Source organism: Gemella sp. 20925_1_85, assembly GCF_041433735.1.
In the GTDB taxonomy this organism is placed as follows: domain Bacteria; phylum Bacillota; class Bacilli; order Staphylococcales; family Gemellaceae; genus Gemella.
Genome location: NZ_JAPWCC010000020.1, coordinates 1 through 41049 on the forward strand (window position 1 = coordinate 1; position 41049 = coordinate 41049).

35 protein-coding genes, 1 rRNA gene and 1 other annotated feature are annotated in these 41049 nt (G+C 29.7%); of the genes, 6 read left to right on the top strand and 30 right to left on the bottom strand.

The window, feature by feature from the left end; genetic code table 11:
- Window positions 1–30: 30 nt before the first annotated feature.
- From secD to O3884_RS06665, 5 genes are all read right to left on the bottom strand, one after another.
- On the bottom strand, window positions 31–2325 hold the full coding sequence (gene secD, locus O3884_RS06645; protein WP_371452549.1) for a protein translocase subunit SecD: 2295 nt from the start codon (window positions 2323–2325) through the stop codon (window positions 31–33).
- 137 nt (window positions 2326–2462) lie between these two features.
- The gene (locus tag O3884_RS06650) at window positions 2463–3296 is read right to left on the bottom strand and encodes a Cof-type HAD-IIB family hydrolase (RefSeq protein ID WP_371452550.1); all 834 of its coding nucleotides are present in this window, start codon (window positions 3294–3296) and stop codon (window positions 2463–2465) included.
- Window positions 3296–3730, bottom strand: a complete 435-nt coding sequence (locus O3884_RS06655; RefSeq protein WP_371452551.1) for a GtrA family protein — start codon at window positions 3728–3730, stop codon at window positions 3296–3298. The genes O3884_RS06650 and O3884_RS06655 overlap by 1 nt, the downstream gene beginning before the upstream one ends.
- A gap of 180 nt (window positions 3731–3910) precedes the next feature.
- Complete coding sequence (locus tag O3884_RS06660) at window positions 3911–5464, bottom strand: peptide chain release factor 3 (RefSeq protein ID WP_371452579.1); 1554 nt, start codon at window positions 5462–5464, stop codon at window positions 3911–3913.
- 32 nt (window positions 5465–5496) lie between these two features.
- A complete protein-coding gene (locus tag O3884_RS06665) occupies window positions 5497–6993 on the bottom strand; it encodes a UDP-N-acetylmuramoyl-L-alanyl-D-glutamate--2,6-diaminopimelate ligase (RefSeq protein WP_371452552.1) in 1497 nt (498 codons plus the stop codon).
- 377 nt (window positions 6994–7370) lie between these two features.
- Between O3884_RS06665 and O3884_RS06670 the strand changes: the two genes are divergently transcribed.
- Window positions 7371–8534 carry a class I SAM-dependent methyltransferase gene (locus O3884_RS06670; RefSeq protein ID WP_371452554.1) on the top strand — a complete coding sequence of 388 codons (1164 nt, stop codon included), beginning with the start codon at window positions 7371–7373 and terminating at the stop codon, window positions 8532–8534.
- A 53-nt stretch (window positions 8535–8587) separates the two neighbouring features.
- On the opposite strand, the gene brnQ is transcribed toward O3884_RS06670, so the two are convergent.
- The 12 genes from brnQ to O3884_RS06730 form a co-directional block, all read right to left on the bottom strand.
- Window positions 8588–9919, bottom strand: coding sequence for a branched-chain amino acid transport system II carrier protein (brnQ, locus tag O3884_RS06675; RefSeq protein ID WP_371452555.1), 1332 nt, complete (start codon window positions 9917–9919; stop codon window positions 8588–8590).
- A gap of 180 nt (window positions 9920–10099) precedes the next feature.
- A complete protein-coding gene (locus tag O3884_RS06680; RefSeq protein WP_371452556.1) occupies window positions 10100–11401 on the bottom strand; it encodes an NCS2 family permease in 1302 nt (433 codons plus the stop codon).
- Window positions 11402–11709: 308 nt separating this feature from the next.
- Window positions 11710–11979 (bottom strand): hypothetical protein, encoded by a 270-nt coding sequence (locus O3884_RS06685; RefSeq protein ID WP_371452557.1) that lies wholly within the window; start codon window positions 11977–11979, stop codon window positions 11710–11712.
- A gap of 181 nt (window positions 11980–12160) precedes the next feature.
- Complete coding sequence (locus O3884_RS06690; protein ID WP_060914364.1) at window positions 12161–12880, bottom strand: amino acid ABC transporter ATP-binding protein; 720 nt, start codon at window positions 12878–12880, stop codon at window positions 12161–12163.
- Between the two features lie 9 nt (window positions 12881–12889).
- Entirely contained in the window at window positions 12890–13531 is a 642-nt protein-coding gene (locus O3884_RS06695; RefSeq protein ID WP_060914363.1) for an amino acid ABC transporter permease, read from the bottom strand.
- Window positions 13532–13550: 19 nt separating this feature from the next.
- Window positions 13551–14372 carry a transporter substrate-binding domain-containing protein gene (locus tag O3884_RS06700; RefSeq protein ID WP_371452558.1) on the bottom strand — a complete coding sequence of 274 codons (822 nt, stop codon included), beginning with the start codon at window positions 14370–14372 and terminating at the stop codon, window positions 13551–13553.
- A gap of 221 nt (window positions 14373–14593) precedes the next feature.
- Window positions 14594–14789: a binding site (T-box leader), on the bottom strand.
- 152 nt (window positions 14790–14941) lie between these two features.
- Window positions 14942–16366, bottom strand: a complete 1425-nt coding sequence (locus O3884_RS06705) for a leucyl aminopeptidase (protein WP_371452559.1) — start codon at window positions 16364–16366, stop codon at window positions 14942–14944.
- Window positions 16367–16397: 31 nt separating this feature from the next.
- Entirely contained in the window at window positions 16398–17798 is a 1401-nt protein-coding gene (locus O3884_RS06710; RefSeq protein ID WP_371452560.1) for a protoporphyrinogen/coproporphyrinogen oxidase, read from the bottom strand.
- An 11-nt stretch (window positions 17799–17809) separates the two neighbouring features.
- Window positions 17810–19048, bottom strand: coding sequence for an ABC transporter permease (locus O3884_RS06715; RefSeq protein WP_371452561.1), 1239 nt, complete (start codon window positions 19046–19048; stop codon window positions 17810–17812).
- A complete protein-coding gene (locus O3884_RS06720; RefSeq protein ID WP_371452562.1) occupies window positions 19041–19784 on the bottom strand; it encodes an ABC transporter ATP-binding protein in 744 nt (247 codons plus the stop codon). The genes O3884_RS06715 and O3884_RS06720 overlap by 8 nt, the downstream gene beginning before the upstream one ends.
- Window positions 19777–20373: a dephospho-CoA kinase gene (gene coaE / locus O3884_RS06725; RefSeq protein WP_371452563.1), complete on the bottom strand. Its 597-nt coding sequence runs from the start codon at window positions 20371–20373 to the stop codon at window positions 19777–19779. The genes O3884_RS06720 and coaE overlap by 8 nt, the downstream gene beginning before the upstream one ends.
- A gap of 167 nt (window positions 20374–20540) precedes the next feature.
- On the bottom strand, window positions 20541–21980 hold the full coding sequence (locus O3884_RS06730) for an amino acid permease (protein WP_371452564.1): 1440 nt from the start codon (window positions 21978–21980) through the stop codon (window positions 20541–20543).
- A gap of 383 nt (window positions 21981–22363) precedes the next feature.
- On the opposite strand from O3884_RS06730, the gene O3884_RS06735 reads away from it, so the two are divergent.
- The 5 genes from O3884_RS06735 (at window position 22364) to O3884_RS06755 (ending at window position 27271) form a co-directional block, all read left to right on the top strand.
- Window positions 22364–23491, top strand: coding sequence for an acyl-CoA dehydrogenase family protein (locus O3884_RS06735; protein WP_371452565.1), 1128 nt, complete (start codon window positions 22364–22366; stop codon window positions 23489–23491).
- 169 nt (window positions 23492–23660) lie between these two features.
- Window positions 23661–24779, top strand: coding sequence for an acyl-CoA dehydrogenase family protein (locus tag O3884_RS06740; protein ID WP_371452566.1), 1119 nt, complete (start codon window positions 23661–23663; stop codon window positions 24777–24779).
- Window positions 24780–24811: 32 nt separating this feature from the next.
- A complete protein-coding gene (locus tag O3884_RS06745) occupies window positions 24812–25636 on the top strand; it encodes a phosphate/phosphite/phosphonate ABC transporter substrate-binding protein (RefSeq protein ID WP_371452567.1) in 825 nt (274 codons plus the stop codon).
- Window positions 25637–25638: 2 nt separating this feature from the next.
- The gene (locus O3884_RS06750; RefSeq protein WP_371452568.1) at window positions 25639–26814 is read left to right on the top strand and encodes a 5-methyltetrahydropteroyltriglutamate--homocysteine methyltransferase; all 1176 of its coding nucleotides are present in this window, start codon (window positions 25639–25641) and stop codon (window positions 26812–26814) included.
- On the top strand, window positions 26807–27271 hold the full coding sequence (locus O3884_RS06755; RefSeq protein WP_371452569.1) for an OsmC family protein: 465 nt from the start codon (window positions 26807–26809) through the stop codon (window positions 27269–27271). The genes O3884_RS06750 and O3884_RS06755 overlap by 8 nt, the downstream gene beginning before the upstream one ends.
- Window positions 27272–27439: 168 nt before the next feature.
- On the opposite strand, the gene ftsZ is transcribed toward O3884_RS06755, so the two are convergent.
- The 13 genes from ftsZ to rrf all read right to left on the bottom strand — a co-directional run bounded on the left by ftsZ (window position 27440) and on the right by rrf (window position 41012).
- Window positions 27440–28531, bottom strand: coding sequence for a cell division protein FtsZ (gene ftsZ / locus O3884_RS06760; RefSeq protein ID WP_003143912.1), 1092 nt, complete (start codon window positions 28529–28531; stop codon window positions 27440–27442).
- Window positions 28532–28551: 20 nt separating this feature from the next.
- Complete coding sequence (ftsA, locus tag O3884_RS06765) at window positions 28552–29934, bottom strand: cell division protein FtsA (protein WP_371452570.1); 1383 nt, start codon at window positions 29932–29934, stop codon at window positions 28552–28554.
- A 231-nt stretch (window positions 29935–30165) separates the two neighbouring features.
- A complete protein-coding gene (locus tag O3884_RS06770) occupies window positions 30166–31131 on the bottom strand; it encodes a cell division protein FtsQ/DivIB (protein WP_371452571.1) in 966 nt (321 codons plus the stop codon).
- A 5-nt stretch (window positions 31132–31136) separates the two neighbouring features.
- The gene (murD, locus tag O3884_RS06775) at window positions 31137–32477 is read right to left on the bottom strand and encodes a UDP-N-acetylmuramoyl-L-alanine--D-glutamate ligase (protein ID WP_371452572.1); all 1341 of its coding nucleotides are present in this window, start codon (window positions 32475–32477) and stop codon (window positions 31137–31139) included.
- A gap of 1 nt (window position 32478) precedes the next feature.
- Window positions 32479–33462: a phospho-N-acetylmuramoyl-pentapeptide-transferase gene (gene mraY / locus O3884_RS06780; RefSeq protein ID WP_371452573.1), complete on the bottom strand. Its 984-nt coding sequence runs from the start codon at window positions 33460–33462 to the stop codon at window positions 32479–32481.
- A gap of 9 nt (window positions 33463–33471) precedes the next feature.
- Window positions 33472–35670, bottom strand: coding sequence for a penicillin-binding transpeptidase domain-containing protein (locus O3884_RS06785; protein ID WP_371452574.1), 2199 nt, complete (start codon window positions 35668–35670; stop codon window positions 33472–33474).
- Window positions 35671–35997: a hypothetical protein gene (locus tag O3884_RS06790; RefSeq protein WP_003143925.1), complete on the bottom strand. Its 327-nt coding sequence runs from the start codon at window positions 35995–35997 to the stop codon at window positions 35671–35673. It lies immediately after the preceding gene.
- A gap of 15 nt (window positions 35998–36012) precedes the next feature.
- Window positions 36013–36948 (bottom strand): 16S rRNA (cytosine(1402)-N(4))-methyltransferase RsmH, encoded by a 936-nt coding sequence (gene rsmH / locus O3884_RS06795; RefSeq protein WP_371452575.1) that lies wholly within the window; start codon window positions 36946–36948, stop codon window positions 36013–36015.
- An 11-nt stretch (window positions 36949–36959) separates the two neighbouring features.
- The gene (mraZ, locus tag O3884_RS06800; protein WP_003143916.1) at window positions 36960–37391 is read right to left on the bottom strand and encodes a division/cell wall cluster transcriptional repressor MraZ; all 432 of its coding nucleotides are present in this window, start codon (window positions 37389–37391) and stop codon (window positions 36960–36962) included.
- Between the two features lie 148 nt (window positions 37392–37539).
- Window positions 37540–38424 carry a primosomal protein DnaI gene (gene dnaI, locus O3884_RS06805; RefSeq protein WP_371452576.1) on the bottom strand — a complete coding sequence of 295 codons (885 nt, stop codon included), beginning with the start codon at window positions 38422–38424 and terminating at the stop codon, window positions 37540–37542.
- Window positions 38424–39791: a replication initiation and membrane attachment family protein gene (locus O3884_RS06810; protein ID WP_371452577.1), complete on the bottom strand. Its 1368-nt coding sequence runs from the start codon at window positions 39789–39791 to the stop codon at window positions 38424–38426. Before O3884_RS06810 ends, dnaI begins: the two co-directional genes overlap by 1 nt.
- Window positions 39784–40779, bottom strand: coding sequence for a hypothetical protein (locus tag O3884_RS06815; protein WP_371452578.1), 996 nt, complete (start codon window positions 40777–40779; stop codon window positions 39784–39786). The genes O3884_RS06810 and O3884_RS06815 overlap by 8 nt, the downstream gene beginning before the upstream one ends.
- A 118-nt stretch (window positions 40780–40897) precedes the next feature.
- Window positions 40898–41012: ribosomal RNA gene (gene rrf / locus O3884_RS06820) — 5S ribosomal RNA — on the bottom strand.
- Window positions 41013–41049 lie beyond the last annotated feature (37 nt).

Here is a 41049-nt window from a genome sequence, read left to right on the forward strand (position 1 = left end):
TAAGTTTCCTTAATTTTGAGTCTATAAATTCTATACTAAAACTTTATCGTTTTCTTTTCTCTCTCTTGGAGATTGACGAACACTTACTTCGATTTTTCCTTTTTTGTTTAATTCACGTACTTTTAATACTGCCCACAATTGAGCTGCGATAAATAGTGATGAATATAAACCAAAGATTAATCCAATAAGTAATGCTACGTTGAATGAGTAGATTGAACTACTTCCTAATAACAACATAACTACTACTGTGATTATAACTGTTAATACCGTATTGATAGAACGAGTTAATGTTTGTCTTAATGATACGTCTACAAGTTTGTAAATTTGTTCTTTTGATGTTAATACTTTTTCATGACGCATATGTTCACGAATACGGTCGAATGTAACGATAGTATCGTTAATTGAGTAACCTACAATCGTTAATACCGCAGCGATGAATGTGATATCTATTTCTAAGCGTAATAAGCTCGCGATGAAAATGATAATACATACGTCATGCAGTAATGCAATAACACTTGTAAGTCCCATACGCCATTCGAATCTAAATGCTACATAGATGATGATACCTATAGATGCATACATTAATGCGAATAATGCATTTTTAGCTAATTCTTTACCAATTACCGGAGATACAACACTCAGGTTAGCATCTTTTTCATATTTTTTAGCAAAGTATTCTTTTATTTCAATTGATTTATTTTGTTCAAAGCTCTCTTTAGAGTGAACTGTTGCTTGTTTTTTATCTGGTGATAAAACTATTTTTTCATCTTTTACTTTTAAGTTATTTAAGTCTTCTTGAATTTTTTCTACAGATAATTCTGTGTTTGCAGCTACGTCTATACGAGTACCACTAGAGAAGTCAATTCCTAGGTTTAGTTTATTCATTCCTAATGAAATAGATCCTGCAATCATGATTGCTATACTTAATGCAAAGAATTTCTTCATGTGCTTAGTGAAGCTTAACCATTCAAATTTTGTACTTAAGTTAAGTGAATTTATACCAAACTTAGTTTCGTGAATACTCTTCTTGCTTACACCAAAGTATCCTGGGTGTTTGTTAAAGATATTAGAGTTTACTAATAAGCTAAGTAATAATCTAGTACCGAATACTGCAGTTATAAAGCTGACAAGAATTGATAATAGTAACATTGTCGCGAAACCTTTAACACTACTTGTACCAAAGATGAATAATACTACTGCAGCGATAACTGTTGTGAATTGTGAGTCGAAGATTGTCCATAGTGACTGTTTAGCTCCATCTAAGTATGCTTTTTTCAATGGATATCCAGCACGCACTTCTTCTTTAATTCTCTCGTACATGATGATATTAGCATCGACTGCCATACCAACCCCAAGAATTAAAGCTGCAATACCAGGAAGTGTTAATACCCCTGAGATCATGTTGAAGAATACCACTGTAATATACACGTAAGCAACCATCATTACGCTGGCTACGAATCCAGGAACACGATAAATAACTAACATGAATAAACAGATAATTGCTAACGCGATAGCACCTGCATATACCGTTTGATGTAATGCATCAGCACCAAATTGAGCTCCTACTGAGTTAGAGTAGATTTCTGTTAATTTAACCGGTAAAGCACCTGAGTTTAATAAAGCTGCCATTTCTTTAGCTTCTTTAACAGTAAAGTTACCAGTTATTTGAACATCTTTAGAGTTAATAGTTTGAGCAACTTGTGGTGCAGAAACATATTTAGGTTTCTCTTTAGCAGCTTCAGCTTTGAATGAATCTCCTTCATTGAAGTCCATCCAAATAACCATTAAGTTTTGACCTTGACCACGTTTGCTAATTTCTGATGTAATATTACCGAATTTATCAGCATCTTTTAATTTTAAGTTAACATCTGGTTTATTGTTTTGATCAAAGCCTTGAGAAGCTCCATTTTCTTCTAAATCAGAACCGTCTAATAGTACTTTATCGTCAATATCACGAATAGTTAAGTTCGCTTGTGTTGATAAAACTTTACGAGCTGATTCTTGGTCTTTAACACCTGCAAGTTCAACACGAATTCTGTTTCCTGATTCAACAGTGATAACAGGTTCACTTACCCCAAGTATGTTAATACGTCTACTAATAGTATCTGCAGTTGCTTTAACAGCTGCTTCATCTATAGTTTGACCTTCTTTAAGAGGTTCTACTTGGTATAGTACCTCAAATCCTCCTTGAAGATCCAGTCCAAGATTTACTTTTTCTGCATTAGTTTTAGATGTTAATCCTATTGAAGTAAGAATAATAATAACTAATGACAAGAAAGCAATTATTCTACTGAACTTTTTCTTCTCATTTCTTCTTCCTCTCATGAAAGTTCTCCTTTATTTTATTTTTCATTGTACAATTTATAGTAATCAAATATAAAATTATTTATATGTAAATCGCTATATAGGTAATTAATACGCTACCTTCTAATTTATCAAATTTTCGCTAAGTTATCAAGTATTTATTTAATTTTTTTATAATAATCTTCTACATATTTAATAACAGAAAAATCATTATTATTTCCAATAACTTCATCACACATTTTTTGAATTTCTTCTTTAGCATTACTTGGACAAACACTCCATCCTGCTACGTCGAACATTTCTTTATCGTTAAAATTATCACCAAATACTACACAATCTTCGATTGGAGAATTATAATATTCAGCTAATTTTTCAATCGCTGTTCCTTTATTACATCCTTTAGGCATAATATCGAAGAAATCAGTCGCCGAGAATGTTCCATCTACTTCTAGAACTTTACTTACCTCATTAAAGAAATTCACTACTTTATCATGATCTTTAGCAATCATCATAATTTTTTGACAATCTTCTTTATTTTTCTTGATTTCACCTATAATGTCATCATGAATATACATTGGCGTTTTCAGTTCCTCTGGCATATCCGCTTCAAGTTTCTTCATTCGAGCCATACTAAATGACAAATGATTACAATAAATATAATTTAATGTATACACGTGAAATTCTATCTCATCATCATTTAGTTCTTTAAACATGCTGTAAATTTTTTCAATTTCTTCTATTTTAAAACTCTTTTGATAAACTATTTCACCTGTTGATAGATTTCTAATTAAACTTCCATTATTAGAAATAACTACATCGTTCATCCCTAAGTTGTAATAATAATGCTTAACCGCAATATCAGGTCTTCCCGTGGCAATTATGAATTTACTTCCTTTATCTTGCAGTTTTACTATTACATCTTTCGCATTTGGTGCAACTTCTTTTTTATCATTTAAAAAAGTTCCATCCATATCAGTAATAAACCATTTCATTAGTTATTTTTCTCCTTTGTGAAAACTAAAAATTTACTAATAACATAATTAGCAACAAGTACTACAAATTGAATAATAAATTTACTTAAATAGGCATTCATTCCTAAGTAAATGAATAATTCTACTCCAAATACTTCTATAACAAGCGTAGATAATCTAGCTGTAAAGAATTTACTAAGTTCATAAAATACTTTCTTAAATCCTGCAGCCTTTGAATTAAATACGTACTTAGCATTAACAAAATATGCAAATAAAATTGATAATGTTATAGATATTAAATTCGCTGGTCTAACTTCCATCCCATAATAATACAAAATAAAGTATGTGACAACATTTACTAGCGTCGTACAAACTCCAAAGAATATGTAGTTAACTATACTTTTGTATTTAGGTTCTTTGTAAAGATCCAGCATTTTCTTTATTAAATTTCTCATGCTATCCTCTTTATATTAAAATTTTGCCAACACTTAATTATATACCTATAAGCAGTTTTTTTCAAATTTTTACATGTAAAACTATAATAACCAAGTAACCTTTTTTGTTTAACTAAAACATCTATATAATTAGAAAAATTAAAGAGCATCTCAAGAAATGATTGAGATACTCTTATTTTTTTAAAGTTTACTAAATAGTTTTACATCTGGATATTTATCGCTGAACCAGTTCATTGCGAAATCATTTTCGAATAAAAATACATAGTTATCGTATAAATCTTTAACTAAGATACTTCTTGAACTTGACATGTTTTCGTTAATTGATTCTTCATTTTCAATCCAACGAGTAGTTTTTTGTCCAATACGTTCCATTATTACTTCTGTATTGTATTCATTTTTCATACGGTGCTCAAATACTTCAAATTGCAGTTGACCTACAGCTCCTAAGATGATTTGATTCGTATGTAATGTTTTATAGTATTGAATAGCTCCTTCTTGTACAAGTTGTTCAACACCTTTGTGGAAGTGTTTTTGTTTCAGTACGTTTTTCGCAGAAACTTTTACGAATATTTCTGGCGTGAATGAAGGAAGTGCTTCAAATTCAACTTTTTTATTTTGATAAAGTGTATCACCGATTTGATAGTTTCCACTATCATAAAGACCGATAATATCTCCCGCATAAGCCACATCTACAGTAGCTTTATCATCTGCCATGAAGTTAGTTGAACGTGAAATTTTTAATTTTTTTCCAGTTCTTGCTAAGTTTACATCCATACCACGGTTGAATTCACCTGAACATACACGTAAGAATGCGATTCTATCACGGTGTTTAGGGTCCATATTTGCTTGGATTTTGAAGATAAATCCTGAGAAGTCTTCTCCTGTTGGTTGAATATCTTCTTCATTTACTCCACGACGCCCTTTTGGTGTTGGTGCATTGTCTACATAGTAGTTTAAGAAACTTTCTACACCAAATGATGATAATGCTGATCCGAAGAATACTGGAGTTTGTTCACCTTTTAGTTGTTTGTCATAGTCGTAGTCAACACCTGCTTCTGTAATAAGAATCATATCTTCTACACATTTTTGATACATAGTATCTTGAGCAAGTGGATTATCATCTACAATATTATACTCTTCGTCTAATTCTACGAAATCACTATCTTCTTTAAATGGTTCGATAAAATGATTTTTTCTATCCATAATACCGAAGAAGTTTTGTCCCATACCTACAGGAAGGTTCATCGGATATGTTTCAATTTCTAATTTTTCTTCAATTTCCTCTAGTAATTCTAATGGATCTTTAATCTCACGGTCAACTTTGTTGATAAATGTAAAGATTGGAATTCCACGCATACGACATACTTTGAATAGTTTTAATGTCTGAGCCTCAATCCCCTTAGCTCCGTCAATAACCATTACGGCACTATCTACTGCCATAAGTGTACGATATGTATCTTCTGAGAAATCTTCGTGCCCTGGTGTATCTAGGATATTGATAATTTTGTTATCATAATCAAGTTGCATTACTGATGAAGTTACAGAGATACCACGTTGTTTCTCAATATCCATCCAGTCACTTTTTGCATATTTTCCTGTCTTTTTACCTTTTACTGTTCCTGCTTCACGAATTGCTCCACCGAATAATAGTAATTTCTCTGTTAATGTCGTTTTACCAGCATCGGGGTGAGAGATAATCGCAAATGTTCTTCTTTTTTCTACTTGTTCTCTAATTTTTTCTACCACGTTATTTTCCTTTCAATTTTTTATTTAATATTAAATTTCTTTTTCGCTTCTTCTACTGCAACTATTGGATCTGAGTGCCAAACTTTTTTACCGCCTTGAAGAATCTCATAATCTTCACGTCCTTTTGACGCTAATATCACCACATCTCCAGGTTCAGAAAGTTCAATTATTCGTTTAACAGCATCAGTTCTAAACCATACTTTTTCATAATTTTTATGAGTCATTCCTTTTTCAATTGATCCCATAAGAACTTCCACATCTTCATCACGAGGACTATCAGTTGTAATAACAACATAATCTGCTTCTGAGATAATTTCACCAATTAATGGTCCTTTAGAAATATCACGTCCACCACCCATTCCAGTTACAAGAAGAGTTCTTTTTCCTTTTCTCATCTCACGAGTTGCTTCTAATAATTTTTCATATCCGTCTGGAGTATGTGCAAAGTCACTAATAATATCAATTGGGAGATCATCTCCTAGGATTTCCATACGACCATAAAGTGCTCCCAGTTTAGGTAAGATACTAACTAGTTGCTCAACACTATAACCTTTTACCCATACAGCAATAAGAGCAGCAAGTACATTACTTACCATAAAGTCTCCGATATAATTAGTAGTACATTCAAATGTTCCTTCTGGAGAATTTAGTGTGAAACTTGTTTTATAAACTTTATCTTCTTTAAATTGTTTTATATTATAAGCATAAAAATCTGCTGTTTCATCTACTATCGAGTAGTTTATTTCTTGCTGGTATAAACATTTTGATATAACTTTATAATAACTATCGTCTTTATTTAAGACACCATATTTTGCTTCCGATAGATTATTTCCTAGTGTAGAGAATAATAAACTCTTATCATAAGCATAAGTCTGCATGTCCCCATGGAAATCTAAGTGTTCGTGTGTTAAATTCGTAAATATCGCAACATCGATATCTACGTTATAAATACGACCTAACGCCATCGCGTGTGATGATGCTTCAAATGCTAAATTTTTTATATTTTCTCGACGTAATTCACCTATCTGATTATGTAAAGTTACTACATCAGGAGTAGTGTTTCCGAAGTAAACAGGTTCTGCATCATTTTTTCCGAAACCATTTGTTCCTATATAGGCACTACTTTCTCCTAAAGTTCTCAACATATTATGTACCAACGTCGAGATACTTGTTTTACCATTTGTTCCAGTTACCGCAACAGTATGTACATCAGAACCTTCATTAATTTTCTTAGCTATCATACTAGCAATCTTTTCAATTTCATGTTCTTTAATAACGATCACAGCACAGTTTTCTACGTTATAATTTTCATAACGGCTCGCAATTACTAATGCTGCCCCCTGTTCAATTACTTTCTCTATATAATTATGACCATCTACCGTATATCCTTTTATAGCGACAAATACATCTCCTTTGCCTACTTTTCTAGAATCTTGAGATATATTATTTACACTTTCTGGTAAATTTCCATAAATAGTTTTTACTTTTATATTATCAATAATATCTAATATATTCATACTATCTACCTTTTTCTTATTTTCTAACTACTAAATTATACCACGCATGATACTAATACTCAACCAACAACGGTAATTATTTTATCTAAGAGCGACACAAAAATCATGATTTAGTAGAAATTGAGTTTATCAAGTCATCCAAGCAAAGTTTACTAGATATCTTAATAACTTTTAAAATGCCTATTTAGTTATCGAAAAAACACTTCTTCTATGAATTTTATTTAAACTATTTTAAATTTTGAACTTTAGTTATATTCTCATTTTTTATTCATTCTCTCTAGAATGACGACATTCTATTTCTGTTATGTTGATAATTAATAAAAACTAGTGTAATATATATAAGAAATCATTATAAAAAGAAACTAAAAGGAGCTACAATGGAACACGAAATTATTTCAGAAATTTTGACTCATATAGCTAATAACAACATTAATAAAATAACTTTCTCTAGTATTCGCAATAAAGAATTAGAACTTGATAAAGTTATTGGTAAATTAGTTAGTATTAAAGAAAGCATTAATCTACAGCTAGAATACAGATATAAAAGAATAATAAAACATACTAATATAGTTACTACTGATTCTTCAAATATCGAAAATACGGTTAAAGAACTTTTCGAATTAGCAAAAGATATTAATGTTGTTACCATAGATGAGAATATTAATATTAAAATTTCAAAAAAATTCAAAATTAGTATAAGTAGAAAGAAAACAGCTACTAAAACTATTTCATTTGAACATAATAAGAAAAAAGATTACTTCTTAGATGAAAAACAGAAATATCCATTTTTAATTGAGCTCGGTATTCAAAATAAAGACGGTAAGGTTGTTAAAAGTAAATACAATAAATTTAAACAAATAAACAAGTACCTTGAATTTATTAAACAAGCTACTACTCAATTAGATTCCAGTAAACAGATTACAATTCTAGATTTTGGTAGTGGTAAAAGTTATCTAACATTTTCTACCTATTATTATTTAACTGAAGTTCTTAATATGAATGTAAAAATTATTGGAATAGATCTAAAAAAAGAAATTATTGAACATTGTAATAATATAGCTGAAAAACTTAATTTCTCTAATCTTAGCTTTATATACGGTGATGTTATCGACTATGAAAATAAAGACGAGATAGATATGGTTATAAGTCTTCATGCATGTAACACAGCGACTGACATAGCTATTCTAAAAGCACTTGGTTGGAAAGCAAAAGTATTCTTTGCAGTTCCTTGTTGTCAAAAAGAAGTTAATAGTCAACTTAATGATGATTTTCTTCCATTTATGTTAAAACATGGGATTGTGAAAGAAAAATTCTCTACTCTTCTTACGGATTCTGTTCGTAGTGAAGTCTTAGAAGCATTTGGATATAAATCTGATATCGTTGAGTTTATCTCAGCTGAAAATACACCTAAAAATCAACTTATCCGCGCTTATAAAATGACAAATAATGTAGATAAAGATAAATTATCCAATATAGAAAAATTCACTTCATCTTTGAATGTGAAGATGTTCTTATTAGATGAAGCAAAAAAATTAATATAAAGTAAAAAGCACTAGCTCTTACTTGAGAGCTAATGCTTTTCTTTATTCTAAAATTATAGTTCACTAAAATCGTAAACTTTACCTTTTTGTCTATTTGGTAATACAGCCGCAATTACTAAGCAAATTACTGCAGGTACTAACCATTCTAAACTTTGAGCTGCTAGAGGAAGTTTTGCGATTAGACCACTTAAAGCTGCTACTTTAAATGTACTTCCTACTACAGAAAGAATAGAGATTAATGTAACTACTGCCATTGTTAATTGCATTCCTAATTTAGATAGTGCAACGTATTTGTTAACAATAACGATTAATACTAATGCAATTGTGATTGGGTATAAGAACAATAGCATTGGTACTGAGAATTGGATAACACTTTGTAATCCAACGTTTGCGATAGCAAATCCTACAACTGTGAATAATGTAGCATACGTTTTGTATGAAAGTTGTGGGAATTTTTTATTAAAGAATTCTGAAGTCGCCACGATTAATCCTACTGTTGTAGTGAAACATGTAAGAATTACCATGATTCCTAAGAACATACTTCCGAAGTTACCGAATAATTGACGAGCTGATTCAGATAGTACATATGCACCTTTGTTAACTTTAGGGTTAGCAAGTACATCTGCAGGTACTGCAAATTTATTACCCAATAATCCTAATCCAACGTATAAGATACTGAATCCAATACCTGTTGCAATACCAGCAATCCATACACTTGATAAAAATTCTTTTTTATCTTTAAACCCTAATTGTTTTAAAGCACTCATTGCAATGATACAGAATGCTACTGAAGCAAGTGCATCAAGTGTGTTATATCCTTCGATAAATCCTGTACCAAATGCTAAACCACTAGTAGCATAAGTTTTAGCAGCTTCTCCTGTTGAGTTGAATTTAGAAACTCCTAAAATTACTAAAATTACGATTAATAAAGCAAAAATAGGTGTTAAAACTTTACCTACACTATTTAAAATCTTAGTTGGGTTTACCGCTAATAAAAACGCACATACGAAATAAATAACTGTAAAAATTAATAACCATGGTAAACTACTTCCAGCTACAACTGGTGCTACTCCAATATCAAATGCTGTTGCTGCAGTTCTTGGAATCGCAAAAAGTGGTCCAATTGATAAATAAAGTAAAACTAAGTACGCTGTTGAGAATAATGGCGAAATCTTTTCATCCATCTCAGCTCCATAACCATTTGGATTAAGTGCTCCTACAATAAGTGTAACGATCGCTATACCTACTCCTGAAACAACAAATCCTAAAATTGCTGGCCAAAAGTTTCCACCTGCACTTACTCCTAGCGCTGGTGGAAAGATTAAGTTTCCAGCACCAAAAAAGATACCAAATAATAACAATCCGGTTAATAAACCTTTTTTCATATATAATATTTCCTTTCTTAATTTATAATAGTATTATTATAATACTATACCTTAATCAAAAAGGCAAACATTTTTTAAAAAATATTTTAGATTTTTTTTATTTTTTTAAGAGTTATCAGATAATTTTTAAAATAAAAAAGAAAACGAATTCAATTTTATACTTGAATTCGTTTTTTATTATTATACATGTAACCAAAGTAATTGTATTACGAATAATATAGCAAAGATATACATTAATGGGTGAATATCTTTCCATTGTTTTTTTGATAATTTTAATACTACATAAAAGATAAATCCAAATGCAATACCATCATTAATTGAACCTGTAAGTGGAATACCTACAATTGTTACGAATGCTGGGAAAGCTTCTGTAATATCAGCCCAATCAATCTTAGCAATACTTTCCATCATGAATGATCCAATGATGATTAATGCTGGTGATGTAATTGCTGGAACTGAAGCTAAGCTACTTGCAAGTGGGAATAAGAAAATTGAAATTACAACTAAGAAACTTGTTGTTAAAGCTGTAAGTCCAGTACGTCCCCCGTTAGCAACCCCTGCAGAAGATTCGATATAAGCTGAAGTTGGAGTAGTTCCGAATAGAGATCCTGCTAATGAAGCAAATGAGTCAGCTAATAAAGCTTCTTTTGCTTTTTCCATTTTTCCATTTTTAACTAATCCTGCTTGTGTAGTTACTGCTACCATTGTACCAGTTGTGTCAAATAGTGTTACCATTAAAAATGTGAAAACTATTCCGTATAATCCTAATTGTAAGGCATTAATACTTTCACTAACTGGATTATATAATAAACTTAAATCCATGTGAGGAATACCAAACACTTTTTCTACTTTTAACATTCCTGTGAAGTATGAAATAACAGCAACTACTGCCATCCCAATGAAAATAGCACCTTTCACTTCTAAAGCTAATAGAACAAGGATAATAAAGATACCTAAGATTGTCATATAAGCTACCGGATTTTTTAGATCTCCTAATGAAAGAATTGTGTGTGGATTTGCTACAATAAGAGCAGAGTTTTTAAGCCCTAAGAATGCGATAAATAATCCAATTGCTGCTGAAATCCCATGTCTTAAATTATTCGGGATCGAATCAATTAAACTTTCACGGAATTTTGTTGCCGATAGAATTACAAAAATAACAGCTCCTAAAAAACACGTTGCTAATAACGTTTTATAGTTATAACCTGATGTTGCAGCTAGTGTTGCGAAATATGAGTTTATTCCCATACCAGGTGCAACTACTATTGGATAGTTTGCTGCTAATGCCATAATTAAAGTACCAACTAAAATCGCGATTATTGTCGCTGTAAATACTCTATCTAAAGGGATACCTGCTGCTGATAATACAGCTGGATTTACTACTAAAATATAACTCATAGAGAAAAATGTAATTAAACCAGAAACTACTTCAGTTCTAGTATTAGTATTATTCTCTTTTAATTTAAAAAGACGTTCTAACATAAATAGAAAATTCTCCTTAGTTTTTATTAATGCCTAAGCACATAAATAATAATAAATCTTTTAAAAATAAAAGTCAAGAGTTTTTTTATCAGAAAGTTCATATTTTATTGTTTTTTCTATACTTATATACTTTCAACTAACGGAATTACCCTTTTAAATATTTCTTTTTTAATTTGTTTACATAAAACAAACTCGTTAAAACCGAACTTTGAACTTTTATATTTCCTTAATAATTCGAATTTAAAAAAATAAAAATTCTTTAAACACTATACTTCAAGAAGTAGCACTATGTCTAAAGAACTTAATTTTTATTCTTCACTGTTAGGAATGACTCCCATTAATTTTAGCAATTTATCCCATTCAAAAAGCATCTGCAAAGCATATAGTGCTAAAAATAGATAAAGCATCTTTGTAATTGGAAAATCATGATAATCTAAAAAGAAAAATTTTAAAAAAATTACGAATAATAGTGAAACAGAAGCTATCTTAAAATGTTTTTCTCCTGATACTTTAATATTCAAAAATATAATAACAATAGGAACTAAACTCAATCTTGCTAAATTTTCTAGTATATCCATAATACTACCTCCACATAATATAATTCGTATCCTTCATTTATAACACCTCTATACTAGCTCCTATTATATCAAAGAGTTAATACACTGTAAAACGTTTACATTTATAGCGCATGTATATTTAGTTCAATATAAAATAATATCACTAAAGAATCCTTTAAATTCCTTAGTGATATTTACTATATTATAATATTTTCGAGAAGAATTCTTTTGTTCTTTCTTCTTTTGGATTATCGAATATTTCCGATGGAGTTCCTTCTTCTAATACTACTCCCCCATCCATAAATATTACTTTATCAGCAACTTCTTTTGCGAAATTCATTTCGTGAGTAACTATTAGCATAGTTAATCCTTCTTCTGATAATTCTTTGATAACATCTAGTACTTCTTTTACCATCTCTGGATCTAGAGCACTAGTAGGCTCATCAAATAATAATACTTCTGGTGAATTAGCTAAGGCACGCGCGATTGCTACACGTTGTTTTTGCCCTCCCGAAAGACTATTTGGATAAACATCTTTTTTATCTTCTAATCCTACACGTTTTAGCAACTCAATTGCCTTTTTCTCAATATTTTCAGCAGTGTCGTCACCGAACGTTTTTGGAGCAAGTGTAATGTTTTCTAATACACTCATATTTGGGAATAAGTTAAAGTTTTGGAATACCATTCCAACTTTTTTTCTATATTTATTAATATTTTGTTTAGTAATATCTTCACCGTTGTATAAAATCTGTCCACTTGTAGGTGTTTCTAATAAGTTCACACAACGTAACGCCGTACTCTTACCACTACCACTTGAACCTAGAATTACGATTTTCTCCCCTTTTTCAACACTGATGTTTACACCTTTTAATACTTCTAATTTCCCGAATTTTTTATGTAAATCTTTTATTTCTAATAACAATTTCTTCACCTACTTCGTTAATTTTTTCTCTAAACGTTTTACCAATAGTGATAATATTGATGTAATTATAAAATATATTGCAGCAGCTACTAAGTATGGACCAAATGTTTGGTATGTAGCATTTTTTACAGTGTTTGCTGTAAACATTATATCTGCTACCCCTACAAAGTAAACTATTGAAGATTCTTTTACTAGTGAAATAAACTCATTACCTAAAGCTGGTAAACTATTTTTTAGAGCTTGTGGTAAAATGATTAATTTCATAGTTTGGAAATAACTTAATCCTAAAGAACGTCCTGCTTCCATTTGTCCTTTATCAATGGCTAAAATTCCTGAACGGAATATTTCACTAACATATGCTCCAGAGTTAATTGAAAGAGCAATTATCGCTGACATAAATGGTGTGAATGAAATACCGATTTCTGGTAGTGCAAAATAGATAATCATAATTTGTACTAGTATTGGTGTATTTCTAATTATTTCTACATATACTGCTGCAATTACATTAAGTACTTTAAAAGTACTAATTTTTGCTAAACATATTACAATTCCAAGTATTAATCCTACTAGTAAAGCTATAAGTGAAACTTTTAAAGTTGTTACCGTAGCTTCTAAATACGCTGTGTAATAATTTGGAAGAAAATCAAACATTCTATTTTATACCTCTCTTTTATTCGCTTTGTGCAGCAACTTTAGCATATTTATCAAGCTCTTTTTCAAATGCTTTTTGATCTTGAATTTCTTTAATTACTGCGTTAACTTGTTCTAATAATTCTTTGTTACTATCATTTTTTCCTTTTTTGAAGGCAATTGCCATACCAGTTGCTTCTGGATCGTTATCTGCAGTAAATGTACTAATTTTAATATCAGTGTATTTGTTCATTGCTATTTTTGCAACGTCGTCTGGAATTAATACTGCATCAATTTTTTTGTTTTTAAGATCTTGTAATAAGCTTGGTACGTCAGTTAAAGATTGGATATTTTTATCATCCATTTTTAGTTGTTCTTTAGCATAAGTCTCATATGTTGAACCTTTTTGAACACCGATCTTTTTATTTTTAAGATCATCTACTGATTTGATTTCTTCACTATCTTTATTTACTACGAAAATCCCTTTACTTGTGTAATAAACATCTGAGAAATCAACTGCTTTTTTTCTTTCCTCTGTTGGGTTAACTCCAGAGATTACCATGTCAACTTTATTAGCATTTAATGCTGCGATTAATGAATCGAATGCCATTTGTTGAATTTCAACTTGAACACCTAATTTTTTAGCAACTTGCTCTGCTAAGTAAATATCAGCACCAACAACTTTCTTATTACCATTTTCTGTTGTTAAAAACTCATACGGAGGATAGTCTGGAGAAACTCCTAATACTATTTTATTTTTCTCTTTAACTTCTTGTAATTTGTTTTTTGTGTTGCTACTTGAGCATGCTGTTAATGTAACTACTGTAATAATTGATGTAATGAATAATAGTAATTTTTTCATCGTCTTGTCTCCTTTTTTCTTTATTATATTATATAACTATAGAAAAGAACAAATTATAAATAAAAAAACTCCTTGCAGCTAGTTATCCTAGCTACAAAGAGACGAATTTTCGCGGTGCCACTCTTTTTGATATACTAAATCTAAGAAACATACAGTCCATGGTCTGTATATAGAGGCCCGATATAAATAAAAAAGTCTTTTTATAATTTCCTAAGAAACTATAAAAAGACGAAATCAATTCCGCGTTGCCACTTTTCTTGGTATTTAGCATACCCACTCAATCTCTTTAAGGCAGAGTTACCAATTATTTAATAATTGCCTAAAAAGTGCGTTCATCTAGAAAAATTACTAACCTCACACCAACGTTAGCTCGCTAAAAATTTTTTACCAAATTACTATTCTTTTCTAAGGTTTTAGTTTTATTGTTAATTATTTTACACCTTAAGTATTTTCTTGTCAAGTAAAAAATTATTATTTTTTAATTTTTTTAACTTATTTCATTTTTATGCATATTAAATAAAGAACTCAATGTTTGTCCCTTCATTGAGTTCTTTACTTATTTCTAAAAATTATTTATTTAATAGATTATACAATGTTTTAACATGTACTCCTGTAGCACCTTTTGGAAGGTATTTTTCAGCTTTTGATAGGTATGCAGTTCCAGCTATATCTAAGTGTACCCATGGAACATCATTTGCTACAAAGTTTTCGATAAATAATCCAGCAGTAATAGTTCCACCAAGTCTTCCACCTGTGTTTTTAACATCAGCAACAGAAGATTTATTTAATTCTCTAAAGCTGTCATCAGCTGGTAGTTGCCATACTCTTTCTCCCGCTTCTTTCGCAGCTTTACTTAATTCATTAAAGAATTCTTGGTTATTCGTTACTGCTCCAGTATAGAATTCTGCTAACGCCACTAAACATGCTCCTGTTAATGTCGCTAAATCAATTACTTTGCTAACTTTTAATTTTTCAGTAGCGTAGTATACTGAATCTGCTAAAGTAATACGCCCTTCTGCATCTGTATTTAATACTTCTACAGTTTTTCCTGAAAGTGTTGAAATTATATCACCTGGCTTATAAGAACCACCAGCTATCATGTTTTCACATGCACCAACAACTGCAATTACATTAGTTTTTAATTTTCTAGTCGCAACTAGTTTCATTGTTCCAATTACAGTTCCTGCACCACCCATATCACAGTGCATTATATCCATACTATTAGCTGTAGGTTTAATTGAGTAACCACCTGAATCATAAGTTACACCTTTACCTACTAATCCAACTACTTCGCTTTCCTCTGGATTATTTAAGTATTTCATAACAATAAACCTTGGTTTTCTATCTGATCCACGTCCTACTGCTAATAACCCTTTTAATCCTAGCTCTTCACATTGTTTTTCATCGTAAACTTCTACTTCAACACCTAATGCTGACAATTCCTTACTAGCAATATTAGCAAGAGTTTCTGGATATAAGTACTCTGCTCTTTCATTTACTAGATCACGTGAGAAGAATACTCCACTCATAATATCACGAGCTTCATTTACTATCTCTTCTAAATTCTCTATATTTTCTTCTGTAGATAAATTAATCGTTATTTCTGGAGATTCTTTTCTATCTGATTTATACTTATCAAATTTATAAGTTGCATGTAATGCACCTTCAACTGCAGCATTTACAAGCTTTTCAGTTGAAACACTCTCAACTTTAGGTAAAGTAACAGATACTTCTAATTCTTTGTTACTTTCTAATACTTTAACTAGTTTAAAGAATACTTCTCGTACCTTATCTTCTACTAGTTCCTCTTTTTTTCCTAATCCTAAAAGTATTTCCTTTTCTCCATTAAATGGTAGATTAGCGTATACTTCATTAAGTTTTCCAGAGAATAATTCTCTTTCTTTTGTATATTCTAATAACTTACTTTCGTAAGCTTCATTTTCAAATATTGGTGTTACTTTTACACCTGCTTGTTTATTAGTAAAAAATTTCATAATTTTCACCTCGTACTTTGTACGTCCTTTCTTATCTTATATTTTCTAAAATTTGTTTGGCTACTTCCTTAGCTTCCAATACCGTATTTTCTAGAGTTGTACCTTTTTTGGACTTCCCTATGATGAATACATTCGGATATTCTTTTTTCATATAGTCATTAAACTTGTTTATATTTTTATTATATTTCTTACAGCGAAATCTGTAATTATCTTTCACCTTACTTACGTAGTATCTACTTACTTTACCTATCATTCCATGGACTTTAGTCAATTCTTTTTCAATTATTTCGATTATTTCAGAATCACTTTTATCCATTAACTTTCTAACCGCTTCTTCTCTATTTATATAAGCTCTAACTATTTGTATACCACTCATTTTAATATCGATCCACTTATTACTTACGTACTCTAACTTTGTCACATATTCACTATCATCTTTCGGAAAAATTATTTCTCCAATTTCACGATTAATATGTAATTCATCTCTCTTATAAACAAGCGTGACCACTATGTTAGAAACATAGTTCATATCTGAATAAAATTCAGTAATTTTTTCATCTCCATTAAACCACGGTAAAAAATTCTTTTGATTTAGTGTAACTATTACATAGTCATAATAATATATACTACCATTTGAATGAACTAGATACTTATCACCTTTTTTTTCTATTTTTTCAACCTTACGGTTTAACTCTAAAAATACTTTATCTGAAAAATTCGATTCTAGAGTCTCTATAAATGATTTTAAAGTGAATTTTAGTCTATATTCTGAACCTACAGTAATATTATCTATAACGTTCCTGTCATACATATCTTCTAAAATTTTATTAATATCTTCTTTTTGAATTGTTAAAAATGATAGTTCCGGCATTAAACTTACCATACTCTGCTTAGAAATATCACTCGCATAATGACTTGTCAGTAAAGGCTCAATTAGCTTATCATAAATTTTTTCATTAATTATGGCTTTAAAAAATTCTTCAACTGTCAATTCCTTTATATCTTCATCTTCTAAAGTATTATACATATTGTACATAATAGATAGTTTTTCTTTAAAAGTGAATAAATCTGACAATAACAACTCTCTTTTATCTAAAGGTACCCCGTAAAGTATTTTTTCTGGCAGATATTTAATACCTTCTTTTGTAAAGAATACTTTTTTTGTCATACCACTTTTGATTAGATACCTATGTAGACCTAGTTCAATCATTAAGTAAAATAGTACACCTTGTTCGCTAATTGAATTATGCCATCCATTATCATAAATTTCCTGACCTAACTGAAATTTCCCGAACCTATCATTAGCAAATTCTAGATCTCTTTCAATTAAATCAATATTGAACTTCCTTGAGTTTACCCCTGAGAATTTATCTAGAAAATAAGCACAGCTCACTCCTGATAAATCTCCTCCTATTATTGCTATGTTTTTCATAATATTACCTTCTATTTTACTTTTTCAATAAAAATCTTGGCTATAATATTAGCTACAACTACTGATGCAATAATTATAATTATTGTCATTCCTTCAAAATTACTAAATAAAATTGCAAATAATGCAAGTAATATTGTAGTTATTAACATTACAACAGTTAATAATTTCTTAAAGCTACCTATTTTAATACTTTCATCAACTGGTAATATACTATGCCAAATATTATTACTCATCTGTTTATATAAAGGAACAAGCTGTATAATAGTTAAATAACTATAAGATATTATAGCTACTGCACTAACATAAGGATTTTTAAAACTAAAAATTATTAAACCTGATAATAGCATAAGTCTTAAAGCTAAAAATACTGTATTTTCCTGTCTTAAGAAGACTCTATAATAATAATATTTAAAGCTGTTTTCTTTATTGAAATTGTCTTTAGTTAATTTAGGTAATAATGCATCAAAATATTTTCTTCTAGCTACTTTTACTCCACTTAATGGAACATCTACAAACATATTCACGAATTTTAAGTAACTTTCTATACGATGTTTATCATACTCAGCCGCTTCATTCCATTTTACAACTAGCTTTTCTTGATCTTCTGAATTCTTTGAGCCCGTAGAATTCTTAATAACATAATATGAGCAGAATGCCAAGCCAATTATACCAGCTATATCAGCTATATAAATATAAGTATTAATTATGAATACTGCAATTATCTGTATAAAAGTCACTATAAATTGTAAAATTTTAATCCAAATAATTTCTTTATAATGAATAACTTGAACGTATTTTAATAAATTGTTTATTACAATTACCATAAGCAGTAAGCATATAGATAATTTATCAACACTACCTATAATACTAGTAATAGGTTTAACCGCAAAATAAAAGATGATAAACGCTATAATATGCACTACTGATACATTAATAACAGTTTTTCTACCAACGTTTTTATAATACTTCTCTAGTGGTAATAAAAACACTGCATCTGCTTCTTTTATATACGTTTTAATCTTTGTACTTATCAAATAGTAACTAAATGCTAATGATGCAGCAATAAATACTGAGTATAATTCGAATTGGCTAGCTATAGCTATCCATTTAGAATAATTAATCAATGCTGCTCCTAACACAATAATAAGAAACATTATTAGGTGCGAATTAAAAATATACTTACTATAGGTTAGTTTTAGCTCCTGCTCTTTCTTGCGTCTATCCGCAAAGATATTCTCAATATTACTCATCACTATCTCTCACTGTTAATGATAGATAAATTTCATCTAAAGACGCACCTGCCATATTAAATTCGGCCCTTAGTTGTTCTAGATTACCATTCGCTAGTATTTTTCCTTCGTGAATAATAACAAAGTTATCGCAATACTTTTCTGCTGTAGCTAGTATGTGTGTAGACATTAATAAACTAGCTCCATTATCTCTTCTTTCACACATTAAATTAATTAAGTCATTAATTGCGATCGGATCAAGTCCTAAAAACGGCTCATCAATTATATATAAATTTGGTTCTACTAAAAATGCACAGATAATCATTACTTTTTGTTTCATACCTTTTGAAAAGTGTACTGGGAAAAATTTCTTCTTATCACTTAATTTAAACAGCTCTAGTAATTTATCCGCTTTTTTCCACGTATCTTCCATATTTAATCCATAAGCCATTGCTGTAAGATTTATATGTTCTTCTAGTGTTAATTCTTCATACAAAACAGGTGACTCTGGAATATAACTTATACTCTTTCTGTATTTTTCATTGTCACGAGTAATTGTAATACCATTAACCTTGATTTCACCTTCCATAGGTCTAAGTAATCCCAATATATGTTTAATTGTAGTACTTTTACCAGCTCCATTAAGACCAATTAGCGCGGTTATACTACCTTTAGGTATTTGTATATTGATATTATCTATAATCTTTCTACGATTATATCCACCACCAAGATTACTAATTTCTAATACATTAGTCATTGTGCTTATCTCCTCTTTTTAACTTTTCTAATATTTCATCAATTTGTTGAAATGTGTCTTCTTTTCTATAACTATTATTTATAACAAAATCACCTAATGATGCTTTTTCCTGTGGACTCATTTGACTTTCTATACGCTTAAGAGCCTCTTCTTTTGATAAAGAGTTTCGTGTCATTAATCTTTCTAATTGTACATCTTTATCTATATATACAACTGCTACTTTTTCTACCAAGTCTACAAAATTCGCTTCATACAGCAACGCTATATCTAAAAAGACCAGATCTTCATCTTTATGATCATCTTGTAATTTTAAAATTAATTCTTTAATTTTAGGATGAATAATATTATTTAGTTTTTTTAAATTATTATCATTTCCAAAAACTAACTTACCTAATTTTTCTCGACTTATTTCATTATTTTCTAAAATTTCATCACCGAATTTTTCAGCTAGTTTTCTTTTTACATCATTGCTAGTAAGTGTAACATGTCCAAGTTTATCAGCATCGATAATGGTATAACCCTTTTCTTTTAAATAATCTGATACAGTGCTTTTCCCACATGCTATACTACCTGTAATTCCAATATTCAAATTATCATCTCCATTAAATTACTTAAATACAATTTTATCATAAACTGCAAGCATTTACCATACTTTAAAAACTATTCAATTCTATAATATATATACATAAATATTAATACACTGTAAAAGAAAAAGATTAACAAGTTTATAACTCATTAATCTTTTTTCAATATTAATTATCCTTTATATGGATGTATATCCATTTCTTCTAGTTTAACAAATTTTTTCTTTGTTACTATTTTAAATACTATATACATTACTACACCTATAGCCGGACAAACTAAGTTATACGACATTTTCACAAAACCACCTGTTGCATAATCAGATACTAATTGTAGTAATATTATTGTTGCAAAAGAAAATAGTGCAATGTATGATCCTACAACACCTGTTTTAGATGTGTAAGGAAGAACATCTTCAGCTTTTTTCCCTTGTTTCACAATCGCTCTTCTCAAACGAATTTGAGATATTAGAGAAACCATCCAAATTATCATTACTATAATACCAACCATAGAAAGTAGCATGTAGTAACCACTTGGATTTAATCTTTCAAAAATGAAACATAAAACCATAAACACCGCTGAGAAAGTTAACGCAAATACTGGTACTGAATTAGTATTTAATTTTTTAAATGCTTTAGGACCGTAATTATGTGAACTTAATGAAAATAGCTGTCTACTAGAAACATACATACCTGAGTTGGCTGCTGATAAAACTGATGTTAAAATTACAGCATTCATAATAACTGCCGCCACTTCTAAACCAATATTTTGGAATACAATTGTGAATGGAGAGGCTGTTACATTATTTGTGTCTAATAATCTAGGATCATTTGCTGATACTATTGAAGAAATTATTAACATTGTAGCTATGTAAAATATTAATATTCTCCAGAAAACTTGTCTAACTGCTTTAGGCATTGTCTCTTTAGGATTTGGAGATTCTCCTGCGGTAACTGCTACAACTTCTGTTCCTCCAAATGAGAATGCTGCAGTTGAAAGAACACCAAATAGTCCCAACACACCTGCGCTACTTGTTTTATCACCATTTTGAATAAATGTATGAATACCAGCTTCACTATTCCCAGTAGCTCCAAAGATGATTGCAGCTCCTACTATTAAGAATGCGACAACTGTCATAACTTTTATTATTGTTATCCAATACTCTACTTCACCGAATACTTTTACACTTACTAAGTTTAATAAATACAATAATACTAAAAATACAATACAAATCGAAAATGTTGAAAATTGTCTAAAGAATTCCCAGTAATGTAATATTTTCGATAATGTTATTATATCAACACTTGCTACTAAAATCCAAAGTATCCAGAACAACCAACCCACTCCAAATCCAACACCTGGATCTATAAATCTAGTTGCATATGCTCCGAATGAACCTGAAACTGGATAAAATGTTGCTAATTCTCCTATAGAAGCCATTAAAAAGTATATAATAACTCCAATTAATGCATATGTTAAAACTGCTCCATAAGAACCTGCTTTACTAACTACTGCACCACTAGCCATAAATAATCCCGTACCTATACATCCACCTATAGCTATCATACTAATATGACGAGCTTGCAGTTTTCTTTCCATCTTTGAATCTGCCATTATTTTCATCCTTTCATTAATTAATTATATAAGTATAGATTATACAAGATTTATTACAATTTGTAAATAAATTTTCAGACTTTTTTCAATAATTTTTTTCAATTTTTATTTTATAAATTTAGTTGTGCTTTTTTGAAAATGATATCACCTATCAACTATAGAATTTTATTTTTATATTTTGAAATATAATATATTTATTAAAATGGTTATACATATATCATTTTAGATTAGTTAATTATAAAATATTTATTATATATTTTATATAAATTTATTTTTAACGTATCTTTTTAAGGAGTATATAGAAAGCATTTACAGAATTATTCTTTGTGGTATAATTTTTGTATAAAAATATATTAGATATATTAATGTTAGGAGGCATTATTATGACAACATTTTACAACGAAGCTAGGGAGTTTGCAAAAAAATATATAGATCCTATTGCAAAAGAAATAGACGAGCAAGAAAGATTTCCTGAAGAAGTGTTTAAAGAATTAGGAAAAGCAGGATATTTCAAACTTATGATTCCAACTGAACTTGGTGGATTAGGAAAAGATATGCAAGAACATGCAGATGCTTGCCGTGCCTTTGCTAAATCAAGCGCTACAGTAGGGCTATGTTATATGATGCATAATGTTGCACTAAACTGTGTTCTCTCTTATGCTGACGATAATCTAAAATCAAAAATTTGCAGAGACATTGTTGAAAATGAAAAATTCATGGCGCTTGCATACAGCGAATTAGGAACTGGGACACACTTCTATATCTCAGATGTAAAAACTGAATTTAAAGATAATTCAGTAGTATTTAACGGACTAAAAAGTATGGTGACTTCTGCAGAATTTGCATCTTATTACCTTGTTCTTACTCCTTCTGATGTTGAAGGTGGAATTGACAACTGGGTGTTTCCACTAGGTAGCAAAGGTCTTGAATTCAAACCTTCTACTTGGCATGGTCTAGGAATGCGTGGTAATGTTTCTTGCCAAATGGCAATTAACAATGTTGAGTTAAATAAAGAATTACGTATTGGTCAAGCTGGATCAGGAGTTGACCAAGTATTTACTATTGTTGCAACATACTTTATCACTGGTCTAGCTGCTGTCTATAGTGGTCTTTGCGAAGCAATTCTAGAAGAAGCTGTGGCACATACTACTAATAGAAAATATCCTGATGGAAAATCTCTAAGTGAAATTGAAACCGTACAAATTCATCTAGCTAAAATCTATAGCCAAACTAATGCAGCAGTTCTTGGAACAAACGAAGCAGCTCGTAGTTTCTTAAATAAAGATGCTGATATGCTAGCTAAAATCTTATCAGCTAGAATATTTGCTAGTGAAGCTGCTATTGAATTAGCTCGTCTTGGAATGCGTGTTGGTGGTGGTAAAGCATATAACCGTGTTGGAAATATGGAACGCTATCTAAGAGATGCATTCGCAAGTCATATTATGGCACCTAGTGTTGACGTGCTTACTATCTGGTTAGGAAAAGCTATCACAGGTCAACAATTACCATAGAATTTAACTATAAGTTTTAATAGTTCGTATTTTCATAATATGTAGTAATATCCATATTATAGTTATATTGATATATAAATTCAGATCATATTAAAGGGACTATTTATAATATTATTTGCTTTTAAGTATTTAAAATTTTAAATGGTTCCTTTTTCTTAAGGAGAACATTATGAATAATTTTTATAAAGATGCTAAAGAATTTGCTATAACTAATATTAAACCATATGCTAAAGAAACAGATAATAATGGAGAATTCCCTAAAGTAATATTTGAAAAAATTAAAAATGCTGGTTATTTTAGTCTTTTAGTCCCTAAAGAGTTTGGTGGTAAAGGACTAACTCTTGTAGAACATGAATCAGTATGTAGAGCATTCTCTGAATACTCTTCATCAGTTGGCTTATGCTATATGATGCATAATGTTGGATTAGTAACAATTTTAGATCATGGTAGTGACAAATTAAAAAAAGAAATTTGTGAAGCTGTGGTAGATAATAAAAAAATGCTAGCATTGGCATACAGCGAGAGTGGAACTGGTACTAATTTTATGAATACAACAGAAATAACTGTTGATTATCAGAAAGACTTTGCAACATTTAATGGTAAGAAAAGTATGGTTACATCTGGTAATTATGCGGATTACTATGTAACTTTAGTTCCGTATAAAACTGCTGGCGAAACTGAACAATGGCTATTCCCTCTTGGTTCTAATGGACTAATTTTTGCTGAAAACACCTGGAATGGTTTAGGTATGCGTTCAAATGTCTCATGTGAAATGCTCATGAATAATCTTAAACTAGATTATCATTATAGAATCGGAGCTGAAGGTAAAGGAAATGAACAGGCTCAAAGTCCTGTCCCATTCTTTATTAATGGACTTGCTGCAGTTTACAGTGGACTTAGTCAAGCTATTCTAGATGAAGCTGTTAATCACACAACAAATAGAAAATATCCCGATGGTAAATCTTTAAGCGATATAGAAACTGTTCAATTACATTTAGCAGAAATCTTTAAAAATACAAAAGCATCTATCTTATTATCTAAAAACGCTGCGGAAAGCTTTGTTAATGGCGAAGTAGATGCATTCCTTAATATTGTTTCAGCAAGAGCATTTTCTTGCGATAAAGTAATTGAGAATGCAAGACTTGGTATGCGTTTAGGCGGTGGTAAGGCTTATAATTGTCACGGAAATATGGAGCGATTCTTACGTGATTCATTAGCAGGACAAGTTATGGCACCTGGTCTTGACTTCTTAAATATTTTAACCGGCCAATTAGTAACAAACAAATAAATAAATTAATTAATGAAACGAGGTATATTATTATGACAAAATTAAAAGTTGGAGCTGTTATTTATGATCCTAAGGTTACTGTAATTTGGGGAATTATTGCAAAATTTTTTGAAGATGAAAACTTCCCTATCGAACCAGTTTATTACAAAGATTACAAAGGTCAAGTTGACGGTTTATTAGCTAAAGAAATTGATGTAGCTTGGAATTCTCCTTTAGCATGGTTAGATACTCACCTACGCACTAACGGAAATGCGTTAAATGGTTCTATGCGTGATACTGACCGCAATCGTAGTTCATATTTAGTAGTAAAAGCTAATAGTAACATAAATTCTATTGAAGACTTAAAAGATAAAACAATTGGATTCGGTGCAATTGATTCGCCACAAGCCAGATTAATTCCTATTAACCATCTTCACAAACTTGGTTTAAAATTTGGAAAAGATTATACTGAAAAACGATTTGATATCGGTGTTGGGCTTCATGGTGACCATGTTGGTGGAGAACTTGATTCAGCAATTGCTTTAAAAAATGATGAAGTAGTTGCTACGTGGATGTTAGATTTAAACTATAATGCATGGATTGCAGATGGAACTCTAGATAAAAATCAGGTGAAAGTTTTATCAAAAACAGATTTCTTTGATCACTGTATCTTCTCAGGACATCCAGAATTAGACGTAGCTCGTTTTGAAAAATTCATAGAAGTATTACATAAAATGGATTACAGTAATCCTGAGCATAAAGAAATGATGGATATGGAAGGGTTAAAAGAATGGATTCCTGGTCGTACTTCTGGATTTAAACAACTTACTGAAGCCAATGAATATTTAGATTTTTTTAAAGAGTTTCATGGTGAATAATTATGACTAATTCATCTTTCTTAGTTTCTCTTCTAGGCAGTATGCCTCGTAGTAAAAAACTATTAACCGCAAAACGAAAATTAAATAAAGGAAATATCGACTTAAAAACATATCAAGAAATCTTAGATGAAGAAACAAAATATGTAGTTGAACTTCAAGAAAATAATTATATTGATATAATAACTAGCGGTGAACTAAACCGAGACAATTATGTTTCATTTATTGCTGAACGTTTAGACGGTGTTACAATGATGAGTATGGCTGATATGTTTGACTATATTGAGGATAAGCAGGGCTTTGAACAAATATTAGAAATACTAGACGTTCCTGCAATTAGTATAAAAAATGCAATTTGTACTGGAAAAGTAAAATATAATAAACCTTTGGTTGCTGATGAAATGATTGAACTAAAAAAACTAACCGATAAGAAGATCAAAGCAACATTACCAGGTCCCTATTTAATAACTAGATCTATGTGGTTACCTGCTCTATCAAAACAATATTACGATAACAAGGATTCTCTAGGTGAAGATATTATTAAAGTATTAAAAGAAGAGATTGATTCATTAGCAAAAATAGGTATCGATGTAGTTCAATTTGATGAACCTGTATTAACCGAAGTAGTGTTTTCTGAAGGGAAAACAAGATCATTTATGTGTGCGGCACTATCCGAAAAAAAAGATCCTACTGAAGAATTAAAATTTGCTACTAAATTAATCAAATCTGTAATAGATTATTCTAAAGAAAAAGGAATATTAGTTTCTCTTCATGTATGTCGTGGTAATTGGAGTCGTGATGAAAGTATTCTCCTTACTGGACCTTATACTCCACTACTTCCACTATTCGAAGAAACTCTTCCTAATATACTTACATTAGAGTTTTCTACTCCTCGCGCTGGAGAAATATCTTCATTATTCAGTAGTACTTTAATAAAGGATAATTGCATACTAGGATTAGGTGTTATGAATCCAAGAACAGACGAGATAGAACCATTAGAAGATATCCTTAATCGTGTAGAAGAAGTTATGCAATATATCCCTAAAGAAAGAATTTGGTTAAATCCTGACTGCGGTTTTGCTACATTTGCAAATAGACCAGTAAGTACAATGGAGATAATTAATAAAAAATTAGCTCGTCTAAATGAGGCTAAAAACACATTGAGGCAGCTATATGACTAATTTATACGAATCAAATAATTATGACCTTAGTTTTAGAGGAATTTTAACTAATAATAATTTTAAATTATATACTAATAATGATACTATTTTAGTTTCAAGTGATATTAACTTTGATATTAATGCAGATTATAGAAGTAGCATAAATTATTTAGCATCTTCAATATTAGGTGGTATAGCCCATACCATAATAAACGAAAGTAAATATTCTAATATTGATATTGAAGAACTTGAGGGGAAAATTCATCTAGTATTAAAAAATCCTCTAACCCTATTAAATGTTAGAGGTTATAATGAAGAACCAAAAATTGATAGTTGTATAATCACATACTATTTATATGCTGATATTGATGAAACAAATCTTATAGAATTTTGTAATTTATCACTAAAAAAATCCTTTATTTACAATACACTAAAAAATGTAGTAAATTTTAAAATAAAATTTATTCTAATTGATTAGATGATAGGGAGTTATTCAAAAATCATGATTTCAGAATAACAGAAATCGATTTTGTAGAATCACTCCCAATCGTTTTATATGTGTATATATTTTTAGTCTACTTTCTCATCGGTTAGAACAAATAAAAAAAGAAAAATCGAGTAATTCCCGATTTTTCTTTTTTATTTATTAGATTTCTCTTCTTGTTCTTCTTCTTGGACGTGGGTACATTTCTTGTTCTACTTCGTTTTTACCGTATCCACTTGTGAATGAGCTAGCTTCTGGTTGCGCTGGACGTTGTGCTAAGATATCTCTTTCAACACTCACTCCATCTTCTTCAAATCCAGTAGCGATTACTGTAACGATGATTTCATCAGTTTTTTCTAGCTCTTCGTTAAATACTGTACCGAAGATCATGTTTACTTCATCATCACTAGCTTCTTGAACGATACTTGCAGCTGCTTGAGCTTCAAATAAACTTAATGATGGTCCACCAGTGATATTTAATAACACACCTTTTGCTCCAACGATAGAAGTTTCTAATAATGGAGATGAAATAGCTTTTTTAGCTGCTTCGATAGCTCTGTTTTCACCTGAAGCTACACCGATACCCATTAATGCTGAACCTTGGTCAGCCATGATAGCTTTAACATCAGCGAAGTCAAGGTTAACTGTACCAGATACGTTAATTAAGTCAGAAATACCTTGTACCCCTTGACGTAATACGTTATCAGCTTCAACGAATGCTTGCATCATTGGAGTAGATTTATCAACGATATCTAATAATCTATCGTTAGGAATAACGATAAGTGTATCTACTGCACCTTTAAGTGAGTTAATTCCTGCTGTAGATTGTACTTGACGTTTTTTACCTTCAAAGTTGAATGGACGAGTAACAACACCTACTGTTAATGCTCCTAATTCTTTAGCAATACCTGCTACGATTGGAGCGGCACCAGTACCAGTTCCTCCACCCATACCAGAAGTAACGAACACCATGTCTGCTCCTTCTAGTGCTTCTTCAATTTTATCTTTAGTTTCTTCAGCTGCTTTACGTCCTACTTCTGGATTAGCTCCAGCACCAAGACCTTTAGTTAATTTTTCACCGATTTGAATTCTTACGTCTGCTTTAGAACGTTTTAATGCTTGAGCATCTGTATTAACTGCGATAAATTCAACGTTTTGAATTCCACTTTCTACCATTCGGTCAACGGCGTTACCACCACCGCCACCAACACCTACTACTTTAATTACTGCTGATTGATCAAATTCTTCAAACATTCTTTATTTCCTCCTGATTGTTATTCGAAAAACGAATTATACATTTTAGTTATTTTATCAAAGAAGTTCTTATCTTCTTTTTCTTTTTCTTTTTTCTCTTCTTCGTAATACTCTTCTTCCTCTAACTCTTCTGTATGAGGTTCAGTTACTACAGCTGAATCAACTTTTGAATTGTTTACTGAAATTTCTTGAACTGCAGAAACATTTTCAAATGTTGAATTTGTATTTTTAACTGTTGGTACTTCATCTGTTACTTGGTAACCAAATAAAGATTCAATTTTGTAACTACTAGTTAGTGTTCCAACAACTACTGAAAGTTCTGGCGAATTAGCTCCTATTATTTTTGGAGATCCAATTCTAACATTCATTTTTCTTAGCATATCTTTAGCTAAGTCTAATACTCCTGGCATTAGTGTTGTTCCACCAGTTAGTACTACATTTCCTTTTACTCTATTTATTCCAGCTTTTCTAAGAACATCAAATGAACGCAAGATTATTTCTTCAACTATTTCTTCAATATAATCTGCTAATTCTTTTTGAGTATATGGCTCTTCATCTGGCTCTAGATTATCTAATTCAATAATTACTTGTGGCGATGCTAAATCATAAAATGCATGTCCTTGTGTAACTTTTATCTCTTCAGCACGCTTTAAGGGAACATTTAATACGTCTGAGATAGTACGAGTAATATCTTCTCCAGCCAATTCTATTGATTGAGATAGTTGAAGTATTCCGTCCTCAAAGTAACTTACTGTTGTAAGTCCAGCACCAATATCAATTATTACTGAACCATAATCTTTTTCTTCATCGTTTAGTAATAATTCACCTAATGCATGAGAAGTACAAAATGTCTCATTACAATCTAGACGTAAATTTTCAATACTTTTATATATTGTGTGAAGATGAGTTTTAGAAGTTAAAACTCTATTTCCTGTTACTTCAAAAGTATTATGAACAGTCATACCTTTAGGTTTTCTTATATTTTCAATATCATCAAGACGATAGTAATCTGGAATTACTTGAACCACTTCTCTTTCACGTGGTAATGGTAGAATTTTTGCTTCTTCTATTACTTCTTCGATATCCCTACCATCAATATCGTGTTTTGTATCAAATTTAATTTCCGCTACACTTTTTTTAATATGAGTGTGTATACTTGGAACTGCTACATATAATGATCTTATGTCTTTATTAGCTTCACTTTTGGCAATATCTATTGCTTTTTGAATATCTCTAGATGCAGATTCTACATCGATTATGTTACCACGTTTAATAGACGTAGTTTTTACGACTCCAACACCAAGTATATTCAATTTTTCATATACTACATCTGCTATTATCACTTTTATACTAGATGATCCCAGATCTATTGAAGTATACAATTGTGAACTCAAGTCAAACACTCCTTCCTTTTAAACTTTGTTATTATAATAAAATTGTAAATACACACATATTTTATTTACACATACTAAATTATAACATAAAATTAAAAAAAAAAATATGAAAAACTCCAAAAAAAATTAAATTTTATTAAAATATTTTCAATTTGTAATATAATTAATAACTTTTTTAATTTTATATAATTTTTGAATAAAAAAAGTACCCAAAATACAAAATTCTGGATACTTTTTTTGCTATTCATTTTTGTTATTTGTTACTGATTGTTGTTTAGTATTCTTATTATTAGTAGAAGATGCTACTTTTGAATTTGTAGTAGAATTTTCAGTTTTGTTATTTTTCTCTACTTTTTCTGTATCATCTACTTTTTCCTTATCTGTTTTTGACGTTGAATCATCTTTTAATCCTTGTCTAGATAATAATTGTTTAATATTTTCATTTCTTCTTTTTTCAGTTTTTGCAGTTTCTAAATATGCACCATTTATTAAATTTAAAGTTGTATTATTTTTATCTTCAATATATTTTGATATTTCATCATAATAATTTAATTTATCAGAAAAACTTGCTCTTAAAGCTTTTACTTTTTGTCCATCTTTCATATAAATTGTAACATTATCACCTTCATCATTTATAATTTCAGATATTTGTAGTCTTACGTCTTCTTTTAATTTATTTAAGTTCTTATATACTTCATCTAGTTTACTGCTATCTTCTTTGAAATTTTCTAAGATCGGTAAATTATAATTATTTCTTACTTTTCCTGAATATGGTTTACCATTTTCCATAATTATCTCTAAACTACCGTCTTCTTTTTTATTTTGTGCGATAAAACTGTATTCCTCTACTTTTACCTTGATTGTTGATGGTAATTTCGATTGTACTGTTACGGATTTAAATATTTCGAATCTAGATTGGATATTATTACGAATATCATCATCTTTTATAGACCAAGTTCTTAGATTATTATTAATATTTCCTGCTTCTAGTATTTCTTCTTTAGTTATTTGATTATTACCTTCCACTTCAATTGTTTTCAGTTTCAAATAATTACTAAATAGTAGTGAAAATACTGCTATAACAATTAAAAATAAAGTTACTATGAATATTAATTCTCTTCTTTTTTTTCTTTTAATCTTTTCTAATGAGCTTCTTCTTTTCTCATTATTCATTTTTGCTAGTAACCTTTTATTCTTTTTGTTCATCGCTCTTAATCCTCTTGACTAATCTTTTCAAACGTAGCTATAAATTCATCTCCACGATCTTCAAAACATTTATATTGATCCCATGATGCACATGCTGGTGATAATAGAACTATATCATCTTCTACAGCAAGTTTGTTGGCTAAGATTGTAGCATCATCAACCTTCGTCGCTTTATGACAATCTACTCCATTAGTAGTTGCTAAGTCAAATAATATTTCTTTACTTTCTCCAACAACAACCATTGCTTTAATTCTCGGGAAGAATGGTACTAATTCCTTAAAATCAATTCCTCTATCTTTCCCTCCACAAATTAATATTATATTTTTCTCGAATCCAGAAAGTGCTGTAGTTGTAGCTACTGGATTTGTAGCTTTAGAATCATTATAGAATTTCACTCCATTATGCTCTCCAACATATTGCAATCTATGTTTTACTCCACTAAAACTATACAATACTTCGCGAATTGTTTCAATGGATGCACCTTTTATGTATGATATTAATGCTGCATTTATTGCATTTTCTACATTATGTATACCTGGAAGAGACATTTTTGTTATATCAAATAGTTCTACGTCCTTATACACTACTATATTATTTCTTACAAATACATCCGCTTCAGAATTTTCTTTTGTATCATAAAGAATTACTTGTGAATTTATTTTACTCAATTCATATTTTTCTAATTCTTTAATATTTAAAACTAGAATATCATCTTGGGTTTGATTTTTATAGATATTTCTCTTAGCATTTCTATAGTTTTCTACGCTACCATGATAATCTAAATGACCAACGCCTAAGTTTGTAATCGCCGCTACCGATGGTTTGAAATACTTAGTTCCTTGTAATTGGAATGATGATACTTCAGTAATAATTAAAGAATTAGGATGATTATATGCTACTTCAATAGAAGGATACCCTATATTTCCTGCTAAAAAGACATCTTTATTATCTGCTTTTAGTATATCAAACGTCATTTGTGTAGTTGTAGTTTTTCCATTAGTACCAGTAATTGCTACCATGTCAATATTAAACAATGTGTTAGCTAATTCTATCTCAGTTATAATATCAATATTTTTTTCTATTGCTCTTTGTAAAAATTCAATTTCATATTTTATTCCTGGATTCTTAACTATTAAGTCTATACTATCTAAAAGTTCTAACGGATGACCACCATCAACTATTTTTACACCTAAGTTTTTTAATTCAATAGCTTTTTCATCAGTACTTAGATCATCAAATGCATTTAGGATTACATTATAGCCTAATTTATTTAAGATTTTGGCAGTTGAGTAACCACTTCTAGCAAATCCTAATACTAATATTCTTTTATCTTCTAAATTTATCATTTTATATTACTCCTACAAAATACCCTATAGCTGAAGATATAACAGCTATAATAACAAAAATGTATACAGTTTTTACTTCACCATAACCTGACAGTTCAAAATGATGATGTAATGGTGACATTTTAAAAATTCTTTTACCAGTTTTCTTGAAGTACGCTACTTGAATAATCACTGACAGTGTTTCTAATATATATACTAAACCAATAAATAAAAATGCTACTTCTTTATGTAAGATTACTGAAATTGCTGCTAAGATTCCACCTAGAGCCAATGATCCTGTATCACCCATAAATATTTTTGCTGGATTTCTATTAAATAATAAAAATCCTACAAGCGCCCCTACTATTGTTAAACAAAATACTAATACAGGGAAGTTATTTTCTTTATATGCTAATAAAGCAAATGTACTAGTTGTAATAATTGTTACGCTAGTAGCTAATCCATCTAATCCATCTGTTAAATTTACTGCATTAGAAAAACCAGTTTGCCAAAATACTAAGAAAATTATATAGAAATATGAAATATTTAAATTATAATCAAATACTGGAATATGTATATAATTAACATCTTTGTAGATGAAAGTTACTAATATATAAAATATTACAGAGAATATAATTTGTAGCATTAATTTTTTCCTTGGAGCTAATCCATCATTTTTCTTTTTAACTACGATTAACATATCATCTATGTATCCTATTATCGAAAAAGAAATAGTTGTATAAATGAACAGTACGTAGTATTTAATATTCGAACTATCTAAGAACATAGCCACTATAAGTGAAATAACTATTGCAATTATAAACGAAATACCTCCCATAGTAGGTGTTCCTTTTTTATGCATATGACTTTGTGGCCCTTCTTCTCTGATTGCTTGGCCAAACTTTAGTACATGTAAATATTTTATTAATCTAGGTAGCATTAGTACTGTCAGAAAATATGCTACCAGTAATAACGATATAGCAAATACTGTATCTGAATTACTCATTTCGTTCTCCTAACTAAATTTTATTTTTATCTTTTCCCCTTTTTTCACAAATCTTTGTGCTGGAATAGATTGTTGTTTAGCAAATCCATTCCCTTCGGTTTCAATATCTAATCCAGATAATTTAGCGTAGTTAAGTACGTCTACTTTCGACCATCCTGTAAAGTTTGGTGTAATAATATTTTCATCAGAGACTAATAAAAATACTCTCTCACCTTGTTTTATTACGTTCCCAGCTGAAGGATATTGGCCAATTACGTTAGTTCCACTTCCAATTGTTATTATATTTTTAGTTTTTTGTTGTAAATTAACAATTGTCGACTCTATATTTTCCCCTACAAGATTCTCCATTTGATAACTTTGAATAGTATTATCATCATTTGACTTTTTAACATTTAAGTAATTAAGTGTATTTTCCATTATAGGTTTAAAGATTTCTGAAGCACCATTTGCATTACTTGCACCTAATTCCTTCGAAGGTAATTTAATACCAACATATAGAATAACTTGTGGATCTTCACTAGGTGCATATCCTATAAATGAGTGCATTACTTTATATGGACTATTATAGTATGTACCTGTTTTCGGATCTACAACCTCTGCTGTTCCTGTTTTTCCTGACGTACTATAGTTGTCTACAGCATATCTTTTACCACCTTGGGCCCAAGTTCCGTTTACAACTCCATATAATTCTTCTTTCATTATATCTGCCGTATGTTTAGAAATAGGAGTTCCTACTACCGTTCTTTGCCCAATATTGACATCTTTATCAATTGTTTTGTCATGAATTCTTTGTAAAAAGTATGGTGCTAACATCTGTCCATCATTTAAAATTGCTGTTTCTGCTTGAACCATTTGCATCGCAGTTACCGTACTACCTTGTCCAAATACTGTTGTTGAAGCTGAAACTTTATTATTAAATACTAAATCACCAGTTGCTTCATTACCATATAATGAATTTGTACTTTTTCCAAATCCAAAGTTTTCTAAGCCTGTTTTTAATTTTTCAGTTCCCAATTCATTTAATAATGTTAACATTAAAGTATTTGAAGATTGTTGGAAACCATGACGTTGAGTAATTGTTCCCCAACCAATCTTATTCCAGTCAAAAATTGTAGCGTCTTCCACTCGATATGAACCAGATCTATAGTAACTATCTGGTTTATATATATTATTTTCTACCATTATCGACATTGTAAATGTTTTTAATGTCGAACCTGGTTCATAAGCTGAGTTATAGAAAATATTTGACCATGCACTTGCCAGATTTTCTTGAGTATTTGGATTAAATGCAGGTGTTTGTCCCAATCCTAATATCTCACCAGTTTTAGGACTAACAGCTATTGCAAACGCACTTTCTGGTTCATATTTATCATGAATATCTTTCAGTGTATTATCTATAAAACCTTGAATATTCTTATCAATTGTTAAATATATATCTGCTCCGTCAACAGGTTTAATCTCAACTTTAGGAATATTAGAAACGACTTTCCCCCATGCATCTTTAGCATAAGTAATATGCCCTTCTTTTCCTCTTAGATAATAATCAAAAGTCTTTTCGACACCTAAACGACCAGTAATCAAATCACTATCTGGTGAATTTTGAGCAAACCCTAAAAAGTTTCCAAGCATACTTCCGTTTGGATAATATCTCTTTGTTGTCGCTATAAATTCGATACCTGGTAATTTCAACTCTTCGATTTTCTTTTTGTCTTCTACACTTATATCTTTACCAGCAGTTCCAAATTCTACTTGATATACTCCTTGTTTACTAAGTATATCTTTTATCTTGTTTTTATCTAATTTTATAAATTTAGATAGTTCTTCTGCTGTTTTGTTAATATCTACAACATGTCGTGGATTTGTTTCATCCTCTGTAGCTTTATCTGAAACTACCGCTACTAGCTTGTAAGATTCAATATTATCAGCCAGTATATTTCCATTTCTATCAAAGATTTTCCCACGATTTGGTTGTAAACTACTATCTATCTTATACTTTTTATCTGCTAATTCTGAAAGGTTATGTCCCCTTACAGTTCCAATTAGCATCATTTGACCTATATTTAATATTAATATCCATACAAAGAAAAAAACAAAAATTAGAAAAAATACAATTTTTGTTCTTTCTCGAGAGATATAATCTTTTCTTTCTAAACTTCTTCTATCTTCCAAAAACTTTAAAGTTAATATTTTCTTAAAAAGTTTTATCAATTATCTCACTACCTTTATACTATCTTTTTGAGTTTTCATTCCTACCGTCTCAGCAATTTTTTTAACTCTTTCGTAAGATGATAGATTGTTTATCATAACTTTTTGTTCATTATTATTTTTTTGTTTTTCTGATATTACAATATCATTTTTTTGTTGAGCACTTCGTAGTGAATAAATCTCTCCTTTATAGTTTAACATAACTACGTTAGCAAGTAAAATAACTCCTACAAAAACTCCATACGCAGTTTTTTCTAGTAAATTAAACTTTACTTTCTCTTGTACTTTTCTTACTCCATATTCACGACTATATACCTTTAGTGTAGCCATTTTCTTTCCTCCCCTCTATTTCGTCTGAACTTGTGCAACTCTTAATTTTGCACTTCTAGATCTATTATTTTCTTCTAATTCAATATCACTAGGATATATAGGTTTTCTTGTAATTACTTTTAATTTAGATAAACTTTCTTCTGGCATAATAGGAAGATTTTTCGGAATATCTTTAGATTTAGAATAAGAATTGAATATCTGTTTACAAATTCTATCTTCTAGAGAATGGAAGGTAATTACAGATATTCTTCCGCCTACACTAACGATATCTATTGCTTGTTCTAATGAATCTTCGAATACTGATAATTCATTATTTACAGCAATACGAATTGCTTGGAATACTCTTTTTGCTGGATGTCCACCAGTTCTTCTTTTAGCAGCAGGGATAGATTCTTTTATAATTTCTACTAATTCAAAAGTAGTTTCTATAGGTTTTTGTTCACGTTTTTTTTCAATATTTCTCGCTATTTGCTTAGAGAAATTTTCTTCTCCATAACGATAAAATATTTTTACTAAATCATGATAACTATATTCATTAACGACTTCGTATGCACTAATTTTTGCATCAGTATCCATACGCATGTCCAATCTTGTATCATAGTTATAACTAAAACCTCTTTCAGGTGTATCTAATTGTGGTGAAGAAACTCCTAAATCATAAAGAACTCCATCAACTTCATGTACACCATGCTCTGCTAATTTTTCTTTTAAATTAACAAAATTAGATTTAATAAAGACAACTTTATCACTGTATTCAGCTAATTTTTCTTTGGCATTTTCTAATGCAACATTATCTTGATCAAATGCATATAGTTTACCATTTTTTAATCGCTTTAAAATTTCTAAACTATGCCCTGCTCCACCAAGAGTACAGTCTACATATATACCATCTTCTTTTATATCTAAGCCTTCTACAGCTTCACTTAATAATACACTATAATGTTTAAACATTTTCATCCATCCTAAAAATCAAAATCTTCTAATTCTTCTGCTATTTCTTCTACGCTAGCTTCACTTTCAACAAGTAAATCTTCCCAGCGAGTCTTATCCCATATTTCTATCCTATTTGATAAACCATTTACAACACACTCTTTATCTAAAAAAGCGTGCTCTATAAGGGCGTTTGGAATATTAATTCTTCCTTGTTTATCTATTTCAACTTCAGTGGCTCCAGAAAAGAAGAAACGTTGGAAAGTACGAGCATTTTTCTTAGTGATAGGTAGTGATTTAATCTTACTTTCCACCTTTTGCCACTCTTGTAGTGAATAGCCAAATAAACAAGAGTCTAGACCTCTTGTGATAATAAATTTTTCACCTAGTTCATCTCTGAACTTTATTGGAATACTAAGCCTTCCTTTGGCATCCATTTTATTATTGTATTGACCAATAAACACTACTTCTCACCACCTTACCTTTATAATTTACCACATTTCCCCACTTTTTTCCACTAATTTCTAAAAAAAAATGAATTTTTTTGATTTTTTTACCATAAAAAAAAGAAGAAGCATTTATAAACTAAAATGTTTAAAAATGCTTCTTCTTTTAATTATAATATTCTCTTTCGTTCTCACCATCTAAGAAGTGAGAAGTACTTAAAGAATGTATTCTTTCTACTATTCTTAAAGCCTTTGTTTTATCCACTGTTGTTCTTCCATTAGATAACAATTCTGCTAAATCATCTATACTTAAATTAGATGAGAAAAATGTGGGTAATTTTTCTGCTTCTCTATGATTAATAATCGGACCAAGCACCTCATCACGAATAAACTCCGTAATATTTTCAGCACCTATATCGTCAATAATAAGAATTTCTTCATCTCTTATAAGATCAATATATAAATCATAACTGTTATTACTAATTTTTGATTTTATTTTTCTAATAAATTCAGGATAGTATAAAATTGCTGGTTCTTTACCATTCTGTTTGAAATAATTGTAAATACATCCCATCAAATATGTCTTACCAGTTCCTGTTGGTCCATATATATAAGCACCTCTTGTACTTTGTTTATTAAGGATACTCATACAAGTGTTTACAATTTCTATTGCTAACCTAGATTTCTTACTATTCTTGGATAAATTTTCAAATGTATATGTTAATACTCTCTTTGGAATAAATTCTGTCTTGATTCTATTCGATGTTTTTTGGTTTTCAACTTTTTGTTTATATTCATCAGTCTCTTGATAAACTATAATAACCTCTTTATTACTACAAACCAATTTGGGCCTATGTTCGATATTCAATAGTGTATCTTTTGAAATATAATATTGATAAAATTTTTCAAGATTATTTTCAACATCAATTTTAGAAAAGTTATTATCACGAATAAACTTAATTATCTCTACATCACTCAGAACTTTTTCTGTGATAAACTTCTTAAATGAATTTTCTGTATTACTTGATACTATGTTGGATAATTTTTTCATTATACATCCCCTTTATTATATAATACTTTCATCAAATCTTTAAAAGTATCCTCATCTTCTTTTGTAACTACTCTGTCTTCTTCCTTTTTTGATTGTTTAAAGCTATTTTTCCTATTTTGCAAATATTCAGGAAACGGAGCATGATTTGATTTTCGATTATTTGAATAAGATTTTTGTGTACTCTTATTAGTGCTAAAAGCTTTAGTTTTCTGATTTCTATTAGCTCTAACAAAATCTATAGCATCTTTAGCTCCAAATAATTTTTGAGCACTCCATGTACTTGCAATTTTATCTATATAGTTTATATGTGGTATTGAATTTTTACCACTTTGCTTAATAGAATACTCTAATAATATATTTAGTACACCAGTAGGAAAATTATACTTACTTTGTAACTCTTCAATATTTTTAGCATCTATTTTAGAAAGTACTATTCCTACCTGCTTATTTAAATATTCTACAAAATTAGTGTTATCAACTTCTTTAGCGAATTTTTCATCTTCAGTTAACTGCTCTTCTTTTTCACCAACAAGATTTTTATTTATCATACGATCAAGAGTCGGTACTTCTTGTTTTCTAACATTAACATTTAGTTGAGCGATATAATCACTAAGAACATTAATATTAATCTCGCTAGCTCCATTAGAAATTTCTATAGATTTTTCTATAGCACTAGACATATCTTCTGGAGACATTTTATAAATATGTGCTAAACCTAAAATTTTGTTTTTCACTTCTGGATTCGATATTACATCTGTTAAGTAACTATTAGCTAAATAAAAGTTTAATTTATCAAAATCAAAGAAATATTCATCAAAATTTGGCCCATTAACACTTTTACTTGTTATATAGTCAAAGCTGAAATCATTTAAGTTTTCTAGACGGAAAACATCAGAAAACTTCGCCGAAATATCTTCAAAACTCTTAAAGCTTACTTTATCTAAAGAATAATAATTTACCAATTCAGAATAATTACTAGACCCCAATGTGTTCTCTAATAATTTTGCAAGAACTGGTGTATTAAAAAACTCTTCAAAACTTAATGCTTCTTTTATTTTATATATAAACTGCCCAACACCATTATTATCAAAATACAGTGACTGAATTAAACCCAAAGCTTCTAATTTTTTTCTTGCAATTAAAAACTTATTATCTGATAAACCTAGATTATCAAGTATATCATAATGCAGATAACTTTTAGACAGATTTTTATCACTAAGCATCTTACTTCCTAAAAAAGTATAAAGGCTGATTGCATCGTTACCAAGTAATGGTAAATACAAGTTATGTAACTCTTTAGTTCGTTTAGAAATATCAAAATCATTATAAACACAATAATAATCTTTAACAGAAAACCTATTATTCATGATTATCATCCATTACTTCAATAATAATTTGAGTATACTCTAATGCATAGATAAAATTCTGATTATAATCGTACTTAATTTTGTCATCATTTCGTAGTGGTGCAAAGAAAGATTTAACTAAAATAGGATAGATATTATCTAACAATAATTTTGCATTATCATTCTCATAAAGTGCTCTTAGAAAATTAAATACTTTATATACGCAGTCAAGAAATTCCTCTTTATTAGGAGTACTAATATTAGTATGACTGTCTAAAATAGTTGAAAAGCTAAGAATATTCTTCTTATCATCTTTTGCTACAAAGGTTCTTAAATCATCAATAAGCTTATACATGTAATCAAAGAATATATCATGATTTTCTAAATAATCATTATTAATTATCTTAGATTCATTTTTTAATAATAACTTGTTAATATTATAGTCTGTAACGAATAAATAGATTTTATACAGATCTGAAAATTCAACATCACTTAATTTTAAATAATCATCAACGATACTATTTAAGCTCTTACCTTCTTTATAAATATTATAAATAGTATTTAACCAAATAAACTCATCAAGATTTTCTTTTTCAATAAGTGTAATTAAATAATTATTAAAATTATACTGATGCTCGTCTTCAAAAATTATAGAAATTCTACTTTCTATTCTAGTAAGAATTAAGTTAAATTCTTTTTCTAATTCTTTATCAAAATTATGAGCATCAAAATCTGGCTTTAACGATGCTTTTATACGCTTAAACTCATCACTACTATTATCAAAATTGTCAATTCTTTCTTGATAAACCTCATTATACCCAGGCTTTTGTGAATGATAATAGTTTTCTATAGCTTTATTAAATTCTAATACTTTTCCTAAGATTTTAATATATGCAACTTTTATATTCTTATTATTAGATATATTATTAATTAATTTTAACGCACTCAAAATGTCTTTCTTATTTTCACTAGTTAGCACTAATGTCTTTTCATCTTCTAAATAAAACATTCCCTAAACCTCCAAAAAAATATTACTACTTTATGATACTCTATTTTGAAAATAAAATCAAAATATAAGTAAGAATTATATAAAAAAAGAACCTTCCAAAAGGAAGGCTCTCACTGTTGCCTGGCAACGTTCTAGTCTCACAGGGCGTAAGCCCAACTACATTCGACGCTAAAGAGCTTAACTTCTGTGTTCGGTATGGGTACAGGTGTGTCCTCTTCGCTATCGCCACCAGACGAAAACTTCATATACATATTATATCATCTTTTTTCT

What these genes read in the sequence shown, in the direction of transcription:
- O3884_RS06815 (WP_371452578.1), bottom strand. Translation starts at nt 40,779, where the DNA reads ATGTTTTATTTAGAAGATGAAAAGACATTAGTGCTAACTAGTGAAAAT.
- O3884_RS06710 (WP_371452560.1), bottom strand. Translation starts at nt 17,798, where the DNA reads ATGAAAAACATAGCAATAATAGGAGGAGATTTATCAGGAGTGAGCTGT.
- brnQ (WP_371452555.1), bottom strand. Translation starts at nt 9,919, where the DNA reads ATGAAAAAAGGTTTATTAACCGGATTGTTATTATTTGGTATCTTTTTT.
- O3884_RS06810 (WP_371452577.1), bottom strand. Translation starts at nt 39,791, where the DNA reads ATGAATAATAGGTTTTCTGTTAAAGATTATTATTGTGTTTATAATGAT.
- O3884_RS06770 (WP_371452571.1), bottom strand. Translation starts at nt 31,131, where the DNA reads ATGAACAAAAAGAATAAAAGGTTACTAGCAAAAATGAATAATGAGAAA.
- O3884_RS06730 (WP_371452564.1), bottom strand. Translation starts at nt 21,980, where the DNA reads ATGGCAGATTCAAAGATGGAAAGAAAACTGCAAGCTCGTCATATTAGT.
- secD (WP_371452549.1), bottom strand. Translation starts at nt 2,325, where the DNA reads ATGAGAGGAAGAAGAAATGAGAAGAAAAAGTTCAGTAGAATAATTGCT.
- O3884_RS06695 (WP_060914363.1), bottom strand. Translation starts at nt 13,531, where the DNA reads ATGTTTGATTTTCTTCCAAATTATTACACAGCGTATTTAGAAGCTACG.
- O3884_RS06650 (WP_371452550.1), bottom strand. Translation starts at nt 3,296, where the DNA reads ATGAAATGGTTTATTACTGATATGGATGGAACTTTTTTAAATGATAAA.
- O3884_RS06720 (WP_371452562.1), bottom strand. Translation starts at nt 19,784, where the DNA reads ATGACTAATGTATTAGAAATTAGTAATCTTGGTGGTGGATATAATCGT.
- O3884_RS06685 (WP_371452557.1), bottom strand. Translation starts at nt 11,979, where the DNA reads ATGGATATACTAGAAAATTTAGCAAGATTGAGTTTAGTTCCTATTGTT.
- ftsZ (WP_003143912.1), bottom strand. Translation starts at nt 28,531, where the DNA reads ATGTTTGAAGAATTTGATCAATCAGCAGTAATTAAAGTAGTAGGTGTT.
- O3884_RS06755 (WP_371452569.1), top strand. Translation starts at nt 26,807, where the DNA reads ATGACTAATTTATACGAATCAAATAATTATGACCTTAGTTTTAGAGGA.
- O3884_RS06655 (WP_371452551.1), bottom strand. Translation starts at nt 3,730, where the DNA reads ATGAGAAATTTAATAAAGAAAATGCTGGATCTTTACAAAGAACCTAAA.
- O3884_RS06700 (WP_371452558.1), bottom strand. Translation starts at nt 14,372, where the DNA reads ATGAAAAAATTACTATTATTCATTACATCAATTATTACAGTAGTTACA.
- O3884_RS06735 (WP_371452565.1), top strand. Translation starts at nt 22,364, where the DNA reads ATGACAACATTTTACAACGAAGCTAGGGAGTTTGCAAAAAAATATATA.
- murD (WP_371452572.1), bottom strand. Translation starts at nt 32,477, where the DNA reads ATGATAAATTTAGAAGATAAAAGAATATTAGTATTAGGATTTGCTAGA.
- dnaI (WP_371452576.1), bottom strand. Translation starts at nt 38,424, where the DNA reads ATGAAAAAATTATCCAACATAGTATCAAGTAATACAGAAAATTCATTT.
- O3884_RS06790 (WP_003143925.1), bottom strand. Translation starts at nt 35,997, where the DNA reads ATGGCTACACTAAAGGTATATAGTCGTGAATATGGAGTAAGAAAAGTA.
- O3884_RS06670 (WP_371452554.1), top strand. Translation starts at nt 7,371, where the DNA reads ATGGAACACGAAATTATTTCAGAAATTTTGACTCATATAGCTAATAAC.
- O3884_RS06680 (WP_371452556.1), bottom strand. Translation starts at nt 11,401, where the DNA reads ATGTTAGAACGTCTTTTTAAATTAAAAGAGAATAATACTAATACTAGA.
- O3884_RS06745 (WP_371452567.1), top strand. Translation starts at nt 24,812, where the DNA reads ATGACAAAATTAAAAGTTGGAGCTGTTATTTATGATCCTAAGGTTACT.
- O3884_RS06665 (WP_371452552.1), bottom strand. Translation starts at nt 6,993, where the DNA reads ATGAATATATTAGATATTATTGATAATATAAAAGTAAAAACTATTTAT.
- O3884_RS06750 (WP_371452568.1), top strand. Translation starts at nt 25,639, where the DNA reads ATGACTAATTCATCTTTCTTAGTTTCTCTTCTAGGCAGTATGCCTCGT.
- mraY (WP_371452573.1), bottom strand. Translation starts at nt 33,462, where the DNA reads ATGAGTAATTCAGATACAGTATTTGCTATATCGTTATTACTGGTAGCA.
- O3884_RS06705 (WP_371452559.1), bottom strand. Translation starts at nt 16,366, where the DNA reads ATGAAATTTTTTACTAATAAACAAGCAGGTGTAAAAGTAACACCAATA.
- O3884_RS06740 (WP_371452566.1), top strand. Translation starts at nt 23,661, where the DNA reads ATGAATAATTTTTATAAAGATGCTAAAGAATTTGCTATAACTAATATT.
- rsmH (WP_371452575.1), bottom strand. Translation starts at nt 36,948, where the DNA reads ATGTTTAAACATTATAGTGTATTATTAAGTGAAGCTGTAGAAGGCTTA.
- O3884_RS06715 (WP_371452561.1), bottom strand. Translation starts at nt 19,048, where the DNA reads ATGAGTAATATTGAGAATATCTTTGCGGATAGACGCAAGAAAGAGCAG.